Origin of the sequence: Pseudoxanthomonas kaohsiungensis (genome assembly GCF_010211765.1) — a bacterium.
Taxonomy (GTDB): Bacteria; Pseudomonadota; Gammaproteobacteria; order Xanthomonadales; family Xanthomonadaceae; genus Pseudoxanthomonas; species Pseudoxanthomonas kaohsiungensis.
Genome location: NZ_PDWO01000003.1, coordinates 1 through 57,671 on the forward strand (window position 1 = coordinate 1; position 57,671 = coordinate 57,671).

Annotated in this window: 42 protein-coding genes, 1 tRNA gene and 1 other RNA gene (1 of these 44 running past the window's edge); 10 read left to right on the plus strand and 34 right to left on the minus strand. The window is 70.4% G+C overall.

Features of this window, described 5'->3' with window-relative positions:
• Positions 1 to 8 precede the first annotated feature (8 nt).
• The 3 genes from CSC66_RS04345 to recQ all read left to right on the plus strand — a co-directional run bounded on the left by CSC66_RS04345 (position 9) and on the right by recQ (position 6,183).
• Positions 9 to 2,342 carry a TonB-dependent receptor plug domain-containing protein gene (locus CSC66_RS04345; RefSeq protein ID WP_238394291.1) on the plus strand — a complete coding sequence of 778 codons (2,334 nt, stop codon included), beginning with the start codon at positions 9 to 11 and terminating at the stop codon, positions 2,340 to 2,342.
• 111 nt (positions 2,343 to 2,453) lie between these two features.
• Positions 2,454 to 4,160, plus strand: coding sequence for a YbaL family putative K(+) efflux transporter (gene ybaL, locus CSC66_RS04350; protein ID WP_162376175.1), 1,707 nt, complete (start codon positions 2,454 to 2,456; stop codon positions 4,158 to 4,160).
• A gap of 172 nt (positions 4,161 to 4,332) precedes the next feature.
• Positions 4,333 to 6,183, plus strand: coding sequence for a DNA helicase RecQ (recQ, locus tag CSC66_RS04355; RefSeq protein ID WP_162376176.1), 1,851 nt, complete (start codon positions 4,333 to 4,335; stop codon positions 6,181 to 6,183).
• A gap of 59 nt (positions 6,184 to 6,242) precedes the next feature.
• On the opposite strand, the gene CSC66_RS04360 is transcribed toward recQ, so the two are convergent.
• Positions 6,243 to 10,823: a DEAD/DEAH box helicase gene (locus tag CSC66_RS04360; protein WP_162376177.1), complete on the minus strand. Its 4,581-nt coding sequence runs from the start codon at positions 10,821 to 10,823 to the stop codon at positions 6,243 to 6,245.
• A 312-nt stretch (positions 10,824 to 11,135) separates the two neighbouring features.
• Here CSC66_RS04360 and CSC66_RS04365 point away from each other — a divergent pair, with 312 nt between their 5' ends.
• Positions 11,136 to 13,664 (plus strand): excinuclease ABC subunit UvrA, encoded by a 2,529-nt coding sequence (locus tag CSC66_RS04365; RefSeq protein ID WP_162376178.1) that lies wholly within the window; start codon positions 11,136 to 11,138, stop codon positions 13,662 to 13,664.
• A gap of 332 nt (positions 13,665 to 13,996) precedes the next feature.
• On the opposite strand, the gene CSC66_RS04370 is transcribed toward CSC66_RS04365, so the two are convergent.
• From CSC66_RS04370 to CSC66_RS04430, 13 genes are all read right to left on the minus strand, one after another.
• Positions 13,997 to 14,072: transfer RNA gene (locus CSC66_RS04370), tRNA-Lys, on the minus strand.
• 32 nt (positions 14,073 to 14,104) lie between these two features.
• Entirely contained in the window at positions 14,105 to 14,785 is a 681-nt protein-coding gene (gene queC / locus CSC66_RS04375; protein ID WP_162376412.1) for a 7-cyano-7-deazaguanine synthase QueC, read from the minus strand.
• A 160-nt stretch (positions 14,786 to 14,945) separates the two neighbouring features.
• Positions 14,946 to 15,605, minus strand: coding sequence for a 7-carboxy-7-deazaguanine synthase QueE (queE, locus tag CSC66_RS04380; protein WP_162376179.1), 660 nt, complete (start codon positions 15,603 to 15,605; stop codon positions 14,946 to 14,948).
• A 296-nt stretch (positions 15,606 to 15,901) separates the two neighbouring features.
• The gene (gene ybgF / locus CSC66_RS04385) at positions 15,902 to 16,720 is read right to left on the minus strand and encodes a tol-pal system protein YbgF (RefSeq protein WP_202935597.1); all 819 of its coding nucleotides are present in this window, start codon (positions 16,718 to 16,720) and stop codon (positions 15,902 to 15,904) included.
• Positions 16,721 to 16,723: 3 nt separating this feature from the next.
• Positions 16,724 to 17,233, minus strand: a complete 510-nt coding sequence (pal, locus tag CSC66_RS04390) for a peptidoglycan-associated lipoprotein Pal (protein ID WP_162376180.1) — start codon at positions 17,231 to 17,233, stop codon at positions 16,724 to 16,726.
• Between the two features lie 82 nt (positions 17,234 to 17,315).
• Positions 17,316 to 18,632: a Tol-Pal system beta propeller repeat protein TolB gene (gene tolB, locus CSC66_RS04395; RefSeq protein ID WP_162376181.1), complete on the minus strand. Its 1,317-nt coding sequence runs from the start codon at positions 18,630 to 18,632 to the stop codon at positions 17,316 to 17,318.
• Positions 18,633 to 19,223: 591 nt separating this feature from the next.
• Entirely contained in the window at positions 19,224 to 20,219 is a 996-nt protein-coding gene (gene tolA / locus CSC66_RS04400) for a cell envelope integrity protein TolA (protein WP_162376182.1), read from the minus strand.
• On the minus strand, positions 20,209 to 20,646 hold the full coding sequence (tolR, locus tag CSC66_RS04405) for a protein TolR (protein ID WP_162376183.1): 438 nt from the start codon (positions 20,644 to 20,646) through the stop codon (positions 20,209 to 20,211). The genes tolA and tolR overlap by 11 nt, the downstream gene beginning before the upstream one ends.
• 57 nt (positions 20,647 to 20,703) lie before the next feature.
• Positions 20,704 to 21,480, minus strand: a complete 777-nt coding sequence (gene tolQ / locus CSC66_RS04410) for a protein TolQ (RefSeq protein ID WP_162376184.1) — start codon at positions 21,478 to 21,480, stop codon at positions 20,704 to 20,706.
• Between the two features lie 91 nt (positions 21,481 to 21,571).
• On the minus strand, positions 21,572 to 22,015 hold the full coding sequence (ybgC, locus tag CSC66_RS04415) for a tol-pal system-associated acyl-CoA thioesterase (RefSeq protein WP_338016014.1): 444 nt from the start codon (positions 22,013 to 22,015) through the stop codon (positions 21,572 to 21,574).
• A 506-nt stretch (positions 22,016 to 22,521) separates the two neighbouring features.
• Entirely contained in the window at positions 22,522 to 22,998 is a 477-nt protein-coding gene (locus tag CSC66_RS04420) for an REP-associated tyrosine transposase (protein WP_238394280.1), read from the minus strand.
• Positions 22,999 to 23,231: 233 nt separating this feature from the next.
• Positions 23,232 to 24,962 (minus strand): type IV-A pilus assembly ATPase PilB, encoded by a 1,731-nt coding sequence (pilB, locus tag CSC66_RS04425; protein ID WP_162376186.1) that lies wholly within the window; start codon positions 24,960 to 24,962, stop codon positions 23,232 to 23,234.
• 213 nt (positions 24,963 to 25,175) lie between these two features.
• A complete protein-coding gene (locus CSC66_RS04430) occupies positions 25,176 to 25,601 on the minus strand; it encodes a pilin (RefSeq protein WP_162376187.1) in 426 nt (141 codons plus the stop codon).
• Positions 25,602 to 26,162: 561 nt separating this feature from the next.
• Here CSC66_RS04430 and CSC66_RS04435 point away from each other — a divergent pair.
• From CSC66_RS04435 to coaE, 3 genes are all read left to right on the plus strand, one after another.
• Complete coding sequence (locus tag CSC66_RS04435; RefSeq protein WP_162376188.1) at positions 26,163 to 27,422, plus strand: type II secretion system F family protein; 1,260 nt, start codon at positions 26,163 to 26,165, stop codon at positions 27,420 to 27,422.
• A gap of 18 nt (positions 27,423 to 27,440) precedes the next feature.
• Positions 27,441 to 28,304, plus strand: a complete 864-nt coding sequence (locus CSC66_RS04440) for a prepilin peptidase (protein WP_162376189.1) — start codon at positions 27,441 to 27,443, stop codon at positions 28,302 to 28,304.
• Between the two features lie 217 nt (positions 28,305 to 28,521).
• Positions 28,522 to 29,136: a dephospho-CoA kinase gene (coaE, locus tag CSC66_RS04445; protein ID WP_162376190.1), complete on the plus strand. Its 615-nt coding sequence runs from the start codon at positions 28,522 to 28,524 to the stop codon at positions 29,134 to 29,136.
• A 356-nt stretch (positions 29,137 to 29,492) separates the two neighbouring features.
• Here coaE and CSC66_RS04450 read toward each other — a convergent pair whose 3' ends face one another.
• The 3 genes from CSC66_RS04450 to CSC66_RS04460 form a co-directional block, all read right to left on the minus strand.
• On the minus strand, positions 29,493 to 30,440 hold the full coding sequence (locus CSC66_RS04450; protein WP_162376191.1) for a Nudix family hydrolase: 948 nt from the start codon (positions 30,438 to 30,440) through the stop codon (positions 29,493 to 29,495).
• 449 nt (positions 30,441 to 30,889) lie between these two features.
• Positions 30,890 to 33,640 carry a preprotein translocase subunit SecA gene (gene secA / locus CSC66_RS04455; protein ID WP_162376192.1) on the minus strand — a complete coding sequence of 917 codons (2,751 nt, stop codon included), beginning with the start codon at positions 33,638 to 33,640 and terminating at the stop codon, positions 30,890 to 30,892.
• A gap of 357 nt (positions 33,641 to 33,997) precedes the next feature.
• On the minus strand, positions 33,998 to 34,939 hold the full coding sequence (locus CSC66_RS04460) for a M23 family metallopeptidase (RefSeq protein ID WP_162376193.1): 942 nt from the start codon (positions 34,937 to 34,939) through the stop codon (positions 33,998 to 34,000).
• On the opposite strand from CSC66_RS04460, the gene CSC66_RS04465 reads away from it, so the two are divergent.
• Positions 34,938 to 35,432, plus strand: coding sequence for a DciA family protein (locus CSC66_RS04465; RefSeq protein WP_374318811.1), 495 nt, complete (start codon positions 34,938 to 34,940; stop codon positions 35,430 to 35,432). The two genes, CSC66_RS04460 and CSC66_RS04465, sit on opposite strands and share 2 nt — an antisense overlap.
• Positions 35,433 to 36,144: 712 nt before the next feature.
• Here CSC66_RS04465 and lpxC read toward each other — a convergent pair.
• From lpxC to rsmI, 17 genes are all read right to left on the minus strand, one after another.
• On the minus strand, positions 36,145 to 37,056 hold the full coding sequence (gene lpxC, locus CSC66_RS04470; RefSeq protein ID WP_162376195.1) for a UDP-3-O-acyl-N-acetylglucosamine deacetylase: 912 nt from the start codon (positions 37,054 to 37,056) through the stop codon (positions 36,145 to 36,147).
• A gap of 411 nt (positions 37,057 to 37,467) precedes the next feature.
• Positions 37,468 to 38,727, minus strand: coding sequence for a cell division protein FtsZ (gene ftsZ, locus CSC66_RS04475; RefSeq protein WP_162376196.1), 1,260 nt, complete (start codon positions 38,725 to 38,727; stop codon positions 37,468 to 37,470).
• 194 nt (positions 38,728 to 38,921) lie between these two features.
• Positions 38,922 to 40,157, minus strand: a complete 1,236-nt coding sequence (gene ftsA / locus CSC66_RS04480; RefSeq protein WP_162376197.1) for a cell division protein FtsA — start codon at positions 40,155 to 40,157, stop codon at positions 38,922 to 38,924.
• Positions 40,154 to 40,927 (minus strand): cell division protein FtsQ/DivIB, encoded by a 774-nt coding sequence (locus CSC66_RS04485; protein WP_162376198.1) that lies wholly within the window; start codon positions 40,925 to 40,927, stop codon positions 40,154 to 40,156. Before CSC66_RS04485 ends, ftsA begins: the two co-directional genes overlap by 4 nt.
• A complete protein-coding gene (locus CSC66_RS04490; protein ID WP_162376199.1) occupies positions 40,924 to 41,904 on the minus strand; it encodes a D-alanine--D-alanine ligase in 981 nt (326 codons plus the stop codon). Before CSC66_RS04490 ends, CSC66_RS04485 begins: the two co-directional genes overlap by 4 nt.
• The gene (gene murC / locus CSC66_RS04495) at positions 41,901 to 43,340 is read right to left on the minus strand and encodes a UDP-N-acetylmuramate--L-alanine ligase (protein ID WP_162376200.1); all 1,440 of its coding nucleotides are present in this window, start codon (positions 43,338 to 43,340) and stop codon (positions 41,901 to 41,903) included. Before murC ends, CSC66_RS04490 begins: the two co-directional genes overlap by 4 nt.
• Positions 43,337 to 44,407, minus strand: coding sequence for an undecaprenyldiphospho-muramoylpentapeptide beta-N-acetylglucosaminyltransferase (murG, locus tag CSC66_RS04500; RefSeq protein ID WP_238394293.1), 1,071 nt, complete (start codon positions 44,405 to 44,407; stop codon positions 43,337 to 43,339). Before murG ends, murC begins: the two co-directional genes overlap by 4 nt.
• Positions 44,408 to 44,484: 77 nt before the next feature.
• On the minus strand, positions 44,485 to 45,837 hold the full coding sequence (ftsW, locus tag CSC66_RS04505; protein ID WP_162376202.1) for a putative lipid II flippase FtsW: 1,353 nt from the start codon (positions 45,835 to 45,837) through the stop codon (positions 44,485 to 44,487).
• Complete coding sequence (mraY, locus tag CSC66_RS04510) at positions 45,837 to 46,922, minus strand: phospho-N-acetylmuramoyl-pentapeptide-transferase (protein WP_162376203.1); 1,086 nt, start codon at positions 46,920 to 46,922, stop codon at positions 45,837 to 45,839. Before mraY ends, ftsW begins: the two co-directional genes overlap by 1 nt.
• Complete coding sequence (locus tag CSC66_RS04515; protein ID WP_162376204.1) at positions 46,912 to 48,333, minus strand: UDP-N-acetylmuramoyl-tripeptide--D-alanyl-D-alanine ligase; 1,422 nt, start codon at positions 48,331 to 48,333, stop codon at positions 46,912 to 46,914. The genes mraY and CSC66_RS04515 overlap by 11 nt, the downstream gene beginning before the upstream one ends.
• On the minus strand, positions 48,330 to 49,850 hold the full coding sequence (locus CSC66_RS04520; RefSeq protein ID WP_162376205.1) for a UDP-N-acetylmuramoyl-L-alanyl-D-glutamate--2,6-diaminopimelate ligase: 1,521 nt from the start codon (positions 49,848 to 49,850) through the stop codon (positions 48,330 to 48,332). The genes CSC66_RS04515 and CSC66_RS04520 overlap by 4 nt, the downstream gene beginning before the upstream one ends.
• On the minus strand, positions 49,847 to 51,670 hold the full coding sequence (locus CSC66_RS04525) for a peptidoglycan D,D-transpeptidase FtsI family protein (RefSeq protein WP_162376206.1): 1,824 nt from the start codon (positions 51,668 to 51,670) through the stop codon (positions 49,847 to 49,849). Before CSC66_RS04525 ends, CSC66_RS04520 begins: the two co-directional genes overlap by 4 nt.
• Positions 51,667 to 51,930, minus strand: a complete 264-nt coding sequence (gene ftsL / locus CSC66_RS04530) for a cell division protein FtsL (RefSeq protein ID WP_162376207.1) — start codon at positions 51,928 to 51,930, stop codon at positions 51,667 to 51,669. The genes CSC66_RS04525 and ftsL overlap by 4 nt, the downstream gene beginning before the upstream one ends.
• Positions 51,927 to 52,904, minus strand: coding sequence for a 16S rRNA (cytosine(1402)-N(4))-methyltransferase RsmH (gene rsmH / locus CSC66_RS04535; RefSeq protein WP_162376208.1), 978 nt, complete (start codon positions 52,902 to 52,904; stop codon positions 51,927 to 51,929). The genes ftsL and rsmH overlap by 4 nt, the downstream gene beginning before the upstream one ends.
• 14 nt (positions 52,905 to 52,918) lie before the next feature.
• Complete coding sequence (gene mraZ, locus CSC66_RS04540; protein ID WP_162376209.1) at positions 52,919 to 53,365, minus strand: division/cell wall cluster transcriptional repressor MraZ; 447 nt, start codon at positions 53,363 to 53,365, stop codon at positions 52,919 to 52,921.
• Positions 53,366 to 53,733: 368 nt separating this feature from the next.
• Positions 53,734 to 54,086, minus strand: an RNA gene (gene rnpB, locus CSC66_RS04545) — RNase P RNA component class A.
• Positions 54,087 to 54,625: 539 nt separating this feature from the next.
• A complete protein-coding gene (gene rsmI / locus CSC66_RS04550) occupies positions 54,626 to 55,462 on the minus strand; it encodes a 16S rRNA (cytidine(1402)-2'-O)-methyltransferase (protein ID WP_162376210.1) in 837 nt (278 codons plus the stop codon).
• 73 nt (positions 55,463 to 55,535) lie between these two features.
• Between rsmI and CSC66_RS04555 the strand changes: the two genes are divergently transcribed.
• The gene (locus CSC66_RS04555; RefSeq protein ID WP_162376211.1) at positions 55,536 to 57,305 is read left to right on the plus strand and encodes a penicillin-binding protein activator; all 1,770 of its coding nucleotides are present in this window, start codon (positions 55,536 to 55,538) and stop codon (positions 57,303 to 57,305) included.
• Positions 57,295 to 57,671, plus strand: partial view of a YraN family protein gene (locus CSC66_RS04560; protein WP_162376212.1) — the 5' portion only. 22 nt of this gene lie beyond the right edge of the window; 377 of the gene's 399 nt are visible here — the first part of the coding sequence; its start codon is at positions 57,295 to 57,297; its stop codon lies beyond the right edge, outside the window. Before CSC66_RS04555 ends, CSC66_RS04560 begins: the two co-directional genes overlap by 11 nt.

Sequence of the window (57,671 nt, forward strand, 5' to 3'; positions counted from 1 at the left end):
CTCCCGCCCTGGCCCAGACCGCCTCCCCGCCCACACCCACGGCCACCGTGCTCGACACGGTGATCGTCACCGGTACCCGGGTCGCCGGCCGGACCGTGGCCGAATCCTCCTCACCGATCGACATCATCACCGGCGAAGCGCTGCAGGCGACCGGGTCGACGGAACTGGCGACCGCACTGGCGCGGGCCATTCCCTCGCTGAATTTCCCGCGGGCCGCGATCAACGACGGCACCGACGCCATGCGTCCGGCGCAGTTGCGCGGCCTGGCGCCCGACCACACCCTGGTGCTGGTCAACGGCAAGCGTTACCACCCCGGCGCCCTGGTCAACGTCAACGGCAGCCAGGGCCGCAGCTCCTCGCCGGTGGACCTGAACTCGATTCCGGTCGCGGCGATCGAGCGGGTCGAGGTGCTTCGCGACGGCGCCTCCGCCCAGTACGGCTCGGACGCCATCGCCGGCGTGGTCAACATCGTGCTCAAGGGCTCCGACAGCGGCGGCAGCCTCAGCGCCGGCTACGGCCAGTTCAGCGCCGGCGACGGTGGCCAGTACCAGGTGATGGGCGATGCCGGTTTCAAGCTGGGCGGCGCCGGCAAGCTGCACCTGGCCGCGCAGACCGGCCACCAGGACCAGACCGACCGCGCCCGCCCGTATACCGGCGCCCCCAGCTCGACCAGCCCGCCGCTGGGCGAGGTCGTGCAACGCCTGGGCGATCCGGAGATCGACAACCACTCGGTGGCCTACAACGGCGAGATCGAGGCCGAGGACTACCTGAGGTTCTATTCCTTCGGCCTCTACACCGAGCGCGAGACGCTCTCCAACGGGTTCTTCCGCCCGGCTGGAGACAGCCGCAACATCCCCGCGATCTATCCCGACGGCTTCCTGCCGCAGATCTTCAACACCTCCGACGACATCAGCCTCACCGCCGGCCTGCGCGCCACCACCGCCGGCGAGACCGACGTGGACTTCAGCTACACCTACGGCGCCAACGAGCTGGCGTTCGACATACGCAACACGCTCAACCGCAGCCTGGGCCCGACCTCGCCGACACAGTTCTACGCCGGCTCGCTGGAGCTGAAGCAGCACGTGCTCAACCTGGACTTCAACAAGCGCCTGGAATGGGGGCTGGCCTATCCGGTCACCCTGTCCTACGGCGTGGAATGGCGTGGCGAGGAATTCACCATCGGCCCGGGCGAGGAAGGGTCGTACATCAATGGCGGCGTGCTGCTGCCAAACGGCACCCCGGCCGCCTCCGGCGCGCAGGTATTCCCCGGCTTCCGGCCTTCCGACAGCGGCAGCTTCGACCGCCACTCGCTGTCGTACTACATCGGCCTGGAGGGCGACCTCACCGAGAAACTCAGCCTGGGCATCGCCGCGCGCTACGAGGACTACAGCGACTTCGGCAGCGAAGCCACCGGCAAGGTCAGCGGCCGCTACGCCTTCAGCGACGCCGTCGCCCTGCGCGCCACCGCCTCCACCGGTTTCCACGCACCTTCGCTGCAGCAGCAGTACTACCAGACCACCTCGACCAACTTCATCGGGGGCCTGCCCTACGACCTGGTCACCTTCCGCGTGACCAACCCGGCCGGCATCGCCCTGGGCGCCGAGCCGCTGAAGGCCGAGACCTCGGACAACCTCACCCTTGGCCTGGTGCTGACCCCGCTGCAGGACCTGTACGTGACCATCGATGCGTACCACATCGAGGTCAAGGACCGGATCACGCTGTCGGAGAACCTCACCAGCACCGCGGTGCGCACCTGGCTCAACACCAATGGCTTCCCGGACGTGGCCGGCGGCCGATACTTCACCAATGCGCTCGACACCACCACCCGGGGCGTGGACGTGGTGGGCACCTACAGCTGGCAGCTGGACGCCAGCGCGCTGGACTTCACCCTGGGCTACAACTACACCAAGACCGAGATCGACCGCGTCGCGCCCAACCCGCCGGCGCTGACCGCGATCGATCCGACCGCGCTGCGCTTCGGCCGCGTCGAGCTGGGCCGCTTCGAAGTCGGTTATCCGCGCGACAAGTTCCTGCTCAGCGGCGCCTGGGAGAACGACCACTGGCGGCTGAGCGCCACCACCTCGCGCTACGGCGAGTTCACCATCCGCAACGCCAGCCCGGCGCTTGACCAGACGTTCGATCCGAAGTGGCTGCTGGACCTGGCGGCGACGTTCAAGGTCGACCGCTGGGAGTTCACCGCCGGCGGAGACAACGTGCTGGACGAGTACCCGGACGAGAACATCTACGCGACCTCCACTTCCGGCCAGCTGCCGTATCCGACCCAGAATCCGTTCGGTTTCAACGGCGCCTACCTGTACCTGCGCGCGAACTACCGCTGGTAGGCAACACCGCGCCTGCATGGCCCGGCGCGCCCGGGCATGCAGGCGCAGTTTGCCCCGGGGCGCCGCCGTCGGTGACACTGTCGGCCACGACCGCCGCAACGGCTCCCCCCGATGCCCCACGACACCAGCCTGATCGACATCGTCGCGGTCGGCCTCGGCCTGGCCTTCGTGCTCGGTGCGCTGGCCAACAAGCTGCGCCTGTCGCCGCTGGTGGGCTACCTGCTGGCGGGCGTGTTCGTCGGCCCATTCACGCCCGGCTTCGTCGCCGACCAGGAGATCGCCACCCAGCTGTCGGAAATCGGCGTGATGCTGCTGATGTTCGGCGTCGGCCTGCACTTCTCGCTGGACGACCTGCTGGAGGTGAAGTGGATCGCCATTCCCGGCGCGGTCGCGCAGATCGCGGTGGCGACCCTGCTCGGCATGGGCCTGGCCTGGGCGATGGGCTGGCCGCCCCTGCACGGGTTCGTGTTCGGACTGGCGCTGTCGGTGGCCAGCACCGTGGTCCTGCTGCGGGCGATGGAGGAGCGCCGCCTGCTGGACACCCGCCGCGGCCGCATCGCGGTGGGCTGGCTGATCGTCGAGGACCTGGTGATGGTGCTGGCGCTGGTGCTGCTGCCGGCGCTGGGCGGGGTGCTCGGCGAGGGCGGCACCCGTCCGGAGGACACCACCACCGGTGCGATCTTCGCCGCGCTGGGCCTGACCCTGCTCAAGGTCAGCCTGTTCGTGGCGGTGATGCTGCTGGTCGGGCGGCGGGTGATCCCGTGGACGCTGGAGCGGGTCGCCGGCACCGGTTCGCGCGAACTGTTCACCCTGGCGGTGCTGGCGATCGCGCTGGGCGTGGCGTTCGGCTCGGCGGCGCTGTTCGGCGTGTCGTTTGCGCTGGGCGCGTTCTTCGCCGGCCTGCTGCTCAACGAATCCGAGCTCAGCCACAAGGCCGCCAGCGACTCGCTGCCGCTGCGCGACGCGTTCGCGGTGCTGTTCTTCGTCTCGGTGGGCATGCTGTTCGACCCGCGCATCCTCGTCGAGCACCCGTGGCAGGTGTTGGGCACGCTGGCGATCATCCTGGTCGGCAAGTCGGTGGCCGCGTACTGGATCGTGCGCGCGTTCAAGCACCCCACCGATACCGCGCTCACCATCTCCATGAGCCTGGCCCAGATCGGCGAGTTCTCCTTCATCCTCGCCGGGCTGGGCGTGTCGCTGCGGATCCTGCCGGAAACCGGGCGCGACCTGGTCCTGGCCGGCGCGCTGCTGTCGATCCTGGCCAATCCGCTGCTGTTCGGCTGGCTGGACCGCCGCCAGGCGCGCCTGCGCGCGCTGGAACCCGAGCCGGCGCCGGTCGAACCACCGCCCGGGCCGTCGCTGGTGCCCGGCAACCACGCCATCGTGGTCGGCTACGGCCGGGTCGGCAGCGAACTGGCCAGCGTGCTGCGCGAGCGCGGCGTCAACGTGCTGGTCATCGACAACGACAAGGACCACATCGAGCGGGCGCACGCGGCCGGCTTCCCCGGCATCCGCGGCAATGCGGCCGCCGACCGCGTGCTGGCCGAAGCCCACCCGGAGTCGGCGAGCATCGCGATCCTGGCGATCCCGCAGCCGCTGGAGGCGGGCGAGGCGATCGCCAAGCTGCGCGCGATCAATCCGGCGCTGCCGGTGCTGGCGCGCGCGCACAGCGAGGCCGAGGTGCGGCACCTGCTCGCCCACGGCGCCGACGGCGCGGTCCTGGCCGAACGCGAGCTGGCCTATTCGCTGGCCGAGATGGTCATGTCCACCCCGACCTTCCGCTACGCCGCGCGCGGCGGCGTGGTGCCGCCGGTGTAGGAGCCCATCTTCATGGGCGACACGGGCGTCGGAACCACGGTGCCGTCGCCTGCGCCCGGGGGCGTCGGGTCGCCCATGAAGATGGGCTCCTACAAGGCTTCGCCGCGATTTCCTACCGGCGTCGTGCCGGCGGTTCAGCACCGCGGCCACGCATGCCCGCTATCCTTTGCGCATGCAGGAACTCCAAGACAGGCGCGCCCGCGTCGCCGATCCCGGCGCGGCCGCCGATGCCCCGGCCGTGCTGCGCCGCGTATTCGGTTTCGACGCCTTCCGCGGCCCCCAGCAGGCGATCGTCGAGCACGTGACCGCCGGCGGCGACGCGCTGGTGCTGATGCCCACCGGCGGCGGCAAGTCCCTGTGCTACCAGGTCCCGGCGCTGCTGCGCGACGGTACCGGGCTGGTGGTCTCGCCGCTGATCGCGCTGATGCAGGACCAGGTCGAGGCGCTGCGCCAGCTCGGCGTGCGTGCGGCCTACCTGAATTCCACGCTGGACGCCGAGCAGGCCCGCCAGGTCGAACGCGACCTGCTCGACGGCCAGCTCGACCTGCTTTACGTCGCGCCCGAGCGCCTGCTCACGCCGCGCTTCCTCTCGCTGCTCGAACGCAGCCGGATCGCGCTGTTCGCGATCGACGAGGCGCACTGCGTCTCGCAGTGGGGCCACGACTTCCGCCCCGAGTATCGCGAGCTGACCGTGCTGCACGAGCGCTGGCCGGACGTGCCGCGCATCGCCCTGACCGCCACCGCCGACCCGCCGACCCGGCGCGAGATCGCCGAACGGCTGGCGCTGGAGGACGCGCAGTGCTTCCTCAGCTCCTTCGACCGCCCGAACATCCGCTACTCGGTGGCGCACAAGGACAACCCCCGCCGGCAGCTGGTCGACTTCCTCGCCGGCCATGCCGGCGAGTCCGGGATCGTCTACTGCCTGTCGCGGCGCAAGGTCGAGGAGACCGCGGAGTTCCTCGCCGGCCGCGGCATCGCCGCCCTGCCCTACCACGCCGGCTTGCCGGCGCAGGTGCGCGCGGACAACCAGCGCCGCTTCCTGCGCGAGGACGGCATCGTGATGTGCGCGACGATCGCCTTCGGCATGGGCATCGACAAGCCCGACGTGCGCTTCGTCGCGCACATGGACCTGCCCAAGTCGATCGAGGGCTATTACCAGGAGACCGGCCGCGCCGGCCGCGACGGCGAGCCGGCCGAGGCCTGGATGGGCTACGGGCTGGGCGACGTGGTGCTGCTGCGGCAGATGATCGAACAGGGTGAAGCCGGCGAGGAGCGCAAGGCGCTGGAGCGGCGCAAGCTCGACCAGCTGCTGGGCTTCTGCGAATCGGCGATGTGCCGCCGCCAGGCACTGCTGGCCGCATTCGGGGAGGCCCACCCGGGCGCCTGCGGCAACTGCGACAACTGCCTGCAGCCGGTCCGCACCTGGGACGCGACCGAGGCCGCGCGCAAGGCGCTGAGCTGCGTCTACCGCACCGGCCAGCGCTTCGGCGCCGCGCACCTGATCGACGTGCTGCGCGGTGCCGACACCGAGAAGGTGCGCCAGTTCCGCCACCACGAACTGTCCACCTACGGCATCGGCACGGAACTGGACGCCAACGCCTGGCGCAGCGTGTTCCGCCAGCTCGTGGTCGCCGGCGTCCTGGAGGTCGATGCCGAAGGCCACGGCAGCCTGCGCCTGGGCGCCGCCGCCCGGCCGGTGCTGCGTGGCGAGCAACCGGTCCACCTGCGCGAGGAACCGGCGCGGACCCGCGTCGCGCGCGGCGGCGAGCGGCGCAGCGAAAGCACGCTGCACGTGGAGGCCGGCGACCGCCCCCTGTTCGACGCGCTGCGCGGCTGGCGCGCGCAACTGGCACGCGAGCAGAACGTGCCGGCCTACGTGATCTTCCACGACCGCACCCTGCGCGACATCGCCCAGTTGCGACCTGCATCCCTCGGCGAACTGGCCCGCGTGGGCGGGATCGGCGGCAGCAAGCTCGGCCGTTACGGCGAGTCGGTGCTGGAGGTCATCCGCGAGGCGGGTTGAGCTGCCCGGCCGGCCTTGGCCTAGCGCCTATAGCGTCGCGCCCGGGTGCAAACCGACGCCTACTGAGCGTCCACCACGCCCGCGTTCAGCTGTGCCATCAGCGCGTCCACGCCCGAGGCCGGCTCGCGCAGCAGGCTCCGCCGCGCCGCGTCATGCTCCCTGGGCGGCAGCCCGGGCATGAAAGCCACCTCGCCCGCCACCAGCGACGCCACCGGGATGCCGTCGCGGTACAGTACCCGCGCGCCGGCGATCCGCGGAACCTTGTCGCCGACGACCACCGTGCCCGACAGGTTGAGCGGATCCAGCGCGCTGACGCACACCAGGGTGCCGTCCTGCGGCTTCTGCCGGGCCTTGCGCAGGGGTGCGATCGCTTCGGGCAGGGCGAACTGCTCGCCGGACAGGCCCTCGATGAAACGGCCGCCGCGCACCTCGCCGCGCGCCTCCAGCCGGTGGTAGACGCGCAGCAGCTCGCGCCACGGCGGCAGCCAGGCGGCCTCGCGCTCCAGCACCCGCCAGCAGACCACGCCATAGCGACGCAGCAGGACCCGGGCCACGTGCTCGACCGCCTCCGGATCCGGCTTCTTCGCCGCCCGCGCTTCGCTTCCGCGCGTGGGCGCAGGCGGGTCTTCCAGCCCGCCGCCGGGCGGCGGCGCACGCCGCACCAGCGCCCAGCGCCCGGCATCCTCGATCCCCAGCATCATCGCCCGGCGCCGCCCGTGCCCGGCCGCCGGCCGCTTCGACGGCGGCACCAGCAGCGCGCGCAGGCCGGCGAAGCTGTCGCAGTGCGCGCACCCGCGCGCCACCAGCTCGGCCAGCGCGTCCTCCAGTTCGGTCTGCAGCAGGCGCGTGCCGGCGACGATCTCGTCGAAGAACGAAGCACCGTGCGCGGAAAGGAAGTCCGCCACCTTCTGCGCGCGCGAGGACAGCGCGGCATCGTCGGGCGCGGGCGGCGCCAGCGCCGTCCACAGCGGCACGCTGCGCCGCGGCAGCAGCAGCACCGGGGTGGAGCGCAGCGAGGCATTGCCGCGCGGCGCACCCGGCTCCACGTCGGTCGCGCGCAACCGCGTCCACAGGGTGCGGCCGGCCGTGCACAGGTCGTCCAGCCAGCCGATCGAGTAGTCCCGCACGCGCGCGGGCAACACCTCGCCCTCCCACGCGGCGGCCGGTGCCTCGAAACCCTCGAGCTGGGCCAGCACGCCGGCCAGCGCCTCCGGCCCGCTGACCCGGGTGTCGGCGGAAACGCGCTGCCAGTCGAACAGAAAGCGCATGAAATCGCGCGGCGCCACCGGCTCGATCTCCCGGCGCAGGCGCTTGAGCGTATAGCGGTGGATGCGGGCGAGCAGGTGGCGTTCGCACCATTCCTCGGCCGCGGCCCCGGGCGAGAACCGGCCCTGCATGGCGTAGCCCTGCGACTGCAGCTTGAGCAACGCCATGTCGGTGGCCAGCGGGGCGATGCCGAGGCTGTCGGCCAGCGCCGCGCCGGTGGCCGGACCGACCCCGGTCAGGCGCGAGCGCAGCAGCGCCACCGCCGCGTCCTCCGGATTCCACGCCACCCGGGTGAACTCCTCCGGCACGGCGATCCCCGGTTGCTGCAAGGCCGACGGATGCAGCGCCAGCAATTGCGGAAGGCGCTCGGCCGCGACCCACCACTGCCTGCCGGCAGCGGTGAGCCGGGTCGCGCGCGCGTCGCGCACCAGCGACTGCAGCAGCGGCTCCCACGCCGGCTCGCGCGCCGCTTCGGCGGCGGTGACGAAGCCCAGCCCGGTCAGCACCTCGTGCATTTCGTCGGCGTTGCGCGCGCGCGGCCAGGCCTCGGCGCGGACCTGTTCGACCGCCTCGCCATCCAGCCGGCCCAGGTCGGTGGCCGACTGCGGATCGGCATAGCGACGCGTCTGCACGGCCTGGGTCCGGCGTTCTTCCAGCGGCGCATCGTCGAGGAAGGCGTACGGACGCGCGTTCAAGGCTTCGGCCGCCAGCGGCGAGGGCGCGGCCAGGTCGCGCGCCTCCACCGCGATCGCGCCCGATTCCAGCCCGCGCAGCACCTGCAGCCAGCCGTCGGTATCCATCGCCTCGTGCAGGCAGTCGTCCAGGGTCTGCGCCACCAGCGGGTGGTCCGGCACCTGGCGCTCGCCGACGATGTTCTCCAGGCAGGCGACCTGGTCGGGGAACACGGTGGCCAGCAGGTCCTCGGACTTCATCCGCTGCAGCTGAGGCGGCACCTTCTTGCCACCGATGAAGCGCGGCAGCGCCAGCGCGGTGGTCGCGTTCCAGCGCCAGCGCACCGGGAACAGCGGCGCGTCGAGCAGCGCCTGCACCAGCACGTCCTGCGCCGAGGAGGAATGCAGGTACTTCGATACTTCGATCAGCGGGAAGCTGTGGCTGGTGGACAGCGACAGCACGATCGCGTCCTCGGTCGCCGCCGCCTGCAGCTCGAAGTTGAACTGGCGGCAGAAGCGCTTGCGCAGGGCCAGCCCCCAGGCGCGGTTGAGGCGGCTGCCGTAGGGGCTGTGGATGACCAGGTGGGTCGAGCCGGTCTCGTCGAAGAAGCGTTCCAGCACCACGCGCTGCTGGGTCGGCATGGCGCCGAGCGCGATCGCGGTGGAGCCCAGGTAGTCGACCAGCTGGCGCGCGGCGTCCGCGTCCAGGCCCACCTCCTCGTGCAGCCATTGCGTGGCGGTCCCGGCGCCTTCCACCACCAGGCGCGGCATGGGCGCCGCGGCCTCGTCGGCCCCGCCATCGCCCGCGGCCGGCACCGGCGGCTCGACCACCACCCGCGCGCCCTCCATCCGCACGGCGATCTCCTCGCGCAGGCGCGACACGCCCAGCGACAGCTCGTCGGTGCGCCCGGGCGCCTCGCCCAGCCAGAACGGAATGCTCGGCGGCTGGCCCTGCGCGTCCTCCACCCGCACCCGGCCCGGCTCCACGCGCAGGATCCGGTAGCTGGTGTTGCCGAGCTGGAACACGTCGCCGGCCATGCTCTCGATGGCGAAGTCCTCGTTGACGCTGCCGATGAAGGTCGACTGCGGCTCCAGCACCACCGCGTAGTCGCCGGTGTCGGGGATGGTGCCGCCGGACATGGTCGCGACCATCCGCGCGCCCTGGCGCCCACGCAGGCGCCGGTTGACCGCATCGCGGTGCAACCAGCCGGCGCGCGGGCCGCGGCGGTCGCTGAAGCCGTCGGCGAGCATCTTCACCACTTCGTCGAACTTCGCACGCTCCAGCCGCGCATAGGGCCAGGCCCGGCGCATCCAGTCGTACAGCGCATCCTCGTCCCACTCGGTGGCGGCGACCTCGGCGACGATCTGCTGGGCCAGCACGTCCAGTGGCGCCGGCAGGATCCGCAGCGCGTCCAGCTCACCGCGGCGCACGCAGTCCAGCAGCGCGGCGCACTCGACCAGCTCGTCGCGGGTCTGCGGGAACAGCCGCGCCTTGGGCACGCCGCCGACGTGGTGGCCCGAGCGCCCGGCGCGCTGCAGGAACGCGGCGATCGAGCGCGGCGAGCCGAGCTGGCAGACCAGGTCGACGTCGCCGATGTCCAGGCCCAGCTCCAGCGAGGCGGTGGCGACCAGCACCTGCAGCTGGCCGGCCTTGAGCTTCTGCTCGGCCTCCAGGCGCAGTTCCTTGGACAGGCTGCCATGGTGGGTGCCGACGTTCTCGCGCCCGAGCAGTTCGCCCAGGTTGAACGCGGCGCGCTCGGCCATGCGCCGGGTGTTGACGAACACCAGCGTGGTCCGGTGCGCGCGCACCAGCTCGACCAGCTGCGCGTAGACCTGCGCCCACTGCTCGTTGGACATCACCGCCGACAGTGGCGTGGGCGGCAGCAACAGGCCCAGGTCGCGCTGCTTGGCGTAGCCGATGTCGACGATCGCGCAGTCCGGCACGTCGACGGTCGCGCTGCCGCCGAGCACCGCATCGGTGCCGGCCAGCGGATCGGCCCCCTGCCAGCCGGGCAGGTCCGCGCGCGTCGGATAGACATTGGCGCCGCCGACCAGGAAGCGCGCCACCTCCTCCACCGGCTTCTGCGTGGCCGACAGGCCGATGCGCACCAGCGGGCGCCCGCACAGGGCTTCCAGGCGCTCCAGCGACAGCGCCAGGTGGCTGCCGCGCTTGTCGTCGGCCAGCGCGTGGATCTCGTCGACGATGACGCTGCGCACCGTGCCCAGCATCGCCCGCCCGGAGGCCGAGCCGAGCAGTACGTACAGCGACTCGGGCGTGGTCACCAGGATGTGCGGCGGCTTCTTGCGCAGTTGCGCGCGCTCGGACTGCGGGGTGTCGCCGGTGCGCACCGCGGTGCGGATCTCCACGTCCGGCAGGCCCAGCTCGTCCAGCGCTTCGCGGATGCCGGCCAGGGGCGCTTCGAGGTTGATGTGGATGTCGTTGGACAGCGCCTTCAGCGGCGAGATGTAGAGCACGCTGGTGCGGTCGGGCAGCTCGCCGCCGTTGGCCAGCCCCTCGCGCACCAGCGCGTCGATCGCGGCGAGGAAGGCGGTCAGGGTCTTGCCCGAACCGGTCGGCGCGGCCACCAGCGTGTTGCGCCCGGCCATGATCGCCGGCCACGCCGCGGCCTGCGCCTCGGTCGGTCCGGGAAAGGCGCCGTCGAACCAGCGGGCGACGGCGGGATGGAAGGCGTCGATGGTCATGGGCGGGTTCGCGACCGGGGCCGGCGCGGTCGCGGCGGTATCGCAGCGTGGCGCGGGGCAGTCGCAGCAGGTGAGACGCGGTCCGAATCGCGCACCGGACGGGGAGATCCGAATATGCGCCCGCCCCGGCGGGCCTTCAACCCGATGCCGGCGAGGAGACCCCACGGGTTCAGGATCGCGGTCGCGAGGGCGCCGATGTTGGGCGGCCAACCGTACGGGGCGCGCCGGCATGGCCGACCCCGACTGCTTCGGCCACCCTTGACGGCCCCGTCCGGCCGGGCCACCGATAGTGGGTCGACCAGGAGGCATCGCATGGCCCGCTCAACCAGATCCACCCGTGTCCGCAATACGGATGCCTTCGTCCAGGTGCGGGGCGCGCGCGAGCACAACCTAAAGAACGTCGATCTGGACATCCCACGGGACGCACTGGTGGCGTTCACGGGTATCTCCGGCTCGGGAAAGTCGTCGCTTGCCTTCGGAACCCTGTTCGCCGAAGCCCAGAGGCGCTATCTCGAATCGATCTCGCCCTATGCCCGACGGTTGATCGACCAGGCAGGGATCCCGGACGTGGATTCCATCGCGGGGCTGCCTCCGGCGGTGGCCCTGCAGCAGCAGCGCGGCTCCCCGGGCACGCGCTCCTCGGTCGGCAGCGTCACCACCCTCTCCAATTCACTGCGAATGCTTTATTCCCGCGCGGGCACCTACCCGCGTGGCCAGGAAATCATCCATGCGGACGGGTTCTCGCCGAACACGCCCGCCGGCGCATGCCCCACCTGCCACGGGCTGGGCCGGATCTACGACGCCACCGAGGCGTCGATGGTGCCTGATCGGTCCCTGAGCATCCGCGAACGGGCGGTGGCCGCCTGGCCGGTCGCCTGGCACGGACAGAACCTGCGCGACATCCTGACCACGCTGGGTCATGACGTCGACGTACCCTGGAACAAGCTTCCGAAGAAAACCCGGGACTGGATCCTGTTCACCGACGAGCAGCCCGTCGTGCCGGTCTATGCCGGATTCACACTGGCCGAGACCCGGCGTGCGCTCCGGCAGAAGACGGAACCCAGTTACATGGGCACCTTTACCAGCGCGCGACGGTACGTGCTGCACACCTTCGCCACCACCCAGAGTCCGCTGATCAAACGACGGGTGTCCCAGTACCTGCTCAGTACCCCCTGCCCCGCCTGCGACGGCAAGCGCCTCCGCCGCGAGGCGCTGTCGGTGAAATTCGCCGGCATGGACATCGGCGAGCTGTCGCGGCTGCCCCTCACCCGGGTTGCCGCACTGCTGGGCCCGGTGGCCCGAGGAGAGACCTCTACCGATATCCGCCATCCGGAGCAGGCGGTAGCCGCCGAGCGCATCGCCGCGGACCTGCTCGACCGCATCCGGGTCGTGGAGCAGCTGGGCCTGGGCTACCTCACCCTGGAACGCGCCACGCCGACGCTGTCGCCGGGCGAACTCCAGCGCCTTCGCCTGGCCACCCAGATCCGCTCCCATCTGTTCGGCGTCGTGTATGTGCTGGACGAACCTTCGGCGGGGCTCCACCCGGCTGACACGCAATCCTTGCTGCGCGCCCTGGACGAGCTCAAGGCCGCGGGGAACACCCTGTTCGTGGTCGAACACGAGATGGACGTGATCCGCCATGCCGACTGGATCGTGGACGTGGGCCCCGGCGCGGGCGAACAGGGCGGACGCATCCTGTACAGCGGCCCGCCGGAAGGCCTCGAGCGGGTGGCCCAGTCCAGCACGCGCCGCTATCTGTTCGCAGGCGCGCAGCGCCCGGCGCGCTTGCGGCGAGCTCCCTCGGGGTGGTTGCGCCTGCGCGGCGTGACCCGCAACAACCTCGAGGATGTCGCGGTCGATTTTCCGCTGGGCGTGCTGACGACCGTGACCGGCGTTTCCGGCTCGGGAAAGTCCTCGCTGGTCAGCCAGGCACTGGTCGAACTGCTGGCCAGCCACCTCGGCCAGGAGCCGGAGGCCGCTGACGAGGAGGTCGACCCGCTGGAGCGTCGCGACAACCCAGGCACCCAGGGGCGTGTCGAAGGGCTGGAACAGGTGAGCCGGCTGGTGCAGGTCGACCAGAAGCCCATCGGGCGCACACCCCGCTCGAACCTGGCGACCTACACCGGGTTGTTTGACCATGTGCGCAGGCGCTTCGCCGCGACAGCCCAGGCCCGCAAGCTCCGCTACGATGCGGGCCGCTTTTCCTTCAATGTGGCCAAGGGTCGCTGCGGGACCTGTGAGGGCGAGGGCTCGGTCTGCGTGGAGCTGCTTTTCATGCCCAGCGTGTACGCGCCCTGCCCCACGTGCCAGGGGGCGCGCTACAACGCCGCCACCCTCAAGGTGCAGTTGCAGGGACGCAACATCGCCGAAGTGCTGGCGATGACCGTGTCGGAGGCCGCCGTGTTCTTCGCGGACGATCCTGCCGTGTCGCGCTCGCTGCAGGTCATGGAGGAAGTGGGGCTGGGCTACCTGCGGCTCGGCCAACCGGCCACCGAGCTTTCCGGTGGCGAAGCGCAGCGGATCAAGCTGGCCAGCGAACTGCAGCGCGCGCAGCGGCGCGATACGGTCTACGTGCTGGATGAACCCACCACCGGCCTGCATCCGGCCGATGTCGACAGGCTGATGCACCAGCTGCAGGCCCTGGTGGACTCGGGTAACTCCGTGATCGTGGTGGAGCACGACATGCGCGTCGCGGCCGGCAGCGACTGGATCATCGACATGGGCCCGGGAGCGGGTGCGGAAGGCGGCAGGGTCGTCGTCGTGGGGACGCCGGAGAAGGTCGCGCGCCACAAGCGGAGCAGGACCGCCAGGTTCCTTGCCGCGGCGCTGGCGGACGGGTGACGGGACCCGGGATTCGATCCTCGGCCGGCTTCACGACGGAGAAGCACTTCGTCTTTGGCGAATTCCCGGGAATTGCCAGCGCTGCCCCGGAATGCAACCAGTCGTGGGCTCGACCGGTTCAGGCGCCGTGATGGCCTGCAGCGCCTGGTGCCGATGACGCGGTGAGGATCGTTCTGGTTCGAGAGTGGGGATCGGCGCAAGGCATCGCTGCCTTCGAATCCCTTCTCGCGTCGGCGCGACGTGGCCTCGTTCCATGAACGCGCGCGGTAACGAGCCGCGAGAAATCACGGAAGCTGACGCAGCACGCTGGAAGGCGGGGGCCTTGATGCAATTGGTGGGCCGTGATGGATTCGAACCATCGACCAGCGGATTAAAAGTCCGATGCTCTACCGACTGAGCTAACGGCCCACGGGGTGCCGGCGCTCGGCCGGGCGGGCATTTTAACCGATCGCGCCGCCCACGTACCGCGTCGGGTCGGCCACCCCCGCGGCGGCGAAGCCGGCCGCGCGCAGGCGGCAGGCATCGCAGTGCCCGCAGGCGCGGCCGGCGGCGTCGGCGCGGTAGCACGACACGGTCTGGCCGAAGTCCACGCCCAGGCGCAGGCCTTCGCGCACGATTTCGTCCTTGCCCATGCGCAGCAGCGGCGCATGCACGCGGATGCCGGCGCCTTCCACGCCGGCCTTGGTGGCCAGGTTGGCCAGCCGCTCGAACGCCTCGATGAATTCCGGCCGGCAATCCGGGTAGCCGGAGTAGTCGACCGCGTTGACGCCGCAGAAGATGTCCGCCGCGCCCAGCACCTCGGCCCAGCCCAGCGCGACCGAGAGCATGATCGTGTTGCGCGCCGGGACGTAGGTGACGGGGATGCCCTCGCCACCGGCATCGGGCACCTCGATGTCGTCGGTGAGCGCCGAGCCGCCGATGCTGCGCAGGTCCACGCCTACGGTCTTGTGCGCGACAGCGCCCAGCGCCCGGGCGACGCGGTCGGCTGCGTCGAGCTCGGAGGTGTGCCGCTGGCCGTAGCGCACGCTCAACGCGTGCACGGCGAAACCCTGCTCGCGGGCGATGGCCAGGACCACGGCCGAATCCATGCCACCGGAGACGAGGACGACGGCGTTCTTCATGGGGATGCTACGCATGTGGGGTGGTCCATTGTAGGAGCCCATCCTCATGGGCGACACGGGCGCGGCAGGTCGCGAGGCGAAACGGCCACACCGGCACGGCCTCGGGTCGCCGATGAGGATCGGCTCCTACAGCTGCGGCGGCGGGGACGCTGCGGACGCCTCAGCGCCCCGGTTCGTCGTTCCAGAGCAGCTTGTGCAGCTGCATCTGGAAGCGCACCGGCAGGCGGTCGGCGACGATCCAGTCGGCGAGCTCGCGCGGCGCCAGTTCGCTCTTGCTCGGCGAGAACAGCACGTCGCAGCGCGCGGCCAGGCCATGCTCGGCGACCATGTCGCGCGCCCACTCGTAGTCCTCGCGGCCGCACAGCACGAACTTGACCTGGTCGCGGGCGGTCAGCAGGGGGATGTTCTCCAGCCGGTTGCGCGCCATCTCGGCCGAACCGGGCGTCTTCAGGTCCACCACCCGCGATACCCGCGGATCGACCCCGGCGATGTCCAGCGCCCCGGAGGTCTCCAGCGAGACGTCGTAGCCGGAGTCGCACAGCCGCTGCAGCAGGTCGATGCAGCGCTTCTGCGCCAGCGGCTCGCCGCCGGTCACGCAGACGTGGCGCACGCCGTGGCGGGCGACCTCGGCCAGGATGTCATCGATCCCCCACCACTGGCCGCCATGGAAGGCGTAGGCCGTGTCGCAATACTGGCAGCGCAGCGGGCAGCCGGTCAGGCGCACGAACACGGTCGGCCAGCCGGCCGCGTTCGCCTCGCCCTGCAGCGACAGGAAGATCTCGGTGAGCTTGAGGCGGGTCGGTGGCGCGGGTGTATCCATGGGTCCTGTGTGTTGCAGCGGGCGCCCGGCGGGTCGCAGGAGGCGATCCTCATCGGCAACCCGAGCCATGTCGTGGCATCCGTGGCGCCTCGTGAATCGATGCACCCGGGGTGGCCCATGAGGATGGGCTATTGCACACGGCGGGGCGCGGGCTTTTTTTGTAGGAGCCGATCTTCATCGGCGACCCAATGCTCTGTCCGGGCCTCCGTGTCGCCCGTGGACCCACCCCGTGGACCTGGGCGCCCTCGGGTCGCCCATGAGGATGGGCTCCTACAGTGAGGACACCCTCGCCGCGCTCAGCGCAGCTGGCCGATCTGGATCGAATGCAGGCGGTCGCCGGCGATGCGCGCGGCGTCGGATTGCGGATAACGGCTGACGACCTGCTGCAGCGTCGCCTCGGCCCGTGCCACGTCGCCGTTGCCGAACTGGGACAGGCCGAGCTTGAGCAGCGCGCCGGGCGCCTTGTCGTGGGTCGGGTAGCGGCCGATCAGCGTTTCGAACTGCTGCGCGGCCAGGGTGTAGTTCTTGGTGGCGTAATAGCTCTCGCCCAGCCAGTACAGCGCGTTGGGCGCATAGATGCCGGCCGGCCAGGTGTCGATGAAGGCCTGGAACAGCTGGGCCGACTCGTCATAACGACCGGACTTCAGCGCGTCGAAGGCGATGTCGTAGGCGGCACGCTCGTCGCCGGCCTGGGCCAGCGAACCGGGGTCGCCATGCACGCGCGGTGCGGCTTCGGCCGCGGCGGGGGTGACGGTGCGGGTGGGCGCGCTCGCCGGTGCCGCGGAAGAAGCCGGCGCGTCGGTGGCAGCCGGCGGCGGCAGGGCACCGCCTTCCAGCCGGTTCAGCCGCCCGTCCAGGTCCAGGTACTGGTCCCGGTTGCGCTGCTGCAGCTGCTGGTTCTCGTGCTGGAGCTGCTCGATGGTCGAGCGCAGCGTCTGCACCTCGTTGCGCAGCTGCTCCATCTGGTTGAGCAGGTCCTGGTTGGCCTGGGTGTTGTTCGCCTGCAGTTCGAGGCGGGCGACCCGGTCGGCCAGGCTGAGCTTCTGCGCGTACGCGGGCGTGGCGGCCACGAGGGCCGCCACGACCAACATCCGCAGGGGATGCTTCAAGCGCATGGATCAGCGCGCGCTGTAGACGATCTCGACGCGACGGTTCTGCGCCCAGCAGGCCTCGGTCGACTCGGTGCACAGCGGACGCTCTTCGCCGTAGCTGACCACGGTCAGCTGGCTGGCCGAACCACCGGCAGCCTGCAGCGCGGAGGACACGGCGTTGCCGCGGCGCTCGCCCAGGCCCATGTTGTACTCGCGGCTGCCGCGCTCGTCGGTGTGGCCTTCCAGGGTCTGGCGCGAGGACGGACGGTCGCGCAGGTACTTGGCGTGGCAGGCGATCACGGCCTGGTATTCCGGCTTGACGGTGTACTGGTCGAAATCGAAGTGGATCACGCGCTGGCGCAGGCAGGCGTCGGTATCCAGGTCTTCCGGGCCATAGACGCCGTCATCGGCGACCGGGGCGGTCGGGGCGGTCGGGGTGGTCTCGGCGACCGGGGCTTCCTTGACCTTCTTGGAGCAGCCGGCCAGGGCGGCCACGGACAGCAGCGAAACCAACAGGACGCGGGTGGAGGAGTTCATGATCATTCCTTGTGGTGCATTGGGTGGTGGTAGGGAAAAACAGGAACGGACGGTTCAACCGACGCAATATTACAACTGAATTTTAACGGGCGCTGCGGTAGGGCGACCAGGCCGGCTCGCGCACGTCGCCGTCGGCCAGGACCAGGCGCTGGCGCACCCGGCCGTCGGCCGAAACGGCATAGAGCACCCCGCGCCCGCCCTCCCGCGCCGCGTACAGCAGCATGCTGGCATTGGGGGCGAAGCTGGGGGATTCGTCGAGGGAGCCGGTGGACACGGTGCTCCAGCGCGGCGAGCCGAGGCTGGAATCCATGATCGCGATCCGGTAGGTGTTGCCGGCGCCCTGGGCCACCGCGATCTTCTTGCCGTCGTAGGAAACGGACGGGGTGGCGTTGTAGTTGCCCTGGAAGGTGACGCGCGTCGCACTGCCGCCCGAGGACGGCACCTGGTAGATCTGCGGGCGGCCACCCCGGTCGGAGGTGAAGTAGATGGTGCCGCCGTCGGCGCTCCAGGTCGGCTCGGTGTCGATTCCGAAATGGTTGGTCAGTTGGGTCAGCTGCTTGCTGCCCAGGTCCATCACGTAGATCTCCGGATTGCCGCTGCGCGACAGGGCCATGGCCAGCCGGCGGCCATCCGGGGAGAACGAGGGCGCGCCGTTGATGCCGCGGAAGCTGGAGACCAGCTCGCGGGCGCCGGAGGCGATGTCCTGCACGTAGATGGAGGAGTTGCCGCGCTCGAAGCTGACGTAGGCCAGCTTGCGGCCGTCCGGGCTCCAGGCCGGCGACAGCAGCGGCTCGGCCGAGCGGACCACGACCTGCGGGTTCCAGCCGTCGGCGTCGGCGACGTTGAGCGCGAAGCGCATGTCCTTGCCCGTGCCGCTGGCGGTGACATAGGCCACCCGGGTCCAGAACGCGCCGCGCACGCCGGTGATCTTCTCGTAGATGGCGTCGGCGATCTGGTGGGCGGCGTCGCGGGTGGCGTTGGGCCGGGCGGTGATGGCCAGGCCCAGCAGGCGCTCGGCCTTGGCCACGTCGAACAGCTCGTACTCGACCCGGTAGCCGCCGTCGCCGGCGTCGAGCACGCGGCCGACCACGATGTAGTCCTGCTTGAGCTGCTTCCAGGTGGCGTAGTTGATCTCGCCGCCGCGGGTCGGCTTCTCGAGGATCTGCGCTTCCGGCAGGGTGCGGAACACCCCGGACCGGGCCAGGTCGTCGCGCACCACCTTGGCGATGTCGGTCGGCGGCGGGGTCCCGCTGCCCTGGTAGGGCATCGGCACCACGGTGATCGGCAGGGCCGAGGCGTTGCCACCGACGATGTCGATCTCCAGGCCCTGCTGGGCCGAGGCCACGAACGGCAGCAGGAGGAAGGCGAGCAGGGCGAACCAGCGCAGGGGAGTCTTCATGGGCAAGCGGTCGGGCATCCGGTGCGGGTCGAAAGGAATAGCAGCGTGCGCGTGAACATTTTCGCAATCATGAACGAAAACGGCGTGAAAGGTCGGGGGTAGCCCGGACCGCACGGTTGTAGGAGCCGATTCATCGGCGACCCGAGGCGGCTGGGATGGCGATGGGCCATCGCGACCCATGGCACCGCGGTCGCCCATGAGGATGGGCTCCTACACGCACACACACATGCACCGGCCGGGCCCAGCGGTCCCGGGCCTCGAAGTAGCGTCAGCATGCACCAGGGCGACGCTCCTGTAGGAGCCGATTCATCGGCGACCCGAGGCGGCTGGGATGCCGATGGGCCATCGCGACCCATGGCACCGCGGTCGCCCATGAGGATGGGCTCCTACACGCACACACACATGCACCGGCCGGGCCCAGCGGTCCCGGGCCTCGAAGTAGCGTCAGCATGCACCAGGGCGACACTCTTGTAGGAGCCGATTCATCGGCGACCCGAGGCGGCTGGGATGCCGACGGGCCATCGCGACCCATGGCACCGCGGTCGCCCATGAGGATGGGCTCCTACACACACAGACATGCACCGGTCGGGCTCAGCGGTCCTGGGCCTCGAAGTTGAGCGTCAGGTTGCGCTGGAACACGTTCTCGAACCCGCGGTAGGGCAAGGGCTGGGCGCGGAGGACGGCGGCCTCGAGCGAGCGGCGGCCCGCGTCGTCGAACGGACAGCCCGCCTGCACCTGGACGTCGATCACCTCGCCGCCCGGCAGCTGGCGGATCGATACGCGGCAGCGCTGGCCCAGCGGCACGGTGTCGGGCCGGATCCACTGCGCGGTCACCGCCTGCTGGATCGCCGCGGCGTACTTGGCGGTCAGATCCTCGCTGGTGCCGCCCTGCCCCGGCGTGCCCTGGCTGGGCGTGGCCGCAGCGGCCTGCCGCTGCTGCACCTGCTGCAACTGGCGCAGCTTCTGCTCGGCCAGTTCGGCCTGGCGGGCGGCCTGCTCGCGTTGCCTGCGGATCTCGGCCAGCTTCTTCTGCCGTTCGGCTTCCTCGGCCTGCGCCGCCAGCCGGCGCTGGTTCTCGGCGGCCTTCTGCTTCTCGCGCTCTTCGGTCAGGTCGACCTGCTCCTGGCGGCGGCGCTCTTCCTGTTCGCGCTCGGCCTTCTCTTGGGCGATCGCATCGCGGCGCGCGGCGTCCTGGTCGACGGTGTCCGGCTCGGGAATGAACTCCTGGGCCTGCTGCTGCGGCGCCACCACCGCATCCTGCGGCCGCGGTTCGGGCAGCGGCTGCGGCGGTGGCACGGTTTCCTCCGGCGCCAGCTCGGTCATCGGCTGCGGCAACGGTTCCGGCTCGGGCTTGGGCGCGTCCTCGGCGCGCTGCTGCGCGGCGGCGATATCGGACGCCGACATCACCAGCGAAGCCTCGATCACCGGCGAGCCGGCCGCCGGCTCCACCTGCCGCTGCGGCGACCACCACCAGGCCACCCAGAACAGCAGCGCGACCAGCAGGTGCAGGGCGACCGCCAGCGCGAACGGGCCGGCCAGCCCGCCCTCGCGGTCGCCGGGATGGCGGTAGAAGGCGTCAGCGTGCATTGCCACCCGGCTGGCTCATCAGGCTCACCCGCGGCACGCCGGCCTGCTGGACCAGGACCATCGTGTCCATGACCTTCTGGTACTCGGTCACGCCCGGCGCGGCGACGAACACCGGCACGTCCTTGTTCTGGGCGACGAAGGCGGCCAGGCGCGCGGTCAGCTCGGTGGCGTCGATGCCCTCGGGCTTGCCGCCCTGCAGGGTCAGGAAATAGCGCCCCTCGGCGTCGACGGTGACGATCACCGGGTCCTTCTTGCTGTCCACCGCTCGCGCCTGCGACTGCGGCAGGTCCACGTCCACGCTCAGGCTCAGCAGCGGCGCGGTGACCATGAAGATGATCAGCAGCACGAGCATCACGTCGATGTACGGCACGACGTTGATCTCGGACTTGAGCTTGCGGCGCTTGTGGCGGGTCATCCCGGTGGTCATGGGCTTTCCTGTTGAATCCCCGCACAGGGATGTGCGGGCTCTTGCGAAGGACTCGCGTTATTCATCCATGCCGGCCTGGCGCTGCAGGATCGAGCTGAACTCGTCGGAGAAGCTCTCGTAGCGCTGCGACAGCCGGTCCACGCGGGTGGTGTAGCGGTTGTAGGCCCACACCGCCGGGATCGCCACGAACAGGCCGATGGCGGTGGCGAACAGCGCCTCGGAAATGCCCGGCGCCACCGAGGCGATGCCGACCTGGGCGCCCTGGCTGACCATGTCGTGCATGGTCACCATGATCCCGAACACGGTACCGACCAGGCCCACGTACGGCGCGGTCGAGCCGATGTTGGCCAGCAGTTCGAGATTGCGCTCCAGCGCGCCAACCTCGCGGGTGTAGGCCACGCGCATCGCCCGCTGCGCGCCTTCCAGCTGCGCGCGCGGGTCATGCCGGCGCTTGTCGCGCAGGCGGGTGAACTCGCGGAAGCCGGCCTCGAAGATCGCCTCCAGGCCGCCGACCACGCGGTTGCGGTCGGTCGCCGAGGCGTACAGCTTGCCCAGCTCGGCGCCGGACCAGAACCGGTTCTCGAACTCGTCGGCCTCCTGGTCGGCGGCCTTGAAGCTGCGCAGCTTGCGGAAAATGATCACCCAGCTGATCAGCGAGCCGGCCAGCAGCAGCAGCACGATCAGCTTGACCGGCAGGCTGGCGCGCAGCATCAGGTCCAGGTAGTTGATGCCGCCATGCGCAGCGGTGGCTGCGGCACCGGCCGCGGCGGCGGCCGCCTCTTCCGGCAGCGCCTCCACCACGGTGGCCACCAGGGCCAGGATCGATCCGGTCATCCTTCCGTTTCCTCTCTCGGTTCTGTTGTCTGTTGCGGTGGACCGCCCGGGGCGGGTTGCAGGCCGGTGCCGGGTGGCCCCTGGCGAGGGGTCACTCCCTGCGACCGTCCTGCAGCGATTTCAGTTCCTGGTACAGCGACTCCTCCACCGGGCAGGGGCGGAAGTCCTCCGCCCGCAGGGCGGCGACCTTGACCTCGGCCGCCAGCAGCAGTTCCTCCCCGCGCAGGATGCGCTGGGTGAAGACCACGCTGGCGCGGCCGACGCGGGCCACCTCCGCGGTGACCTCGAGCAGGTCGTCCAGCCGCGCCGGGCGCAGGAAGTCCAGCCGCATCGAATGCACCGCGAACACCAGCCCGGCCTGCTGCAGCGTCTGCTGGCCCCGGCCCATGGCCCGCAACGCATCGCTGCGGGCCCGTTCCAGGAACGCGACGTAACGGGCGTGGTAGACCACGCCACCGGCGTCGGTATCTTCCCAGTAAACGCGTATCGGAATGCTGAACATCGGCGGGCCGTATCGGATCGACCCGCAAAGCATGACCGCTGCCCGCTTTCGCGGCCAGCCCTGGGGCTTCCGTATCGGCAGCCGCATCGCTTGTCGCAGGAGCCCATCCTCATGGGCGCCCCCCCGCGGCCCGCAGATTCGATCGCTCGCCCGCCGTCTCCCCGCCTCGGGTCGCCGATGAATCGGCTCCTACAAAGAGCAGCGCCGATTCCTGTAGGAGCCCATCTTCATGGGCGCCCCCCGCGCGGCCCGCAGATTCGATCGCTCGCCCGCCGTCTCCCCGCCTCGGGTCGCCGATGAATCGGCTCCTACAAAGAGCAGCACCGATTCCTGTAGGAGCCCATCTTCATGGGCGCCCCCGCGCGGCCGGCAGATTCGATCGCTCGCCCGCCCTCCCCGCCTCGGGTCGCCGATGAATCGGCTCCTACAAAGAGCGGCACCGATTCCTGTAGGAGCCCATCCTCATGGGCGGCCCCGCGCGGCCGGCAACTCGATGGCTCCCCCGCGCTCCCCGCCCCAGTCGCCGGTGAACCGGCCCCCTACAGGAACGCGCTGTCCCAGAAGGGGTAGTCGCCAATGCGCTCCACCAGGCCTGCACGCACCGGATTGGCAATGATGTAGCGCGCAACGACGAACAGGTCGTCCTCGCAACGGAGTGCGCGGTCATGGAAGGCAGGCTCCCAGAGGGGGCCGGCACGGGCCAGCATCCGGTTGGCCCGGACCCCGGAGGCGGCCTTGAGCCGCGACACCACCCGCTCCAGCGGCATGCACTCGCCCATCTGCAGCAGCCAGTGCCCGTGATCCGGCATCAGCACCCAGGCCAGCAGCCGCGCATCGGCCAGCGCGACCTGCTGGTGGAACGCCCGCACCGCCTCGCATCCGACGTGGAAATCGGCGAACCATGGGCGACGCCCGAGCGTGCTCGCGGTGACGTGGTAGACCTGCCCCGGCAACGACACCCGTCCGCGCCGCAGCGCGCGGTGCCCCCGGAAGCGGTCGTCGACATGCATGTCCATGGCGCCAGCGTGCCGGACGCCGCCAGCCCACCCCAGCAGGCTGCACCGTGCGCGCCTGTAGGAATTCGCCGTCGCGGGCAGTGCCGACCGTCCTCGGCCAAAAAAAAACCCGCGCCCCCTTGTAGGAGCCCATCCTCATGGGCGACACGGGCGCATCGGATCGCGGGACGCCCCGGGCACGCCAATCGGCGTCGGGTCGCCGATGAAGATCGGCTCCTACAACAGCGCCGCGATCAATCCTTGGTGACGCGGTTGATCTCGGCCAGGCTGGTGATGCCATTGCGGCATTTCATCAATGCGGACTGGCGCAAGTCGCGGATGCCCGCCTTCTGCGCCACCTCGGCGATCTGCATGGCGTTGCCGCCCTCCAGCACGATCGCCTGGATCGCCTCGCTCATCGGCATCACCTGGTAGATGCCGGTGCGGCCCTTGTAGCCTTCGGTGCACTCGTCGCAGCCCACCGCCTCGAACAGGGTGACGCCGGCCTTGATCTCGGCCTCGGTGAAGCCCTCGGCCAGCAGCGCATGTTCCGGCAGTTCCACCGGCTTCTTGCATTTGGAGCACAGCCGCCGCGCCAGGCGCTGGGCGATCACCAGGGTCACCGAGGATGTGATGTTGTACGGGGCGATGCCCATGTTCATCAGGCGCGCGATGGTCTGCGGCGCGTCGTTGGTGTGCAGGGTCGACAGCACCATGTGGCCGGTCTGCGCCGCCTTGATCGCGATCTCGGCCGTCTCCAGGTCGCGGATTTCGCCGACCATGATGATGTCCGGGTCCTGGCGCAGGAAGCTGCGCAGCGCCGCGGCGAAGGTCATGCCGCGCTTGGTGTTCTGCTGCACCTGGTTGACGCCCGGCAGGCGGATTTCCACCGGATCCTCGACCGTGGAGATGTTGCGCACGTCGTCGTTGAGGATGCCCAGCGCGGTGTACAGCGACACCGTCTTGCCCGAACCCGTCGGGCCGGTCACCAGGACCATGCCATAGGGCTTCTGGATGGCGTCGAGGAACAGCGCCTGCTGATCCTCCTCGTAGCCGAGCTTGTCGATGCCCAGCTTGGCGGCGCTGCCGTCGAGGATACGCAGCACCACCTTCTCGCCGAACAGGGTCGGCAGGGTGCTGACGCGGAAGTCGATCTGCTTGGTCTTGGACAGGTTGAGCTTGATGCGGCCGTCCTGCGGCACCCGCTTCTCGGCGATGTCCAGCTGCGCCATCACCTTCAGGCGCGCGGCGATGCGCGGGCTCAGCTTGACCGGGGCCTTGGCCACCGACTTGAGCAGGCCGTCGATGCGCAGGCGCACGCGGTACTCGCTCTCGTAGGGCTCGAAATGGATGTCAGAGGCGCCGCGCCGGATCGCGTCGATCAGCACCTTGTTGACGAACTTGACCACCGGGGTGTCGTCGCCCTTGGCGTCGACGCCGGAGTCCGAACCGGCATCCTCGTCGCCGCCACCGACGTCGAGGCTGTCTAACCCCTCGTCGTCGCCGCCCAGGTCGCCACTGATCTGGCCGCCGGCGTTCTGCCACTGCTCCAGGGTCCGCCGGATCTGGTCCTCGTCGACCAGGATCGGCTCCACCACCAGGTTGGTGTGGAACTGGATCTCGGCCAGTGCCGCAGTCTGGGTCGGGTGACTGGTGCCGACGAACAGCTTGTTGCCGCGCTTGAACAGCGGCAGCACATGGTGCTTCTGGATCAGCTCCTCGCTGACCAGCTTGAGCGCGTTTTGCGCCGCATCAAAGGCATTTGTGTCCAGCAGCGGCATGCCGAACTCGACCGAGTTGGCTGCGGCCATCTGCGCCGGGGCAACCAGCTTCTTCTCGGCGATCCACTGAGCCAGCGGCACCTTGGCCTCGGTCGCCTTGGCCATGGCGGTGCGGGCGGCCGCCTCGTCGAGGGCGCCGTCCTGTACCAGGCGGCGGGCGATGCCGGTTATGCCGACGAGGTTGGCTGCGACGGCAGAATTCATGCTTGCCCCCTAGATCACATCTGTCGATAAGATAGCGCAAAGAACGTGCCACACACTAAGGAAAGCCGCCGATCGGCACTACGCCGTTGATTCAAGGGAGCTGTTCGCCTTCCTGACTTTCATGCCAGAAACTTCCTGTCCACAACGAAACAGGCCCGCCGAAGCGGGCCTGTTTCTTCACTTGAAGGCCAGCAGGCCTTCACGACACGCAAGTTAGACGCGGCACTCGGCCGGAACGTGCTTGTTATCGCCAGCGGTACGGACGCAGCGCCAATCGATCGTCGAGTTGGCAGCGCTGACGTTCGGAGTCAGAGTCAGGGTGACGCTGCCAGCGCGGGCCTGGGTGGTAACCGTGATCACGCCGGTCGCTGGGGCGCAAGTCAGGGTGTTCAGGTTGCGGTAGGTGCCGCCGGCAGCGATCGGCTGGACGCCAATGCAGCGCTGAGCCGAGGTGGGATCGTTGGCGATGTTTTCGGCCACCGTCGTCTTGGCACCGGAGGCAACGACCAAGGCCTCGGAGACGCGCGAACGAATGGTGTAGTCCTGATACGCCGGCAGCGCGATGGCGGCCAGGATGGCGATGATCGCCACGACGATCATCAGTTCGATCAGGGTGAAGCCCTGCATGTTCTTCTTCATGATTCAAATCCCCTAGAGCGGTTGGTTGGTTAGGACACTTTACCTTTCGGACCCGTGTCCTTTCCGGAACGCGGGCAATGCGCGGCGGGTAGCCACGTGCGGTGATTCACGCACATGTCGTGCCAAGTACGGGCTCCCCGTCGAGCGCATTCAGTCTACCAGCCGTTGGCCGCTAATGACCGGCCGTCGGGCACGCTTGGGGCGTGATCGGGGGCACAGGGGTGGTTGTGACCTGCAACGTCAGAAAGTGACCCAATAGGTCAGGTGCGGGGTTGGGGTCGTGCGGACGAGGGACTCATGGCCGGCCAGCCTGGGGCGGCGGGCTGGCGACAACGACCGGCGGGCCGCCCGGAACCGGCTGGCGGGCCGGGGCGAAGGCGTCGCAGCCTGCCACGGGGGCGTCGGGTCGCCCATGAGGATGGGCTCCTACACACATATGTGTGGCGGGGATCGGTCGGCGCCTTGGAGGAAGCGTGATGGGGGTGGCGTGTCAGGCGCCGGAATAGCGGCTACCATGCGGCGGAAAGCCGGCGCGGGGAATGCCGGCGGGGAGACCTGAGCATGTCCGCGACCCGTAGCGCCGTGAAGAAGACCGTGCCCGTCGAACGGAGCACCAGCCAGCTGGTGCCGTTCATCTGGGAGGGCACCGACAAGCGCGGCGTCAAGATGAAGGGCGAGCAGCCCTCCAAGAACGCCAACCTGCTCAAGGCCGAGCTGCGCCGCCAGGGCATCACCCCTACCGTGGTCAAGCCCAAGCCCAAGCCACTGTTCGGCGCGGCCGGCAAGGTCATCACCCCGAAGGACATCGCCTTCTTCAGCCGGCAGATGGCGACGATGATGAAGTCGGGCGTGCCCATCGTCTCATCGCTGGAGATCATCGGCGACGGACAGAAAAACCCGCGCATGAAGGCGATGGTCAACCAGATCCGCACCGACATCGAGGGCGGCTCCTCGATGTACGAAGCGATCAGCAAGCACCCGGTGCAGTTCGACGAGCTTTTCCGCAACCTGGTGCGGGCCGGCGAAGGCGCGGGCGTCCTGGAAACGGTGTTAGACACCATTGCCAGTTACAAGGAGAACGTCGAAGCACTGAAGGGGAAGATTAAAAAGGCGCTGTTCTACCCGATCATGACGATCGCCGTGGCGATTATCGTCAGCGCGATCTTGTTGATTTTCGTGGTACCGCAGTTCGAGGCGACATTCCAGAACTTCGGCGCGGACCTGCCCGCCTTCACACAGATTATCGTCAACGCTTCACGATTCGCGGTGGCGTACTGGTGGATGATTCTGATCGTCGTTGTCGGCGCCTTCTTCGCCTTCTTCTTTTTCTACAAGCGATCCCCCGGTTTTCAGCATTTTCTCGACAAAGTGATCCTTAAGATCCCGGTGATCGGCGAAATCATGCACAACAGTGCGATCGCCCGCTTCTCGCGCACCACCGCGGTGACCTTCAAGGCCGGCGTGCCGCTGGTCGAGGCACTGGAGTCGGTGGCCGGCGCCACCGGCAACACCGTCTACGAGAAGGCGGTCTACCGCATCCGCGACGACGTCGCCGTCGGCTATCCGGTCAACCTGGCGATGAAGCAGACCCACCTGTTCCCGCACATGGTCATCCAGATGACGGCCATCGGCGAGGAAGCCGGTGCACTGGACACCATGCTGTTCAAGGTGGCCGAGTACTACGAGCAGGAAGTGAACAACGCGGTCGACGCGCTGGCCAGCCTGATCGAGCCGATGATCATGGTAGTGATCGGCATCCTGGTCGGCGGCATGGTGATCGGCATGTACCTGCCCATCTTCAAGCTCGCCGCGACCGTCTGACAGGAAGAACCGCTTCGCATGGCATTCCTCGACCAGCAGCCTTTGCTGGGCTACCCGCTCGTTGCCGCCGTCGGCCTGGCCGTCGGCAGCTTCCTCAACGTGGTCATCCTGCGCCTGCCCAGGCGGCTGGAGTGGGAGTGGAAGCGCGACGCGCGCGAGATCCTGGAGCTGCCGGAGATCTACGATCCGCCGCCGCCCGGGATCGTGGTCGAGCCTTCGCACGATCCGGTCACCGGCGACCGGCTGAAGTGGTGGGAAAACATCCCGGTCTTCAGCTGGCTGGCGCTGCGCGGGCGCTCGCGCTACAGCGGGCAGAAGATCTCGGTGCAGTACCCGCTGGTGGAACTGCTGACCGGCCTGCTGACGGTGCTGTGCGCCTGGCGCTTCGGCTTCGGCTGGCAGGGCTTCGGCGCGATGGTGCTGACCTGGTACCTGGTCGCGCTGTCGGGCATCGACCTGCGCACCCGCCTGCTGCCCGACAGCCTGACCCTGCCGCTGATGTGGCTGGGCCTGGTCGCCAGCCTGGACAACCTGTTCATCCCGGCCAAGCCGGCCCTGCTCGGCGCCATCGTCGGCTACGCGTCGCTGTGGAGCGTGTGGTGGCTGTTCAAGCAGCTCACCGGCAAGGAAGGCATGGGCCACGGCGACTTCAAGCTGCTGGCCGCGCTCGGCGCGTGGGTGGGGCTGAAGGGCATCCTGCCGATCATCCTGCTCTCGTCGGTGGTGGGCGCGGTGATCGGCTCGGCCTGGCTGGCCTACAAGGGCCGTGACCGCGCCACGCCGATCCCGTTCGGTCCGTACCTGGCGATCGCCGGCTGGATCGTGTTCTTCTGGGGCGAGCAGATGATCGGCGCGTACATGCGGGTATCGGGCCTGGGGTAGGAGCCGATCCTCATCGGCGACCCCACGCGCGCCGGCACCGCCCACGGCACCTCGCGATCCGGCCCGCCCGTGTCGCCCATGAGGATGGGCTCCTACAAGAGCCGTCCTGTAGGAGCCGATCCTCATCGGCGACCCGACGCGCGCCGGCACCGCCCACGGCACCTCGCGATCCGGCCCGCCCGTGTCGCCCATGAGGATGGGCTCCTACAATGCGGGCATGAGCGAGTTCATGATCGGCCTCACCGGCGGGGTGGCCTCGGGCAAGAGCGAGGTCACCCGGCGCTTCGAGGCGCTGGGCGTGCACGTGGCCGATGCCGACGTGGTGGCGCGGGCGGTGGTCGAGCCGGGCCAGCCGGCGCTGGCGCGGATCGCCGAGCGGTTCGGGGCCGGCATCCTGCTCGCCGACGGCCGCCTGGACCGGCGCCGGTTGCGCGAACAGATCTTCAGCGACCCGCAGGCGCGCGCCGACCTGGAGGCGATCACCCATCCGGCGATCCGCCTCGCGCTGGAGCACGAGTGCCGCGCGGCGGCCGGCCCGTATGCGATCGCCGCGATCCCGCTGCTGGCCGAGGCCGGGGGGCGCGCCGCGTATCCGTGGCTGGGCCGCATCCTGGTGGTGGATGCGCCGGTGGAACTGCAGCGCGCGCGCCTGATGCGGCGGGATGGCGTGGACGAGGCGCTGGCCGCGCGCATGATCGCCGCGCAGGTATCGCGCGAGGCGCGACTGGCGATCGCCGACGACGTGCTGGTCAACGACGGGCATCCGGATCACCTGGACGCACCCGTCGCGGCCCTGGACGCGCGCTATCGCGCGCTGGCGGCGACGTTGTAGGAGCCGATCCTCATCGGCGACGCGACGCGCGCCGGTTCACCCGCGATACTCGCAATCCGATAGGCCCCGGTCGCCCATGAAGATGGGCTCCTACAAGAGGGCGGCCGCGCTGCTGTAGGAGCCGATCCTCATCGGCGACCCGACGCGCGCCGGTTCACCCGCGATACTCGCAATCCGATAGGCCCCGGTCGCCCATGAAGATGGGCTCCTACAAAAAGAGGGGGCCGCGCTGCTGTAGGAGCCGATCCTCATCGGCGACCCGACGCGCGCCGGTTCACCCGCGATACTCGCAATCCGATAGGCCCCGGTCGCCCATGAAGATGGGCTCCTACAAGGAGGGGGCAGGCAGGAAGCCGTTATGGCCACAGGCTGCGGATGGCGGCGATGCCCTGCGCGCCGTGGCCGCGGGCCACGGGCAGGTCGTCGACGGTCAGCCCGCCGATGGCGTAGATCGGCAGCGCGACCTGTTCGCGCAGGGCGACGAAGCCCTCCCAGCCCAGTGTCCTCGCGCCCGGATGGGTCGCGGTGTCTTTCACCGGCCCGAGCACGGCGAAGTCGCAACCCAGCGCCTGCGCCTGGCGCAGGTCCTCCAGGTCGTGGCAGGACGCGCCAACCGGCACGCCGGCGGGCAGCGGCCGCGCGGCCAGGCCGGCCAGCTGCTCGCTGCCCAGCTGCACGCCCACGCCGAGCTCGGCGGCCAGCGCGATGTCGCGGTTGAGCAGCAGCCCGGCGCCGGCCTTGCGGCAGTCCTCGGCCACCGCGTGGGCCAGGGCGGTATACGCCGCCGGCGCCAGGCTGCGCGCGCGCAGCTGCACCCGCTCGATGCCGTCGGCCAGCGCGCGCGCGAGCGAGTCGCGCCAGGCGGCCGGTTCGTCGCCGGGTTCGGGGGTGACCAGGTACCGATCCGGCTGGCGCAGCGCACCCACCACGGGCACGTCGGCCGAGGGCATCGAGTAACGCGCCAGCCGTTCGGGGGCGACCCAGGTCAGGGCCTGGCCCTCGCGTCCGCGCGGGGTGCCCTTCCAGCGCGGGATCACGCGTACCTCCAGGCGCAGGCGCTTGCCGGGGTACTCCTGCGGCACCTCGATCAGCGCGCCGCCGACCTCGGCCTCGATGCCCAGCTCCTCGTGCAATTCGCGCGCCAGCGCCGCTTCCGAACTCTCGCCGGGCTCGCGCTTGCCGCCGGGGAATTCCCAGAGGCCGGACAGGTCGCTGTCCTCGCCGCGTCGGGCGAGCAGCACGCGCCCGCGCACGTCGGTGAGGACGCCGGCGACGACGTGGATCGAGCGGAGCGGAGTTTCCATGGGGGCAGCTTACCCGGCCCTGCCCGCCCGCTGGAATCACATCCCTCTGTAGGAGCCCATCTTCATGGGCGACACCCGGGTCGCATCGGATCGCGGGTCGACTCGGTCGGCCAGCGTGCGTCGGGTCGCCGATGAGGATCGGCTCCTACAGGAGCACGCGCCTTGTGTAGGAGCCCATCCTCATGGGCGACACCGGGGACGCATCGGATCGCGGGTCGACTCGGTCGGCCAGCGTGCGTCGGGTCGCCGATGAGGATCGGCTCCTACAGGAGCACGCGCCTCGTGTAGGAGCCCATCCTCATGGGCGACACCGGGGTCGCATGGGATCGCGGAATGGCGCGGCCGCGCCGGCGTGCGGCGGGTCGCCGATGAGGATCGGCTCCTACAGCGAGCGCGACGGCCTTTTCATCGGCGGCGACCCGGGTCCCGGGTCGCCGATGGGCCTTCGGTCAGGCCAGCTGCCCGTGGCAGTGCTTGTACTTCTTGCCGCTGCCGCAGGGGCACGGGTCGTTGCGGCCGACCTTCGGCGCCTCGCGCACGACGGTGCCGGCGGCGGCGGTGCCCATCACGCTGGCGTGGCGCTCGCGCTCGATCGCGGCGACCTCGTCCTCGGTGTCGTAGCCGGCCGCGGCGGCGTGCTGGAACTGGGCCTGGCGCAGCCGGGCCTCGGCCTGGGCGCGCTCCTGCGCCTCCAGCTCGGCGATCTCCTCTTCGGTGCGCACGCGCACCCGCGCCAGCAGGGTCACCACCTGGCGCTTGACGTTCTCCAGCATCTCCGAGAACAGCTCGAAGGCTTCCTTCTTGTATTCCTGCTTGGGCTGCTTCTGCGCGTAGCCGCGCAGGTGGATGCCCTGGCGCAGGTAGTCCATGCGCGCCAGGTGCTCCTTCCAGCCCTGGTCGAGCACGGTCAGCATGATGTGCTTCTCCAGCGCGCGCGCGGTCTCGGCGCCGAGCTGCGCTTCCTTCTGCTCGAACATCGCCGCCACCGCATCCTGCACGTGGCGCTCGATGCCCTCGGCGTCCAGCTCCTCGGCGCCCTTCACCAGGCCCTGCAGGTCCAGGCGCAGGCCGATCTCGCCTTCCAGCGCCGCCTCCAGGCCCGGCAGGTCCCATTGCTCGTCGACCGAATCGGCCGGCACGTAGCGGGACACCAGCTCGGCGACCACGTCGCCGCGGATGCCGTCGATGTTGTCCTTGACCGAGTCGGCATCCAGCAGTTCGTCGCGCTGGGCGTAGATCACCTTGCGCTGGTCGTTGTTGACGTCGTCGAAGTCCAGCAGGTTCTTGCGGATGTCGAAGTTGTGCGCCTCGACCTTGCGCTGGGCCTTCTCGATCTGGCGGCTGACCAGCTTGTCCTCGATGACGTCGTCTTCCTTCATGCCCATCATCCGCATCGCCTTCTGCACCCAGTCGGAGGCGAAGATGCGCATCAGGTTGTCTTCCAGCGACAGGTAGAAGCGGGACGAGCCCGGGTCGCCCTGGCGGCCGGAGCGGCCGCGCAGCTGGTTGTCGATGCGGCGCGACTCGTGCCGCTCGGTGCCGACGATGTGCAGGCCGCCGGCCTCCTTGACCTGGTCGTGGCGCTTCTGCCACTCCCGGCGGACCTTGGCCTTGTCCAGCGCGCTGGCTTCCTCGCCCAGTTCGTGCAACTCGGCTTCCAGCGAACCGCCGAGCACGATGTCGGTGCCGCGGCCGGCCATGTTGGTGGCGATGGTCACCGCGCCCGGCCGGCCGGCGTTGGCGACGATCTGCGCCTCGCGCTCGTGCTGCTTGGCGTTGAGCACCTCGTGCACGACCCCGGCCTTGCGCAGGTAGTCGGAGAGCATCTCCGAGGTCTCGATCGAGGTCGTGCCCACCAGCACCGGCTGGCCGCGCTTGAAGCAGTCCTCGATGTCGGCCAGCACCGCGCGGAACTTGCCCTCGCGGTTGAGGAACACCTGGTCGGGATGGTCCTTGCGCTGGACCGGCTTGTGGGTCGGGATCACGATCACTTCCAGGCCGTAGATGCTCTGGAATTCGTACGCCTCGGTGTCGGCCGTGCCGGTCATGCCGGACAGCTTCTTGTACATGCGGAACAGGTTCTGGAAGGTGATGCTGGCCAGGGTCTGGTTCTCGCGCTGGACCGGCACGCCCTCCTTCGCCTCCACCGCCTGGTGCAGGCCGTCGGACCAGCGCCGCCCGGCCAGGGTGCGGCCGGTGAACTCGTCGACGATCACCACCTCGCCGTCGCGCACGATGTAGTCCACGTCGCGCTGGTAGATGGCGTGCGCGCGCAGCGCGGCGTTGAGGTGGTGGACCACCGACAGGTTGTTGGCCCCGTACAGGCCGTCGTCCTCGCCGAGGATGCCGGCGCGGCGCAGCAGCAGCTCGGCGTGCTCCATGCCGGCCTCGGACAGGTGCACCTGCTTGCCCTTCTCGTCGACCCAGTAGTCGCCCTCGCCTTCCTCGGCCTCCTGGCGCTTGAGCTGCGGCACGATGCGGTTGACCCGGATGTACAGCTCGGGCGATTCGTCGGCCGGGCCGGAGATGATCAGCGGGGTGCGCGCCTCGTCGATCAGGATCGAGTCCACCTCGTCGACGATGGCGTAGTGCAGGCCGCGCTGGAAGCGGTCGGCCTTCGACAGCGCCATGTTGTCGCGCAGGTAGTCGAAGCCGAATTCGTTGTTGGTGCCGTAGGTGATGTCGGCGGCGTAGGCGGCCTTCTTGTCCGAATGCGGCATGCCCGGGTAGACCACGCCCACGCTCAGGCCGAGCCAGTTGTAAAGCTTGCCCATCCAGGCCGCGTCGCGGCGTGCCAGGTAGTCGTTGACCGTGACCACGTGCACGCCCTTGCCTTCCAGGGCGTTGAGGTACACCGGCAGGGTACCGACCAGGGTCTTGCCCTCGCCGGTGCGCATCTCGGCGATCTTGCCCAGGTGCAGGACCATGCCGCCGATCAGCTGCACGTCGTAGTGGCGCATGCCCAGCACGCGGTGGCTGGCCTCGCGGCAGACCGCGAACGCTTCGGGCAGGACGGTGTCGAGCGCCTCACCGGCGGCGATACGCTGCTGGAACTCCGGGGTCTTGGCCTTGAGCGCGTCGTCGGAGAGCTTCTTCATCTCCGGCTCGAGCGCGTTGATTCTGGCGACGATGCGGTCCAGCTGGCGCAGGAGCCGTTCGTTGCGGCTGCCGAAGACACGGGTGAGCAGTTTGTTGATCATCGATGAGGCCGGTTGGGAATGAACGCCCGGGGGTCCGGCGCGGTGCGTCGGATCCTGCGGACAGCGCGCAACCGGCCCTGTCCGGGGCAACATGCCATTGTAGCTTGGGGCGCGCGGCGACGATCTCAAGACGGCCGGGGACCGTGCCATCGATCACCCCGCCCCCCGAAAGGCGCGACTACGCCCTTGCTTGTAGGAGCCCATCCTCATGGGCGACAGGGGCGTCGGGAGTCATGGAGCCGTCGCCCATGCCGACCCCATCGGTTTGCCGATGGGGATCGGCTCCTCCAGAAGCGCGCAGGCCCGCCCCTTTGCGGGGGCGGGCCTGCGAATCCCGGCAGCGTGGGCCAGCGGGGCTCAGCCGCGTCCGCGCTTGGCGACCGGCGCGCGGCCGTCGGCGAGGAACTTGCGCGGATTGACCACGCGGCCGTTCTCCCACACCTCGAAGTGGACGTGGGCGCCGGTGGAGCGTCCGGTCGAGCCGGCCTTGGCCACCTGTTCGCCGGCGCGGACCAGGTCGCCGGCCTTCACGGTCAGGCGCGAGTTGTGCGCGTAGCGGGTGACGTAGCCGTTGCCGTGGTCGACCTCGATCGTCATGCCGTAGCCGCTGCGCGACCCGGCGAAGCTGACCACGCCGTCGGCCACCGACATGACCGCGTCGCCGACATTGGCGTCGAAGTCGATGCCCTTGTGGAACTGGCGGCCGCGGCCGAACGGGTCGGCGCGGTTGCCGAAACTGGAGGTGATGTAGCTGCGGCGGACCGGCGAACGCACCGGCAGGGTGTTGTTCTCGAGCTGGCGGTCGAACAGCAGTGACTCCATCACGCCCAGCTGGCGGCCGGAGGTCTCGAACTGCTGCTGCACCTCATCCAGGCCGGCGACCAGTTCGTCGCGCGGCATGTCGCGGGCGATGCCGGCGCCACCCTGGCCGGGCGTGCCCTGGAAGTCGAACTCGCCGTCTTCGAGCTGGCCCGCTTCGGTCAGGCGCTCACCGAGCGCGTTGAGGCGGTTGGCCTGGGCCTGCAGTTCGCCGAGGCGCGCGGCCAGTGCGTTGATTTCCTGCTGCGACTGGCGCTTGACCTGCTCGAGCTCGCGCTGCTGGTCGGCCAGGCGCGTTTCGGTGTGCTGGGCGCTGGCGACGCCGATCGCCACGCCGACGCCGGTGCCCAGGACGACGCCGGTACCGAGCACCGCGGCCAGGGCGGCGGCGGGTCGCCGGGTGGCCAGCGCCTGCAGGCGCCCGACCAGTCCATTGGCGTGGTTACCACGCGGGTTTCTTACGATGAATTTATAGCTCATGCTTTCGGGTATGCCTGATTTGAAGCCCAACGCCCGCACGGCGGCCGTCCCGCGTCCCGCAGCCGAAGCGGCGTTGGCGGATGAAACTGGCGCCACCTTGCGCCGAGCCCTCTGGCTCGATGCGCTGGACCAGCAGTTGCGTCCCCTGCTGCCCCCCGGGCTGGCCGGCCATTGCAGACTGGCCAACGTTTCCGGCGGACAACTCGTTTTTGTCACCGATTCCCCGGTCTGGCGGGCGCGGGTGCGCCTGGCAGAAGCCGAACTCCTCGATGCGGCCCGCTCCGTCGGGCTGAACCCCACCGCAGTCATCTGTAAAACGACTACCGGTCCGTTGCATCCGCCTCGACCGGCCAGCGCAACGCCCCCCCTGGTTTCAGCGACCGCCCGGCAAGCCGTCGGCGACGCATTGGCATCCCTGCGGGAATCCGATCCGTCGGATTCCCCGGGCTCCGAGGCTCCTGCCCCGGGGTCTTCGACCGGCCCTGCAACGTAGTGTTTCGCCGTTGGAGGACAACCCGCGGGGCATCCTATCGTCACATCCCCCTCACGTCGTTAGCGAATCATTAAAGATTCGTTACGCGGGATACGGATCGCGGATGGGGTTCACGCTTCGTGAAAGTCCCTGAAGGGCTGAAAACGTTCTCCGGACTGAATGGCCTGTTCAGGTTTGGAGGCGTCACTTGGACGATCCCGTGAAGCCGGTCCATGGCCGACAAGGCCCCTGTAGGAGCCCATCTTCATGGGCGACCCGGGCGTCGGAGGAATAAGGGCGTCGCCTGTGTCGACGCGGCATCGGGTCGCCGATGAGGATCGGCTCCTACAGGCAGCGGCGTAGACCCCTGTAGGAGCCCATCTTCATGGGCGACCCGGGCGTCGGAGGAATAAGGACGTCGCCTGTGTCGACGCGGCATCGGGTCGCCGATGAGGATCGGCTCCTACAGGCAGCGGCGCAGACCCCTGTAGGAGCCCATCTTCATGGGCGACCCGGGCGTCGGAGAAGTGAGGGCGTCGCCTGTGTCGACAGGGCATCGGGTCGCCGATGAGGATCGGCTCCTACAGGCAGCGGCGCAGACCCCTGTAGGAGCCCATCTTCATGGGCGACCCGGGCGTCGGAGAAGTGAGGGCGTCGCCTGTGTCGAACGCGGCATCGGGTCGCCGATGAGGATCGGCTCCTACGACGGCGGGTTGGTGCGCGCGGGGAGCGGTCAGGCCAGCGCGGGCATGCCGTAGGCGAGCGGCGCCGGGGCGGCGACGTCTTCGAAGCTCACCTTCTCCCACGCGCTGGCGTCGGCCAGCAGGGCGCGGGCGAGCTTGTTGTTGAGCGCGTGGCCGGACTTGTAGCCCTCGTAGGCGCCCAGGATCGGGCCGCCGACCAGGTACAGGTCGCCGATCGCATCGAGGATCTTGTGGCGCACGAACTCGTCGGCGTAACGCAGGCCGTCTTCGTTGAGCACGCGGAATTCGTCCAGCACGATCGCGTTGTCCATCGAGCCGCCGAGGCCGAGGTTGAGCTCGCGCATGTATTCCAGGTCGCGCATGAAGCCGAAGGTGCGCGCGCGCGAGATCTCCTGGATGTAGGACGCGGTGGAGAACTCAAGGGTGTGGCGCGATTGCCTGGCCGGGATCATCGGATGGTCGAACTGGATGGTGAAGTCCAGCCGGTAACCGTCGAACGGGCTGAAGCGGGCGACCTTGTCGCCGTCGCGCACTTCCACGTCCTTGAGGATGCGGATGAAACGCTTGGGCGCGTCCTGCTCGGCGATGCCGGCCGACTGCAGCAGGAACACGAATGGACCGGACGAGCCGTCCATGATCGGCAGCTCGGCCGAGGACAGCTCCACGATCATGTTGTCCACGCCCAGGCCGGCGGCGGCGGACATCAGGTGCTCGACGGTCTGGATCTTGGCTTCGCCGCAGGTCAGCCCGGTGCACAGGGTGGTCTCGGTGACCAGGCCGGCGGCCGCGGGCACTTCCACCACCGGCTCCAGGTCGGTGCGCCGGAACACGATGCCGTGGTCGACCGGGGCCGGGCGCAGGGTCATGTAGACCTTGTTGCCGCTGTGCAGGCCCACGCCGGTGGCGCGGATCGTGTTCTTGAGGGTGCGCTGCCGGGTCATGGGGTCACCTGCGACGGGATATCCGTATGGGGTGTCGCGTGAAGTGCCTGAGAATATCACGCGTTTAGCTGAATCTTAACGGACTGCCAGGCGTGCCCGGGACCGCATGACGCCCTTCCCGTAGGAGCCGCTTCATCGGCGACCCGAGGGCACGGGACGGGCGATGGCACCGGTAATCCAGCCGCCTCGGGTCGCCCATGAAGATGGGCTCCTACACGGACGGAAGGCGCGCAGCGAGGGCAACGAAAACCTGCCGGGCCTGGCCGGCCCGGCAGCAAGGGACCACGGACACCGGGACTGCAGCGCGCCATGGCAGGCGCGCCCCGGGGCTTGCTTCGCCGCAGGCCGGCCAGCGCCGGCGGCGACACACACATCACTGTTCCGCAGGCCGGCCTCGCGGCCGGCGTCCGGTCAGTCCGCCTGGCGGCGCAGGAACGCCGGAATATCCAGGTAATCGCTCGGCAGGTCGGCGGCCGCCGGGGCCGGCGACGACGGCGCGGCCGGCGCATTCGCCGGACCGCCGCGGCGCAGGCCGAGGCCGCCGGTCGCCGTGGCGATCGGATCGGCGGCGAAGCCGTCGTCGATCGGCAGGCCGGTGGTGGCATCGCGGACCAGCCGCACCGGCGCGCGCATCGGCTCGCGCGCGCTGAAGTCGGCACGACCGCCGCCGAACTCGCGCTCGCTGCCGCGCACCGGCTGGCGGGCCACGGCGCGGTTGAGGCCGGTGGCCACGACGGTCACGCGCACCTCGTCCTGCATGTCCGGGTCGAGCACGGTGCCGACCACCACGGTCGCATCCTCGGAGGCGAAGCCCTCGACGGTGCGGCCGATCTCGTCGAACTCGGCCATGGTGAAGTCGGGGCCGGCGGTGATGTTGACCAGGATGCCGTTGGCGCCGGCCAGGTTGACGTCGTCCAGCAGCGGGTTCTGGATCGCCGACTCGGCCGCGGCCTGGGCCCGGTCGTCGCCGCGCGCGGTGCCGGTGCCCATCATCGCCAGGCCCATCTCCGACATGACGGTGCGCACGTCGGCGAAGTCGACGTTGATCAGGCCCGGGCGCACGATCAGGTCGGCGATGCCCTGCACCGCGCCCTGCAGCACGTCGTTGGCGGCGCGGAATGCCTGCACCATCGTCGCGTTGCGGCCCAGCACGGTGATCAGCTTCTCGTTGGGGATCGTGATCAGCGAGTCGCAATGGGTCGACAGTTCCTCGATGCCCTTGAGCGCGACCTGCATGCGGCGGCGGCCCTCGAACGGGAACGGCTTGGTGACCACGGCCACGGTCAGGATGCCCATCTCCTTGGCCAGCTGGGCCACCACCGGCGCGGCGCCGGTGCCGGTGCCGCCACCCATGCCGGCGGTGATGAACACCATGTCCGCGCCCTCGAGCGCGGCGATGATCTGCTCGCGGTCCTCCAGCGCGGCCTGGCGGCCGACTTCCGGGTTGGCGCCGGCGCCCAGGCCCTTGGTGACGTTGCCGCCGAGCTGCAGCTGCATCTTCGCGCCGCAGTTCTTGATCGCCTGGGAATCGGTGTTGGCGGTGATGAATTCCACGCCGTCGACGCTGCTGTTGACCATGTGCGCCACGGCATTGCCGCCGCCGCCGCCCACGCCGATGACCTTGATCACCGCGTTCGGAGCCATCTTCTCGATCAGTTCGAAATGTGCCATGTCCGTTGTCCTCGTTATTAAGTGCCGGCTTTCTATGCTCCGGCGTTCTTGTCGGGTACTGCCTTGTCGCCTTTCGTCCTGCGGGTTCGCCCGCCTCTCTGCCGCCTGCACCACTCGTCCGCCGCCTCGTCCGCCTTTCCCGCCTGCCGCCGCCGGCCCCGCCGTCGACGACCGTCCTGTTCAGTGGGGCGCGCTCAGAACTCGCCCCGGTACCAGTTGCGCAGCTTCTTGAAGAAGTTGCCGGCGCGGCCGCTGGGCAGCGAAGGCCGGCGCGGATGCTCGATCTGGCTGCCCATCAGCAGCAGGCCCACGCCGGTGGCGTGCACCGGGTTGCCGACCACCTCGCCCAGGCCGCTGACGTGCTGCGGGATGCCGATGCGCACCGGCATGTGCAGCATCTCCTCGGCCAGCTCGATCACCCCTTCCATCTTCGAGGCGCCGCCGGTCAGGACCATGCCCGCGCGCACCAGCTCCTCGAACCCGGAGCGGCGCAACTCGGCCTGGACCATCTCGAAGATCTCCTCGTAGCGGCCCTGCACCGCCTGCGCCAGCGAGGCGCGCGGCATCCGGCGCGGCGGCCGGTCGCCGACGCTGGGCACCTGGATGCTTTCCTCGGCCGTGGCCAGCTGCGCGAGCGCGCAGGCGTAGCGCACCTTGATCTGCTCGGCCTCGGGCGTGGGGGTGCGCAGCATGTGCGCGATGTCGTTGGTGACGTGGTCGCCGGCGATCGGCAGCGATGCCGTGTGGCAGATCGCGCCCTGGATGAACACCGCGATGTCGGTGGTGCCCGCGCCCATGTCGACCAGGACCACGCCCAGCTCGCGCTCGTCGGCGGTGAGCACCGCGACGCTCGAGGCCAGCGAGGACAGGATCAGGTCGTCGACCTGCAGGCCGCAGCGCTGCACGCACTTGGTGATGTTCTGCGCCGCCGACTGCGCGCAGGTGACGAGGTGGGCGTGCACCTCCAGGCGCACGCCGGTCATGCCGACCGGGTTGCGGATGCCTTCCTGCGAGTCGTCGAGCACGTACTCGCGCGGGATCGCGTGCAGGATGCGCTGGTCGGCCGGGATCGCCACCGCCTTGGCCGCGTCCAGCACCCGGTCCAGGTCGGCCCAGGTCACCTCGCCGTCGCGGATCGGGACGATGCCCGGCGAGTTCTTGCACTGGACGTGGTTGCCGGAGATGGAAGCGTAGACCGAACGGATCTCGCAGCCGGCCATCAGTTCGGCCTCCTCCACCGCGCGCTGGATCGACTGCACGGTCGACTCGATGTCCACCACCACGCCGCGCTTGAGCCCGCGCGACTCGTGCGAGCCGATCCCGATCACCTCGATCGGGTTGCCCGGCGAGTACTCGCCCACCAGCGCCACGACCTTGGAGGTGCCGATGTCGAGCCCAACGATGAGGGACTTGTCGCCTTTGCGGTTCATGTACTGCTCGCCTGCTGTGATTGCGTATGCGCGGCGCGGTTCGGCGCCGGGGAAGGGGAAGCGGCGGCCTTGGCGGGCGTGCCCCAGGCCAGGGTGAAGCCGTTGGTGTAGCGCAGGTCCGCGCGCTCGATCGTGCGCGCCTGCTGCGCGAGCAGCTGCGGCAGCACGCGGGCGAAGCGTTGCAGGCGCGCGCGCGCATCGTCGCGCCCGACCACCACCTCGATGCCGTTGTCCAGGGTCAACGACCAGCTTCCACGCGCATCCACGCCCAACCGCGCGATGCCGTAGCCGAGCGGTGCGAACAGCGCCCCCGCCTCGTTGTAGAGACCGACCACCTCGGCGGCGCGGGCATCCGGGCCCGCGAGGTGCGGCATGCGGCCGGCGGCCAGGTCCTTCGGCAGCGGGAACAGCTGCCCGCGCTCGGACAGGAGCCGGTCCTCGCCCCAGAACGCGAAGGGCACGTGTTCGACTACCTGGATTTCCAGCACGTCCGGCCAGGCCTTGCGTACCTGCGCACGCTCGACCCACGGCAGCCGCTCGACCGCCTTCTGCGCCGCGTCGAGGTCGGCGGCGAAGTAGCCGCGGCTGGCATACGGCGCCACTGCCGCGCGCAGCTGTTCGGCCTGGACCCGCTCGAACTGGCCGGTCACGCGCAGGCGCGACAGCGGCCAGCGCTCGGCGCCGACCCAGCCGTTGAGCACGGCCACCACCGGCAGCGCGACCAGCGCCACCGCCAGGAGCCAGGCCAGGATGCGCAGCAACGCGTTCACCCGGCTGCACCTCCGGCCGGATCGTCGGCCACGGCCTGTTCCAGGATCCGCCAGCAAAGCTCTTCGAAGCCGATGCCGACCTGTTGCGCGGCCTTGGGGACCAGCGAATGGCTGGTCATGCCCGGCGCGGTGTTCACCTCGAGCAGGTACAGCGCGCCGCTGTCGCGATCGCGCATGACGTCCACCCGGCCCCAGCCGCTGCAGCCGGCGGCGCGGAACGCGGCCAGCGCGAGCGCGCCGATCTCCGCCTCGCCGGCCTCGTCCAGGCCCGGGCACAGGTACTGGGTGTCCTCGGCCACGTACTTGGCGTGGTAGTCGTACCACTGGCCCTTGGGCACGATCCGGATCGACGGCAGCGCCTTGTCGCCGAGGATGCCGACGGTGAGCTCGTCGCCGATCACCATCTGTTCCATCAGCAGTTCGCCGGGATAGCGCGCGGCCAGTTCGACCGCGGCGACCAGGTCCGGATCGGCCAGCACGCGCGACACGCCCACGCTCGATCCTTCCGACGATGGCTTGACGATCACCGGCAGCCCCAGTTCGCGGGCGGCCGCCTGCACGCCACCTCCGCGCGCCAGGCGCGCGTAGCGTGGCGTCGGCAGTCCCAGCGACAGCCACACCTGCTTGGTCCGGATCTTGTCCATCGCCAGCGCCGAGCCGAGCACGCCCGAGCCGGTGTAGGGCACGCCCAGGGCCTCCATCAGCCCCTGCACGACGCCATCCTCGCCGCCGCCGCGCTGGCCGTGGAGGATGTTGAAGACACGGTCGAACTTCTTCGCCAGCAGGGCCTCCGCCAGTGCCGGGATGCCATCGACCCCATGCGCGTCGACGCCGTGCGCGCGCAGCGCCTCGAGCACGTTGCGGCCCGAATCCAGCGAGACCTCGCGCTCGGAGCTGGTGCCGCCCATCAGCACGGCGACCCGGCCGAACACGGTCGGATCGGTGAATCGCGGCGGCGGGAACGCGGCCATGCTCATGCCTGCTCCCCGCTGCCGGCGAAGCCGTCGGTGGCGATCCGGTGGGCGATGTAGCCGATGTCGCCGGCGCCCATCATCAGCAGCAGGTCGCCGTCGTGCAGCACGTCGGGCAGCACGTGGACCAGGTCGGCGACCTGCCCCACCACGACCGGCTCGCTGCGCCCGCGCGCGCGGATGGCGCGCGCCAGGGCGCGCGCATCGGCGCCCGGGATCGGCGCCTCGCCTGCGGGGTAGACCTCGCTCAGGACCAGCGCATCGGCCTCGGACAGCACCGCCGCGAACGCATCGAACTGGTCGCGGGTGCGCGAATAGCGGTGCGGCTGGAACGCCACCACCAGGCGCCGCTCGGGCCAGCCGCCGCGCGCGGCCGCGAAGACCGCTGCCAGCTCCTTGGGATGGTGGCCGTAGTCGTCGACCACGCGCACCTTGGCGCCGGTGGCGGTGGCGACCTCGCCCAGGTCGTTGAAGCGCCGGCCGATGCCGGCGAACTTCTCCAGCGCCGCGGCGATGTTGGCCGGCGACACGCCCAGCTGCCAGGCCACCGCGGCGGCGGCCAGTGCGTTGAGCACGTTGTGCCGGCCCGGCAGGGCCAGGGTCACCGGCACGGTCGCGCCTTCGGGCAGGCGCAGGGTGAAGCGCATGCGCGGGCCGTCCTGGACGATGTCGTCCGCGCGCACGTCGGCGTTCTCGGCGGTGCCGTAGGTCATCACGTGGCGCGGCGTGTGCGCGGCCAGGGCGGCGACTTCCGGGTCGTCGATGCACAGCACGGCCAGGCCGTAGAACGGCAGTCGCTGCAGGAACTCGGCGAACGCCGACTGCAGGCGGGCGAAGTCGCCGCCGTAGTTCTCCAGGTGGTCGGCGTCGATGTTGGTGATGACCGCGATCAGCGGGTTCAGGCGCAGGAAGCTGCCGTCGCTCTCGTCGGCCTCGGCGACCAGCCACTGCCCGCCACCCAGCTTGGCGTTGGCGCCGGCGGCCAGCAGCTGGCCGCCGATCACGAACGTCGGATCCAGCCCGCCTTCGCTGAGCACCGCCGCGGTCAGGCTGGTGGTGGTGGTCTTGCCGTGCGTGCCGGCGACGGCGATGCCGCGGCGGAAGCGCATCAGCTCGGCCAGCATCGCCGCGCGCGGCACGATCGGGATGCGCTGGCTGCGCGCCTCCATCAGCTCCGGGTTGTCCTCGCGGATCGCGCTGGAGACCACCACGCAGTCGGTACCGAGGACGTTGGCCGCCGAATGGCCGCGGATCACGCGCGCCCCCAGCCGCGCCAGGCGGCGGGTGGCGGCGTTGTCGGCGGTATCGGAGCCGGACACCTCGTAGCCGAGCGTCAGCATCACCTCGGCGATGCCGCTCATGCCGGTGCCGCCGATGCCGACGAAATGCACGCGAGGGAAGGCGCGCACCAGGTCGTCGGTGTCGTGCAGGCGGCGGATCATGCGGAAACTCCAGGAGACTTGTCGGACGGAAGCGATTCTTCGAGGACCACCTCGGCGATGCGCGCGGCGGCATCGGGCCGGGCCAGCGCGCGCGCCGCGCGCGCCATCGCCAGGCGCCGGGCCGGATCGGCGAGCAGGTCGCGCAGCAGCGGCTGCAGGTTGGCGGCCAGCTGCGCGTCCTGCCTGAGCAGCAGCGCGGCGCCGTTGTCGACCAGGTATTCGGCGTTGCGGGTCTGGTGGTCGTCGACCGCGGCGGCGAACGGCACCAGCACGCTGCCGATCCCCACGGCGCACAGTTCCGCCAGGGTCGAAGCGCCGGCGCGGCACACCACCAGGTCGGCCCACGCGTAGGCGGCGGCCATGTCGTCGATGAAGGCTTCCACGCGCGCCTGCACGCCGGCGTCGGCGTAGGCGCGCTCGGCCTCGGCGCGCAGCTTCTCGCCGCACTGGTGGCGCACCTCGACCGCCCCGCCCAGCTTGGCCAGCGCCACCGGCACTGCCTCGTTGAGGGCGCGGGCGCCCTGGCTGCCGCCCAGCACGAGCAGGCGCAACGCGCCTTCGCGGCCGGCCAGGCGCTGCTCGGGCGGCGCGATGGCCGCGATCTGCGCGCGCACCGGGTTGCCGGCAACTTCTTCCCTGGCGAAGCTGCCGGGGAACCCGCTGAGCGTGCGCCGCGCCAGCCGGGACAGTACCCGGTTGGTCATGCCCGGCGCGCGGTTCTGCTCATGCACGAGCAACGGCAACCCCGACATCCAGGCGGCCAGCCCGCCGGGGCCGGAGGCGAAGCCGCCGAACCCGATCACCGCGCGCGGACGGCGCCGGCGCAGCACCGCGCGCGCGGCGTTGACCGCCTTGAGCAGGCGGAACGGCGCGGCCAGCAGGGTCAGCTTGCCCTTGCCGCGAACGCCGGCCACCGGCAGCGTGTCGATCTCGATCCCGTGCTGGGGGACCAGCCGCGTTTCCATCGCGCCGGTCGCGCCCAGCCAGACCACCGGCACGCCGCGCCCGCGCAGCACGTGCGCCACCGCCAGCGCCGGGAAGATGTGGCCACCGGTGCCGCCGGCCATCACCACGACCGGCCGTTCCTGTTGATTACCCGCACATGGATGTGCGGGCTTCTGCGAGGGACTCGCATGAATGCCGCTCATGCGAACCCCCCGAGGGTCGGCTCGACGCGCGAAGTGCCGCGTCCGCGCAGCGCAGCGGCGGCCGGATGCGCGGCCGCCGCGGGCGCCGGGGACGATGCCGATGCCGCGCGCCCGGGCGACGGGCCGGTGCGCGCCGGCGCTTCGGCCGGCGCGTCGCCGCTGGCGGCCGCCTGCGGCGAACCTTCCTGGCGCACCGCGCGCTGGCGCTCGGCACGATCCAGTTCGTAGGACACGCGCAGCAGCAGGCCGATGGCCACGCAGGTCATCATCACGCTCGAACCGCCCGACGAGACCAGCGGCAGGGTCAGGCCCTTGGTCGGCAGCATGCCCAGGTTCACGCCGATGGAAACGAAGCTCTGCATGCCGATCCACAGCGCGATGCCGAAGGCGATGTAGCCGGCGAAGTGGCGCCGCATCTCCACGCACTTCAGCCCCAGGTACAGCGCGCGGCCGACCAGCAGGGCGTACAGGGCGACCACCACGCAAACGCCGGCGAAGCCCAGCTCCTCGGCGATGACCGAAAAGATGAAGTCGGTATGCGCCTCGGGCAGGTAGTTGAGCTTCTGCACCGATGCACCCAGGCCGACGCCGAACCATTCGCCGCGGCCGACAGCCATCAGTGCGTTGCTGAGCTGGTAGCCCGAGCCGAGCTGGTCGGCCCACGGGTCCAGGAACGAGGTGATCCGGCGCATGCGGTACGGCTCGAAGATGGCCAGCGCCGCCAGCGCCGGCAACCCGATCACGATCGGCAGCGACATCCGCGGCAGGTTGACCCCGCCCAGCACCAGCATGCCGGCGGTGATCGCCAGCAGCAGCGTGGCCGAGCCGAAGTCGGGCTGGGCCAGCAGCATGCCCACCAGCAGCACGGCCACGCCCAGCGGCTTGAGCATCGCCGCCCAGGTCGCGGTGACGTCGTCGCGGAAGCGGACCAGGTAGCTGGCCAGCCAGACGATGTAGATGACCTTCACCGCCTCGACCACCTGGAAGCGGGAGATGCCCAGCTCGATCCAGCGCCGCGCGCCATTGACGCTCACGCCCAGCCCCGGCAGCCAGGGCAGCAGCAGCAGGACGAAGCAGCCCAGCAGCAGCAGCTGGTTGTACTTCTCCACGGTCTTCAGCTCGGTGCGCATGGCCACCGCAGCCAGGGCGATGCCCACGCCGAGGAACAGCACGTGCCGCACCAGGTAATGGAACGGCCCCACGCCCAGGTTCTCGCCGATCGCCACCGAAGCCGAGCCGACCATGACCACGCCCAGGCAGGCGAGCGCCAGCGCCGCGCCGGTCAGCCACGGGTCGAAGCGGCCGCCGATGGCCTCCAGCCGGGTCGCCTGGCGCGAGAGGTCGTTCATCAGCGCACCTTCAACGTGGCCAGGCCGACGAGGACCAGGACCACCGAGATGATCCAGAAGCGGACGATCACGCGCGGCTCGGGCCAGCCCTTCAGTTCGAAGTGGTGGTGGATCGGCGCCATCCGGAACACGCGCTTGCCGGTGAGCTTGAACGAGGCCACCTGGATCATCACCGAGAGCGTCTCGATGACGAAGATGCCGCCCATGATCACCAGCACCAGCTCCTGGCGCACGATCACCGCGATGGTGCCCAGCACCGCGCCCAGCGCCAGCGCGCCGATGTCGCCCATGAACACCATCGCCGGGTAGGTGTTGAACCAGAGGAAGCCCAGTCCCGCGCCGGCGATGGCCGCGCAGATGATGGTCAGCTCGCCTGCGCCCGGCACCTGCGGGATCTGCAGGTAGTTGGAGAAGACGGCATTGCCCGAGGCGTAGGCGAACACGCCCAGCGCGCAGGCCACCAGCACGGTGGGCATGATCGCCAGCCCGTCCAGGCCGTCGGTCAGGTTGACCGCGTTGGAGAAGCCGACGATCCAGAAGTAGGCGATGGCCACGAAGCCAATGCCGGCCAGCGGCAGCGCGATCGACTTGAAGAACGGCACGTAGAAGGTGGTGGCCGCCGGCACGTCGGCGTACAGCCACAAGTACAGGCCGGCAGCCAGGCCGAAGACCGACTGCAGCAGGTACTTCCAGCGCGACTTCAGGCCGTTGGGGTCGCGCTTGACGATCTTGATCCAGTCGTCGTACCAGCCGATCGCGCCGAAGGCCAGCATCACCAGCAGCACGGTCCACACGTACTTGTTGCGCAGGTCGCCCCACAGCAGCACCGAGGCCAGCACCGTGATCAGGATCATCGCCCCGCCCATGGTCGGGGTGCCGGCCTTGGAGAAGTGCGACTGCGGCCCGTCCTTGCGGATCGGCTGGCCGCCCTTGAGCTGGCCCAGGCGGCGGATCACCGCCGGCCCCCACCACAGCGAGAGGAACAGCGCGGTCAACGCGGCCAGGATGCCGCGGAAGGTCAGGTACGCGAACAGGCCGAAGAAGTTCTCCAGTCCCTGCAGCCAGCGCGCCAGTTCAAGCAACATTCGCAGCGTCCCCTTGCGCCAGCAGCGCGGTCACGATCCTGTCCATCGCGCTTCCGCGCGACCCCTTCACCAGCACCCGCAACCCATGGCCGGCGCTTCCGGCGGCCGAGACCGGCATGCGTGCCCGCAGGTCGGCGTTCAGGGCCGCGGCCAGCGCCTCGTGCGTATCGAAATGGCGGCCGCCGTCGCCGAAGGCGCGGGCGGCGGCGGCGCTCAGCGTGCCCAGTGCATAGAGCCGGGCCAGGCGGGCGTCGCGCGCGCGCGCGCCGGCGTCGGCGTGCAGGGCCTCGGCCTCCGGCCCCAGTTCGCGCATGTCGCCCAGCACCAGCCAGGCTTCATCGCCCGAGGCGGCCAGCGCGTCGATGGCCGCCGCCACCGAGCCGGGGTTGGCGTTGTAGCTGTCGTCGATCAGCAGGGCCCCGCCAGGCAGCCCGTGCGCCACCTGACGTCCCGGCACCGGCTGGGCGTCGGCCAGGCCCGCGGCGATGCGTTCGAGCGGAACCTCGCAGGCCAACGCGATCGCGGCGGCGGCCAGCGCGTTGCGCACGTTGTGGCGGCCCGGCAACGCCAGCGACACTTCGACCTGTCCCTGCGGGGTGACCAGCACGAAGCGGCTGCCCTGGCCGGTGGCCACGATGTCGCGCGCGGTGACCTCGGCGCTGGCCTCCAGGCCGAAGCGCAGGACCCGCCGGCCACTGTCACCGGCGCGGATGACCTGCTGCTCGAACCAGCTGCCGAAGGCGTCGTCGGCGTTGACCACCGCCACGCCGCCGTCGCCAAGCGCGGCGTAGATCGCGCCCTTGGTCTCGGCCACGCCGAGCAGGCTGCCCATCCGCTCCAGGTGCGCGGCGGCGATGTTGTTGACCAGGGCGACGTCCGGACGCGCGACCGCAGTCAGGTAGGCGATGTCGCCGGGCTTGCCCGCGCCCATTTCGTAGATCGCGAAATCGGCGTCCTCGGGCGCGTCGATCACCGCCAGCGGCAGGCCGATCTCGTTGTTGCGGTTGCCCGGGTTGGCGTAGGCCTCGCCGGCCCGCTGCAGGATCGCCAGCACCAGCGTCTTGACGCTGGTCTTGCCGTTGCTGCCGGTGATCGCCACGACCCGCGCGCGACGGCCGCGCTGCATGCCGGCGGCGATGCGCGCCAGGGCGCGCTCGCTGTCCTCGACCAGCACCTGCGGCAACGGCGGCTCCAGCTCCAGCAGGCGCTCGACCAGCAGCGCCGACGCCCCGCGCATGGCGGCATCGGCGGCGAAGTCATGCCCGTCGAAACGTTCGCCGCGCAGGGCCACGTACAGGCTGCCGGGACGCAGCTGGCGGGTGTCGTGGCTCACCGCATCGATCGCGACGTCGTCGCCGTGCAGTTCGCCGCCGGCCCAGTGCGCGACCAGCGAGAGCGGAAGGCGGTTCATGGCTGTCCCTCCGCATCCTGCGGCCGCACCCGTGCATCCGTGCGCGCCGGGCCGCGGGCTTCGAGAGCCTGGCGGGCCACGTCGGTATCGTCGAACGGATGGCGCACGCCGGCCACCTCCTGGTAGGGCTCATGGCCCTTGCCGGCGACCAGGACGATGTCGTCCGCGCCGGCCGAGGCGATGGCCAGGGCGATCGCCTGCGCGCGGTCGCGCTGCACGGTGACCGCGCCAGGCGCGGTGAAGCCGGCGACGATGTCGGCGACGATCGCGTCGCCGTCCTCGCCGCGCGGATTGTCGTCGGTGACGATCACCACGTCGGCCTCGGCCTCGGCGATCTGCGCCATCTGCGGGCGCTTGCCGCGATCACGCTCGCCGCCGCAGCCGAACACGCAGAACAGCCGGTCGGCGGCGTGACGGCGCAGGCTGGTCAGCGCCTGGGCCAGCGCGTCGGGGGTGTGCGCGTAGTCGACCACTACCAGCGGCCGCACGCCATCGCCGCCGAGCCGGTTCATGCGCCCGGCAACCGGCTGCAGCTGCGACAGGGTCGCGGCGATCGTGGCCGGTCCGTCGCCCAGCGCGAACAGGACGCCGGCGACGGCCATCAGGTTGTCGACGTTGAAGCGGCCCAGCAGCGGCGAGCTCACCGGATGCGCCTCGCCATCGAAGACCAGGTCGAAGGCCAGGCCGCGGTTGTCGAAGCGCAGCGACTCGGCGCGCAACGCCGCGCCGGCCTGGCCCCGGGAACTGACCCCGAAGGCGCGCACGTCGGCCGGCAGGCTGTGGGCGAGGGTGCGGCCGAAGGCGTCGTCCAGGTTCAGCACCGCGGCCTTCAGGCCCGGCCGCGCGAACAGCCGCGCCTTGGCCGCGCCATAGCTGTCCATGTCGCCGTGGTAGTCGAGGTGGTCGCGGGTGAGGTTGGTGAACACCGCCACGTCGTAGTGCACGCCGTCCACCCGACCCTGGTCGAGCGCGTGCGAACTCACTTCCATCGCCACCGCCTGCACCCCGGCGTCGCGCAGTTCGCCGAGCAGCGCGTGCATGCGCAGCACCAGCGGCGTGGTGAAGCCGGTGGGCTGGACCTGGCCGTGACGGCCGGCGCCCAGGGTGCCGATGCTGCCGCTGTCCAGGCCGCGCAGGTGCCAGGCCTGGGCCAGCAGCTGCACGGTGGAGGTCTTGCCGTTGGTGCCGGTGACGCCGACCATCGTCATCGCGTGCGACGGGTGGCCGTGGAACAGGTCGCCCATCGTGCCCAGCCGCGAGCGCAGCCCGGGCACGGCGATGGCGTCGGCCGGCGCCGGGTATTCGCCGGGTGCCGGCGGCTCGAACAGGATCGCCGCGGCGCCGGCCTCGGCCGCCTGGGCGGCGAATGCCAGGCCGTGGGTGCCGAAGCCGGCGATGGCCACGAAGGCGTCGCCGCGCCTGATCTCGCGGCTGTCCATCACCAGGCCGGAAACGTCGATGTCGCGCGGCAGCGCGACGTCGGGCAGCAGGCGCGACAGCGGCATCGAACGCGTCATCGATGCCCCCCGCCGCCGGCCCCGGCCTCGCCCATGGGCGGCGGGATGGTCAGGTCGTCCTCGAAGGATTCCTCCAGCGCCTGCGGCAGCTGCGGGATCGCCGCCTGCCGCTTGGCCTCGCCGCGCGCCTGCGCGGCCAGCCAGGTGTCGATGTCGTCCGGCGGCACGTCCATCAGCCGCAGCGCATCCTCCATCACGCTGCGGAACACCGGCGCCGATACCAGGCCGGCGAAGTAGGAGCCGGCCTGCGGGTCGTTGATCACCACCACGGTGGCGAAGCGCGGCTGGGTGGCCGGCACCAGGCCGGCGAAGGTGGTGGTGTAGCGGCGCGCGTAGCCGCCGGCCGAGGCCTGGCGGGCGGTGCCGGTCTTGCCGGCGACGTGGTAGCCGAGGATCGCGGCCTGGGTCGCGGTGCCGCCCGGCTCGGTGACCGTCTGCATCATCCGCAACACCTGGTCGGCAACTTCCGGCTTGACCGCCTGGCGCGACTCGTTGATCTGGCCCTTCACGAAGGTCGGGGTGATCAGGCGGCCGTGGTTGCCCAGCGCCGCGTACGCCTGCGCGATCTGCAGCGGCGTGGCCGACAGGCCGTAGCCGTAGGCCATGGTGGACTTGGTCAGGCCATCCCAGCGCGCCGGCTCGCGCAGCGAGCCGACCGCCTCGCCCGGGAAGCCGCTGTTGGGCGCGCTGCCGTAGCCGAAGCCCTTGATGAATTCGTAGAAGTACTGGTTCGGCAGCGGCTCGGCCAGTTTCACCGCGCCCAGGTTCGAGCTCTTGGTGATGATGCCGGTGACGTCGAGCACGCCGTAGTTGTGGTGGTCGCGGATGGTGTAGCGGCCGAGCGCCATGTAACCGGGATTGGTGTCGAAGCGCGTGGAGGCGGTGACCCGGCCGGCGTTGAGCGCCGCGGCCACCGTGATCGGCTTCATCGTCGAGCCCGGCTCGACCAGGTCGGTGACCGCGCGGTTGCGATGGGTGTCCTGGGCGCCGCCGGTAACCGCATTGGGGTTGTAGCTGGGCAGGTTGACCATGGCCAGCACCTCGCCGGTGGCCACGTCCAGCACCACGGCCGAACCGCTGCTGGCCTTGGTCGCGGTCAGCGCGTTGCGCAGCTCGCGATAGGCCAGGAACTGGATCCGGCGGTCGATGCTCAGGGTCAGGTCCTTGCCCGGCTCGGCGGCGCGGACCAGGTCGATGTTCTCGACGATGCGGCCGTGCCGGTCGCGGATCACGCGCTTGCTGCCGGGCTTGCCGCGCTGCCATTCGTCGAACGCCAGCTCCAGGCCTTCCTGGCCGCGGTCGTCGATGTTGGTGAAGCCCAGCACGTGCGCCATCGCCTCGCCCTGGGGGTAGAAGCGGCGGAACTCGCGCTGCGAGAACACGCCCGGCACGTTGTGGGCGAGGATCGCCTTGGCCTGGTCGGGGTTGATACGGCGCTTGAGGTAGACGAACTCCTTGTCCGCGCGCTGGGACAGGCGGCGGGTCAGCTCTTCCTCGGCCACGCCCAGCGCGCGCGCCAGCTCCGGCAGCCGCTCCGGGTGCCGCATCAGCTCCTGCGGATTGCCCCACACCGATTCCACCGGGGTGGACACCGCCAGCGGCTCGCCGTTGCGGTCGGTGATCATGCCGCGCGAGGTCGGGATCGGGATTTCGCGGACGAAGCGCGCCTCGCCCTGGCGCTGGTAGAAGTCGGCGTTGACCAGCTGCACGTAGGCGGCGCGGCCGACCAGCGCCACCGAGCACAGGCCCAGGGTGGCGCCGACCAGCAGCATGCGGCCTCGCAGGTTGAAGCTGCTGCGGTTGCGGCTGGGGCGGTTCATTGCCGCACCACCACGATGTCTTCGGCTTCGGGGAACTTCATCCCCAGCCGTTCGCGCGCCACCTGGTCGATGCGGTTGGCCTGCGCCCAGGTCGCCTGCTCCAGCTGCAGGCGGCCGAATTCGATGTTCAGCTCGTCGCGCTCGCGTTCGCGCTTGGTCAGCTCGACGAACAGTTGGCGGTGGCGGTAGCGCTCGTACGCCACCGCGATCCCGCTGCCGACGATGGCGACCAGCAGCACGCCTAGCAGGACGCGGCTCATGCGCGCCCCTCCGCCGGCGGCAGCTTCTCGGCCACCCGCAGCACCGCGCTGCGCGCGCGCGGGTTGGCCGCCAGCTCGGCGGCCTCGGCGCGGATCGCGCCGCCGCCCACGTCGGCCAGCACCGGCACGAAGGCCTGCGCCACCGGCAACCGGCGGTTGGCCGGCGGCGCCTTGGCGTGGCGCGCGATGAACTGCTTGACGATGCGGTCTTCCAGCGAATGGAAGCTGATCACCGCCAGGCGGCCGCCCGGGCGCAGCGCCGCCAGCGCCGCGTCCAGGCCGGCTTCCAGGTCGGCCAGTTCGCGGTTGATGTGGATGCGGATGGCCTGGAAGCTGCGCGTGGCCGGGTTGCTCTTGTCCTTGCCGCGCGGCACGACCGAATTGATCAGCTCGGCCAGCTCGGCGGTGCGTGCCAGCGGCTGTTGGGCGCGACGGGCGACGATCGCCCGGGCGATGCGCCGGCTCTGCTTCTCCTCGCCGTAGGTCCACAGCACGTCGGCGATCTCGCGCTCGTCGGCGCGGGCCAGCCATTGCGCGGCGCTCTCGCCGGACTCCGGGTCCATGCGCATGTCCAGCGGGCCGTCCTTGCCGAACGAGAAGCCACGCTCGGCCACGTCCAGCTGCGGCGAGGATACGCCGAGGTCGAACAGCACGCCGTCGAGCCCGCACGCCTGCTCCCAGCCGCCGAGCGAAGCGAAGCTGCCGCGGCGGATCGACACGCGCGCGTCGCCGCCGAACGTCCGTCCGGCCTCCGCGATCGCTTCGGGATCCTTGTCCATCAGCAGCAGCCGGCCTCCCGGGCCGAGTCGTTCCAGCACTCCGCGCGCATGCCCGCCGCGCCCGAAGGTGCCGTCCAGGTAGCGTCCGTCCTCGACCACACGCAAACCGTCCATGACCTGCGCGTACAGCACCGGCAGGTGCGCCGCCGGCGCCGACGGGTCCGCGGGGTGGCCGGGCTGCGCGGTGGTGCGCATCCGGTCCCCCGCCATCACAACCTCAGGTCGAGCATGTGCTCGCTCAGATCGTCGTCGGACAGGGTCCGGCGGATCTGCGCGTGATGCGCCTGCTCGCTCCAAAGTTCGAACTTGTCGCCCATGCCCAGCAGGACGGCCTTCTTCTCGATGCCCACCGCGCTGCGATGGCTGGCCGGGATGCCGATCCGGCCGTTGCCGTCCAGCTCCACCGGCGTGGCCGCGCCCACCAGCTTCAGCTGCAGGCTGCGGTGGGCGGCGCGGGTGCTGGGCAGCGCGTTGACCGCATCGCGCACCCGCTCCCACTCCTTGAACGGGTACAGGTAGAGCGAGCCGGCCTCGAACGGGTTGTAGGCGATGACCAGCCGGTTGCCGCATTCACGCGCGACGGCATCGCGGTAGGCCGTGGGAATGGCCACCCGTCCCTTGTCGTCCACAGTGATGGCGGTCTCGCCCTGGAACACGTTCGCTGCTGCCCGACCCCGTTCTGGGATGCCATTCAATCACGGAAAACCACAGAAATCCCGGTTTCCCCACGAATGTCCACCTTAGGAGTCACCAACAGGGTTGTCAACAGGATTCGAAGGAAAAAATCGCCTGTCGCGTCAATGAGTTGCAGCGATGTTCACAGACAAGTTCAAGGGTTTTCCACAAGTCGCTGTTTAGTCTCAAATTTTGAGATTTGGCACTTGTGAAGGCCTTGTGAGTTGCGCGAAAAACGCGTCGCGCCGGGCCGCCTTCCCGGGCAACCCGGCGCTGCGTATTCATCGAAAGGTGCGCCGTGTGGCGCGGCCGCGGCGCTCCGCCCGGGCGGGCGGAGCGCGAACAGAGGTGGCGGAGCCGGCCGGTAAGCCGGGTTCTGTCGTGGACAGTCATTCCTCTAGGCGCAACGTCACCGTTACGCTCGAGCAGCCTACCCGGACCCGACGCGGGCGACGTCATGGGGTCCCTATTTGGCCTTGCTCCCGGTGGGGTTTGCCGTGCCGGCCTGTTGCCAGGCTCGCGGTGCGCTCTTACCGCACCATTTCACCCTTGCCACGCATTCCGGAGAACCGTTCGGCGGTATCTTTCTGTTGCACTTTCCGTCGGCTCGCGCCGCCCAGGCGTTACCTGGCACCGTGCCCTGTGGAGCCCGGACTTTCCTCGGCACTCCCGAAGAAGTGACGCGACTGTCTGGCCGACTCCGCCTTGGGCATTCTACGGCTTCGGCGATGAATACCCCAGAATCCGACTGCGGGGATGCAGGACCGGGAGTCGCCCCGACCCATCGTCAGCGTCGCTCAGGGAAAGCGGAGCATCGGGCCTTCGGGGGGCCGCCATGCCCTGGGGGTGGGGCGCATCCCTCGGGACGACATCCTGTCTTTACTCGGGTCGTGGCACATCCATGTGCCACTTGCGCCCCACCCCCAGGGCATGGCGTCCTCGGGAGGCGTCAAGGGCGCAGCTTCTCTCCACTCCGGGAACCAGGGTCGCGCCGCGGCATGAAGCGACACGATCGGAGCCGCGACCTGGAAGCTCCCGAAGACGTGGCGGGCCGAGGGGGATTGCGGGAGTGGCCATGGATGGCCACGCCGGCGAGTCGGCACAGGGATGTGCCGTCGCGGCGGCCGCAATTCCCCTCGCTCGCCACGACTCCCTCCGGGGCGAACCACGCATCGCCGTCGCGCTTGTGATTGCGGTTCTGGTTGCAGTGCGGTTGGCCGTGAAGCGCGACCGCCAGCGTCTCAGTCGTCCGCGCCGGCACCCGCACCATAGAGCGCCTTGCGCGGCGCGCCGGTGATCTCGGCCGCGAGCTTGGCAGCGGTCGACGGCGGCAGCTGCCTGGCCAGGATCGCGTGGACGCGGCGGCCTTCGACCAGCTTCGCGTCGGCGTCCTCGCCCACGCCCTGCACGACCAGGACGAACTCGCCCTTGCGCTGGTCGGCATCGGCCGCCACCCGCGCATGCAGGTCCGCCAGGGTGCCGTCGAGCACCGTCTCGAACAGCTTGGTGAGCTCCCGCGCCAGCACCGCCGGCCGGTCATCGCCGAACGCGGCACGCAGGTCCGCCAGCGACTCCTCGATCCGGTGCGAAGACTCGTAGAACACCAGCGTGCGCGGTTCGCCGGCCAGCGCCGCCAGCCGTTCGCGCCGGGCCGACGCCTTCGCCGGCAGGAAGCCCTCGAAGGTGAAGCGGTCGCTCGGCAGGCCGGCCACGCTCAGCGCCGCGACCAGCGCCGACGGCCCCGGCACCGGGCTGACCTTCACCCCGGCCGCGCGCGCGGCGCGAACCAGGCGATAACCCGGGTCGCTGACCAGCGGGGTCCCGGCATCGCTGACCAGGGCCAGCGCCTCCCCGCCCAGCAGGCGCGCGACCAGGCGCTCGGCCAGCTGCTGCTCGTTGTGTTCGTGCAGGGCTAGCAACGGCGTGCCGATGCCGAAGTGCGCCAGCAACTGGCCGCTGCGCCGGGTGTCCTCGGCACAGACCGCGGCGACCTCCCGCAGGACCTGCTGGGCGCGCGGCGACAGGTCGCCGAGGTTGCCGATGGGCGTGGCGACGACATGCAGGGTGGCGGCGGGCATCACAGGTCCAGGCAGCACGTGGAAGGTAGAATCCTAAGCCCTAATCCCCACAGGCCCGGCCCGACGGATGGACATGCCGAACCCCGCATCGCCCGCCCCGCCCCTCCACCGCCTGCGCTGGCTCGCGCCGGCATTGGCCGTGCTGCTCGCCGCCGGCTGCGCCAGCGTGTCCACCACGCCCGCCACCGCTCCCGAACACGCCGCCGCGCTGGCCCAGCTCGAGCAGGGCCAGGCCCGCGACGCGGCGCAGCGGCTGGAAGCGCTCGCGGCCGCGGCCCGGGGCAACGCGCGCAACGCGCTGCTGGCCGACGCCGCATTTGCCTGGCACGAGGCCGGCGACGACGCGAAGGCGCGCAGCCTGGCCGCCCAGGTCGACGTGCGCCGCACCGGTGGCGCCAGCCTCGCCCGCTTCGCCCTGCTGCAGGCCGAACTGGCGGTGGCCGCCAGGCAGCCTGCCGCGGCGACCGCGGCGCTCGCGGGCAGCGACCCGGCCGTCCTGCCGGCAGCGCTGCAGGCACGCTGGCACCTCGCGCAGGGCCAGGGCCTGGAGGCCGGTGGCGATATCGCCGCTGCCGCCGGCGCCCGTGCGCGTGCCGATGCCGGACTGCAGGGCGAGGCGCGCGACGGCAACCGGCGCGAGATCGAGCGCCTGCTGTCCTCGCTGGACGATGCCACCCTGGCTGCGCGCGCCGCCGCCCTGCCCGCCGGCGACCCGTTGTACAACTTCGCAGGCCGCGCGCTGGTGCGCCGCGGCCTGCCGCTGCCGCGCCCGTTCGACACCGGCGAGAGCTGGGATTTCTCGCAGCGCGCGCCGGCAGCGGCCGACGGATACCGCCCGCCGCGCAAGCTGGCGGTCCTGCTGCCGTTGTCCGGGCCGATGGCGACCGCGTCCGGTCCGGTCCGCGACGGCCTGCTCGCCGGCTACCACGCCGAGGGCCGGGCGCGTCCGCCGGTCACCTTCTATGACACCACGGGCACGCCGGCCGGCGCGGTGGCGGCCTACGCCAGGGCCGTGGCCGAAGGCAACGATTACGTGGTCGGTCCACTGGGCCGCGACGAAGTCGGCGCGGTGTTCGCCCAGGCCGATGCCCGCGTGCCCAGCCTGGCGTTGAACCGCGGCAACGTCGCGCCCCCGCCAGGCCACCTGGCCTTCTCGCTGGCCCCGGAGGACGACGGCATCGCCGCCGCCGACTACCTGCTGGCGCGCGAGCACCGCAAGGTGGTGGTGATCGGCGGCAGCGACGACAACGGCCGCCGCGCGGTGGATGCCTTCCGCGCGCGCCTGGGCGAGCGCGGCGGCAGCGTCGTAGGCGTGGTGAGCGTCGGCGAGCCCGATGCCAGCGGAAATGTCGGCGACGTGTCGGCGCAGCTGGTCCAGGCCGCCGTCGCGGGCGCCGACTCTGTGTTCCTCGCCGTGCGCGGCGCACAGGCGCGCGCGCTGGCGCCGCAACTGGCGACGGCCGGCTTCTCGTCGCGGACCCGGGTGGCCGCCTCGCAGCTGCTGTCGGGCACCGGAAAGGCCAGCGAGGACGTGGTGCTGGACGGCATCGTGTTCCCGGGCGAAGCCTGGCCGGCGCGTGGCGTGGCCGGGCTTCCGCCTTACAGTCAGGTTTCCGAGATGCTGCCGACCGCACGCGGCGCCGCGGCGCGCCTGTTCGCGTTCGGCTACGACGCCTGGATGATCAGCGCCTATCTCGAGCGGCTGGTGACGCGCAGCGACGGCGAACTGGCCGGCGCCACCGGGACGCTGCGCCTGGACGGCTTCGGCAACGTGGCGCGGCAACCGCAGTGGTCGATCTTCAGCGGCGGCGTGCCGGTGCCGCTGGCCGGCAGTGGCCGCTGAGTCAGACACCGACCGCCGCGCCCGCGGCGCCCAGGCCGAAGCGGCCGCGCGCGCCGAGCTCGAAGGCGCCGGCCTGCGCACGCTGGCGGCCAATGTCGGTTATCGCGGCGGCGAGCTGGACCTGGTGATGCTCGAACCCGGGCGCAGCGGCGACACCCTGGTGTTCGTCGAGGTGCGCCACCGCCGCGGCGGCTCGTTCGGCGGTGGATTCGCGTCGGTCGACGCGGCCAAGCGCCGCCGCCTGGTCCGGGCGGCGCAGTTGTACCTGGGCAGCCACCCGCGACTGGCGCAGCTGCCGTGCCGCTTCGATGTGGTCGAGTCGGAAGGCGATCCGGCCGCGCCGGCGATCCGCTGGCTGAAGGACGC

Excerpts from the sequence above, each read along its gene's own strand:
- ybaL (WP_162376175.1), top strand. The coding sequence starts at position 2,454 with ATGCCCCACGACACCAGCCTGATCGACATCGTCGCGGTCGGCCTCGGC.
- recQ (WP_162376176.1), top strand. The coding sequence starts at position 4,333 with ATGCAGGAACTCCAAGACAGGCGCGCCCGCGTCGCCGATCCCGGCGCG.
- CSC66_RS04360 (WP_162376177.1), bottom strand. The coding sequence starts at position 10,823 with ATGACCATCGACGCCTTCCATCCCGCCGTCGCCCGCTGGTTCGACGGC.
- CSC66_RS04365 (WP_162376178.1), top strand. The coding sequence starts at position 11,136 with ATGGCCCGCTCAACCAGATCCACCCGTGTCCGCAATACGGATGCCTTC.
- queC (WP_162376412.1), bottom strand. The coding sequence starts at position 14,785 with ATGAAGAACGCCGTCGTCCTCGTCTCCGGTGGCATGGATTCGGCCGTG.
- queE (WP_162376179.1), bottom strand. The coding sequence starts at position 15,605 with ATGGATACACCCGCGCCACCGACCCGCCTCAAGCTCACCGAGATCTTC.
- ybgF (WP_202935597.1), bottom strand. The coding sequence starts at position 16,720 with ATGCGCTTGAAGCATCCCCTGCGGATGTTGGTCGTGGCGGCCCTCGTG.
- pal (WP_162376180.1), bottom strand. The coding sequence starts at position 17,233 with ATGAACTCCTCCACCCGCGTCCTGTTGGTTTCGCTGCTGTCCGTGGCC.
- tolB (WP_162376181.1), bottom strand. The coding sequence starts at position 18,632 with ATGAAGACTCCCCTGCGCTGGTTCGCCCTGCTCGCCTTCCTCCTGCTG.
- tolA (WP_162376182.1), bottom strand. The coding sequence starts at position 20,219 with ATGCACGCTGACGCCTTCTACCGCCATCCCGGCGACCGCGAGGGCGGG.
- tolR (WP_162376183.1), bottom strand. The coding sequence starts at position 20,646 with ATGACCACCGGGATGACCCGCCACAAGCGCCGCAAGCTCAAGTCCGAG.
- tolQ (WP_162376184.1), bottom strand. The coding sequence starts at position 21,480 with ATGACCGGATCGATCCTGGCCCTGGTGGCCACCGTGGTGGAGGCGCTG.
- ybgC (WP_338016014.1), bottom strand. The coding sequence starts at position 22,015 with ATGCTTTGCGGGTCGATCCGATACGGCCCGCCGATGTTCAGCATTCCG.
- CSC66_RS04420 (WP_238394280.1), bottom strand. The coding sequence starts at position 22,998 with ATGGACATGCATGTCGACGACCGCTTCCGGGGGCACCGCGCGCTGCGG.
- pilB (WP_162376186.1), bottom strand. The coding sequence starts at position 24,962 with ATGAATTCTGCCGTCGCAGCCAACCTCGTCGGCATAACCGGCATCGCC.
- CSC66_RS04430 (WP_162376187.1), bottom strand. The coding sequence starts at position 25,601 with ATGAAGAAGAACATGCAGGGCTTCACCCTGATCGAACTGATGATCGTC.
- CSC66_RS04435 (WP_162376188.1), top strand. The coding sequence starts at position 26,163 with ATGTCCGCGACCCGTAGCGCCGTGAAGAAGACCGTGCCCGTCGAACGG.
- CSC66_RS04440 (WP_162376189.1), top strand. The coding sequence starts at position 27,441 with ATGGCATTCCTCGACCAGCAGCCTTTGCTGGGCTACCCGCTCGTTGCC.
- coaE (WP_162376190.1), top strand. The coding sequence starts at position 28,522 with ATGAGCGAGTTCATGATCGGCCTCACCGGCGGGGTGGCCTCGGGCAAG.
- CSC66_RS04450 (WP_162376191.1), bottom strand. The coding sequence starts at position 30,440 with ATGGAAACTCCGCTCCGCTCGATCCACGTCGTCGCCGGCGTCCTCACC.
- secA (WP_162376192.1), bottom strand. The coding sequence starts at position 33,640 with ATGATCAACAAACTGCTCACCCGTGTCTTCGGCAGCCGCAACGAACGG.
- CSC66_RS04465 (WP_374318811.1), top strand. The coding sequence starts at position 34,938 with ATGCTTTCGGGTATGCCTGATTTGAAGCCCAACGCCCGCACGGCGGCC.
- CSC66_RS04460 (WP_162376193.1), bottom strand. The coding sequence starts at position 34,939 with ATGAGCTATAAATTCATCGTAAGAAACCCGCGTGGTAACCACGCCAAT.
- lpxC (WP_162376195.1), bottom strand. The coding sequence starts at position 37,056 with ATGACCCGGCAGCGCACCCTCAAGAACACGATCCGCGCCACCGGCGTG.
- ftsZ (WP_162376196.1), bottom strand. The coding sequence starts at position 38,727 with ATGGCACATTTCGAACTGATCGAGAAGATGGCTCCGAACGCGGTGATC.
- ftsA (WP_162376197.1), bottom strand. The coding sequence starts at position 40,157 with ATGAACCGCAAAGGCGACAAGTCCCTCATCGTTGGGCTCGACATCGGC.
- CSC66_RS04490 (WP_162376199.1), bottom strand. The coding sequence starts at position 41,904 with ATGAGCATGGCCGCGTTCCCGCCGCCGCGATTCACCGATCCGACCGTG.
- murC (WP_162376200.1), bottom strand. The coding sequence starts at position 43,340 with ATGATCCGCCGCCTGCACGACACCGACGACCTGGTGCGCGCCTTCCCT.
- murG (WP_238394293.1), bottom strand. The coding sequence starts at position 44,407 with ATGGCCGGCGGCACCGGTGGCCACATCTTCCCGGCGCTGGCGGTGGCG.
- ftsW (WP_162376202.1), bottom strand. The coding sequence starts at position 45,837 with ATGAACGACCTCTCGCGCCAGGCGACCCGGCTGGAGGCCATCGGCGGC.
- mraY (WP_162376203.1), bottom strand. The coding sequence starts at position 46,922 with ATGTTGCTTGAACTGGCGCGCTGGCTGCAGGGACTGGAGAACTTCTTC.
- CSC66_RS04515 (WP_162376204.1), bottom strand. The coding sequence starts at position 48,333 with ATGAACCGCCTTCCGCTCTCGCTGGTCGCGCACTGGGCCGGCGGCGAA.
- CSC66_RS04520 (WP_162376205.1), bottom strand. The coding sequence starts at position 49,850 with ATGACGCGTTCGATGCCGCTGTCGCGCCTGCTGCCCGACGTCGCGCTG.
- CSC66_RS04525 (WP_162376206.1), bottom strand. The coding sequence starts at position 51,670 with ATGAACCGCCCCAGCCGCAACCGCAGCAGCTTCAACCTGCGAGGCCGC.
- ftsL (WP_162376207.1), bottom strand. The coding sequence starts at position 51,930 with ATGAGCCGCGTCCTGCTAGGCGTGCTGCTGGTCGCCATCGTCGGCAGC.
- rsmH (WP_162376208.1), bottom strand. The coding sequence starts at position 52,904 with ATGCGCACCACCGCGCAGCCCGGCCACCCCGCGGACCCGTCGGCGCCG.
- rsmI (WP_162376210.1), bottom strand. The coding sequence starts at position 55,462 with ATGCCCGCCGCCACCCTGCATGTCGTCGCCACGCCCATCGGCAACCTC.
- CSC66_RS04555 (WP_162376211.1), top strand. The coding sequence starts at position 55,536 with ATGCCGAACCCCGCATCGCCCGCCCCGCCCCTCCACCGCCTGCGCTGG.